This is a genomic window from Tateyamaria sp., assembly GCF_039945315.1.
GTDB lineage: Bacteria > Pseudomonadota > Alphaproteobacteria > Rhodobacterales > Rhodobacteraceae > Tateyamaria.
The window spans coordinates 1-57,223 of the sequence record NZ_JBDUXB010000033.1 but is presented as its reverse complement, the minus strand read 5'-3'; the positions used below and the strand labels follow the sequence as shown (position 1 = coordinate 57,223).

Here is a 57,223-nt window from a genome sequence, read left to right as displayed (position 1 = left end):
GTGCAGCGTGATGGGTTCGGGCGTGGTGTGGGCCAGAGGGGCGGTCCATGCCCCTTCCACCCCGGTTGTGCCAAGGTTGACGGCGGCAAGCTCCAACTCGATCCAGATTTGGCGCACGAACGTGGCAACCGAGGTTTTGCCGTTAGTCCCGGTGACAGCGACAATCGTGTCTGGCTGCCCGCCAAACCAAAGGGCCGCGGTGCGCGACAGGGTGGCGCGGGGATCGTCTGCCAACACAACTGCGATACCATCCAGATGGTCGGCAGCAATCTCGGCCCCTGCACGGTCGGTCAAAACGGCGACTGCGCCCATGCGTACGGCATATTGAATGAACTCCGCTCCGTGCACGTGGCTGCCCGGCATCGCAGCAAACAGAGTGCCCGCCTTTGTCTCACGGCTGTCTACGGCCAGTCCAGAGATATCCGGATTCGCCCCGCCAAGCGCGGTCAGGCCCAGCGATGAAAGTGGTCTTGCCTGCGCGCCCATGGTTCGGCCTTTGGCTCGGATGCCGGAGGCACCTCAGTTACTGCTTGTGAGCGTTATATCAGTCAGAGAGCCGGGTTCAACGCCCGGTCGCAGACCCAAAAGTGGTGCAATGCGCCCAATCATCTCGGCGGCGACGGGCACCGCCGTCCAACCGGCGGTGCGACGCGGTTTGTCACCACTTGTCTCGACCGGTTCGTCCAGCGTGACGATCAACACGTATTTAGGATCATGGGCAGGAAAAATGGTGGCAAAGGTCGCGATGACCTTGTCGTCATAGTACCCACCCTTTGGCTTTGGCTTGTCTGCCGTGCCTGTCTTGCCGCCCACAGCGTAGCCCGGCACCTCGCCCATGCTCGCGGTTCCAGAGGTCACCACCGCGCGTAACATGTCGCGTGCGGCCTTGGCAGAAGGCGCACTCATGACACGTCTGCCTAGGCGGGGGCCGTTCTGTTTCAGGATCGTCGGAGCAACGATGTAGCCTCCATTGGCGATGGACGCGTATCCAGCGGCCAAGTGCATCGGGGAAGTGGATAGCCCGTGACCATAACTCACTGTCACCGCACTCAGATCGGTCCAGCGTTTGGGCAACAGCGGCTTGCCTGTGCGCGCCTCGACAATCTCGAACGGGGTTGCCTCAAAGAATCCAAGCGATTTCAGGAACTCTTGCTGCCGTTTGACCCCGATGTCCAAAGCCATGCGCCCGGTGCCTCGGTTGGAAGATTTGACAATGATGTCGGACACGGTGAGCTTGCCGTAGTTCTTGTTACGAAATTCACCGATGGGGAAGCCGCCCACACGCATCGGCCCCTTCGTGTCGATGATGGTGTTTGAGGATACGAGGCCTAGATCGACGGCTTGGGCCGCGGTGAATATCTTGAAGGTTGAACCAAGCTCATAGACCCCCTGCACTGAGCGGTTGAACAATGGGCTGTCGGACTGGTCGCCAGTGGTCGCCGGACGGGGACGATTGTTGGGGTCAAAATCCGGCAAAGAGACAACTGAAATCACCTCACCTGTGTGCACATCCATCAAAATCGATGTCGCACCCTTGGCGTTCATGATCTTCATGCCGCCATAAAGAACGCGTTCGGCTGCGGCCTGCACGGTCAGGTCTAGGGACAGCTCCAGGGGGCGTTGGCCGTTGGCCGGATCGCGCAGGTAGTCGTCAAAGTACTTTTCGACGCCCGCCACACCGATCACCTCGGCCGCATGCACCCCTTCTTTGCCAAAGGATGCTCCGCCCATCACATGGGCCGCGAGCGAGCCATTGGGATAAAGGCGCATCTCGCGCGGGCCAAAAAGCAGGCCGGGATCACCGATCTCATGCACGGCCTGCATCTGCTCAGGGCTGATTTTCTTGCGTATCCACAGGAACTTGCGCTTGCCGGTGAAATCCTTGGCCAGTTTCTCTTCTTCCAGATCAGGGAAGATGGCAGCCAGTTCTTTTGCGGCGCGTATCGGGTCGATCATATGCGGTGGCTGGGCATAAAGCGCATGGGTTTCAAAATTTGTGGCCAGCAGCCTGCCCTTGCGGTCGACGATGTCGGCACGTGCGGCAGAGATGGCAGCCCCTTGGGCACTCGCGCGCGGTTCAACCGGTTCGGATGTCGCCATCATTCCCATGCGAAATCCGACAACCATAAAGGCGCAGAAAAAGAACACGCCCAGCACTAACAGACGCCCCTCAGCGCGTTGACGGGCAGTGTCGCGCATCTCTTCGTGTCGCGCGGCTCGGTTTTCGCGCTCGATCTCATCAGGGCTTTGCCCGGCGGCGCGGGCGGGCAGGATACGGGCAAGCGGGCGCAGAGGTGTGCGGGTCATTCTGAAACCTCCGCGACAGGCAGGATGCCGGACACCTCAATGCTATTTGTGATGTCCAGAAGTGGCGGTGCGGGATAGGCCACCTCGTCTACGCGTCCGAACTGGTCGGGGCGGAAAGGCAACAAACCAAGGCGATCAAAGTTGATGTCCGCCAGATCGCGCAAACGATCGGGGCGATTGAGATAGGCCCATTCTGCCTTGAGCACGGCCAAACGGGCATGGGCAGCACGAATGTCGCGGTGTAGCTGATCTGTCTGGGCCAGCGAATCCTGCGTGGCGTAGTTTTCGCGGTAGGCCCAAAAGGCCAGCCCGATAACCGCTAGCGTTGTCAGCACATAAAGGACACTTCGCATCATATCCCCCCTTTGATCTGCGGCATACTAATGGATTTGGCGTCGATGACCCCGGCAGGTGCGTCAGTGCGGATGCCCACGCGCAACTTGGCCGAGCGGCTGCGTGGGTTTGCAGCCAGTTCAGTTGCATCCGGGCCAATGGCCTTGCGGCTTTTAACGGTGAACTGGGCCGCCTCTTGCACTGTTTCAGGCGCATAGCGGTTGGCATTGGCACTGCGTCCGCCGCGCGCTGTGAGAAACCGTTTAACCATACGGTCCTCGACCGAATGGAAGGTAACTACAGCCAGTTTACCGCCGGGTTTCAAGGCGCGTTCGGCCGCCATAAGGCCCTGATAGAGCTCGTCATATTCATTGTTTACGGCAATGCGCAGCGCCTGAAAGCTGCGTGTGGCGGGGTGCGACTGTCCCGGCTTGGGACGCGGCAGGCACTTTTCGACGATACCAGCGAGCTCCAACGTCGTAGTGATGGGGCGGGCCGTGATTATTGCGCGCGCGATGCGGCGACTGGCGCGTTCTTCGCCGTAATGAAAAAGGATGTCGGCCAGCACGCCCTCGTCCGCTTGGTTCACGATATCGGCGGCTGTGGGTCCATCCTGGCTCATCCGCATGTCGAGTGGGCCGTCCTTCTGAAAGGAAAAACCCCGCGCAGCTTGATCAAGTTGCATGGAACTGACACCCAGATCCAGCACAACGCCATCAAGGCCGGAACCATACTCATCTAGTTTTGAAAACACACCGGGCTGCATACGAAGTCGCGATCCATAGCCCGCGGCCCAATCAGAGGCCATTTCGAAGGCCAACGGGTCGCGATCAACCGCGATGACCGTATCGGCACCGCCATCCAAAAGCGCCCGGGTATAGCCGCCCGCTCCGAACGTACCATCCAACCACGTCCCTTCGATCGGCGCGCAATGTGCCAAGATCGCATCGATCAGAACTGGTATATGTGGCCGCCCGGTCATCTCTTATGCGCTCACGAAGACCGACATGTTATGCGAGATCCCCGTCCAAATAGACCGACGGATCGACATCCGGGTCATATCCGTCGTCATCAAGGGCTGCGATGCTGGCATCGTAAGCCTCGGGCTTCCAAATCTCGAAGGTATCTCCGGAAGACACAAAACGGGCCATGCCATCCAGACCAATCTTGTCCCGCAGCTTGGCGGGCAAGACGATGCGGCCCGTCTCATCGACAACCGTTTCGATGGATTGTGCGCTATAGAGGCGCTCCATAGCCTTACGTTTGGCCGAACCACGCGGATGGAGAGAGATTTTGTCATCCACCTCATCCATGGCCTCGACAGTGAACCCTTCGAGGTAGGTGCGGGTGTCGCCCCCATAGACAATGATGATGCGTGGCGGCAGACCTTCGGTCCAGTCGGGATCAGCGGCTTCGATTACACGACGAAACGAGGCCGGGATAGACACCCGCCCCTTTGCGTCCACCTTGTGGTCGCTTTCGCCTCTGAATCTTCGTGCCACCTGTCGGCCCGTCCCTTTTTCTTTTGCGCCCCCGCGCTCAAATCGTTCCCCAGTGTCTTGAAATGGAAACGGCGGGTTGATCTGCTGCCACTGATCAACCCGCCGCCCTCGTCCCGTCTTGCGGGATGTCCAGCTGCGCGCGCCACCTGGGGGGATGTCTGCTCGCTCGCGCGCCGGATCTCTTGGTCTGATGAAAGCGAGGTGCCTGTATGAAACCTGCTAGAGTTTTTTGTTTGCTTGGGGTCGTTTGGTGCCCCGGGCTCGTTCTCATCTGATGCAATAGGGATGCCATGGGAATTGATGGGAAACAATAATTTTTTTGTGGCCAATGAACCCTATACCTTGTGAACAGAGGTATTGAAAAACAACATGTAGTGGGGAAATGTCACCGCAATGGCGCCCATCATGTGATCACCAGCATCATGCACACAACATATAGTGTCGCACTGGCTGGATCGCTTTTAGCCCATAAAATCCCAAAAAAATGACATTTCCAGACAGCCGAGCGCAATGTTCTATTTACGTTCTCGCCGCAAAAGAGGAAATTACTCGCAAATCTGGAAATATTGATTCGAATCGAGCAGCAATTGAGGCCAATTCCCACGCTTTCCCAATCGGGGGGCCATACAATCCCATGATCCGGTCCGTTCTGCGTTAATAAGCCAATACGTATATATAGGCAGGTACTGGTCCAGTCTCTGTATCTACCGAAATCTCAACACGCGCATATCCCGGCCCCTCGAACGCATCCAGACGCGCCCAGTGATCAGGCAGGTCCGTGGAATGGAACAGGTTCACTTCAACGGCACCGCCCTCCGGATCAAGGATCAAACCGGGATATCCCATTTGCGCGCCCCACCCCGCTTCTTTCAAGTGCCCGCGTACAATGCCAAGCGAACAGTGTCCCTTTAACTCCTCCAGCTGATGGGCGTTTGCTCGTCCCGGCGCCAAAGTGCCGTAGGTGGCCAGACAAGTCGCGGGACCGGCCACGCTCAGGCCATCCCGCCCTTGATCAAACCCTCGGCGATGCGCGCATAGGCCTGCGCCATTGGTCCGTCACCGGCCGCCACGGGTGTGCCGCCGTCACCGGCAAGGCGCGTTTCAAGGTCAATGGGCAAGGCCCCCAGCAAAGGCACTCCCATTTTGTCCGCTTCCGCCGCAACGCCGCCCTGCCCAAAGATCTGGTGCTCGGACCCGCAATCCGGGCAGACAAACATCGACATGTTTTCGATCAGTCCCAGCACAGGCGTCTTGAGCGTGGCAAACATATCCAGCGCCTTGCGAGCATCGATCAGCGCCACGTCCTGCGGCGTACTCACCACGATAGCCCCACTCAATTCCGATTTCGTACACAGCGTCAGTTGCACATCACCCGTCCCCGGCGGCAGATCGACGATTAGGACATCCAGTTCGCCCCACTCTACCTGCCCCAGCATCTGCTGGAGCGCGCCCATCAGCATCGGTCCGCGCCAGACAACGGCTTTGCCCTCTTCCATCATGAAACCGATGGACATGAGGGTCACACCATGGGCGTGCAGCGGGATGATCGTTTTTCCGTCCGGAGAAGCGGGGCGTTTGTTCACACCCATCATCCGGGGCTGGGAGGGGCCATATATATCAGCATCCAGCAGGCCGACCTTGCGCCCTGCCCGCACCAAGGCAACAGCCAGGTTGGACGATACAGTTGACTTACCAACGCCGCCCTTTCCGGATCCGATGGCCAGAATGCGCTGCACACCCGCAGGCTTGGTCGGGCTCTCTTGTGGTTTTGGATGGCCTCCGACCTTGAGGCTGGGCGGAGCGGACGGTTTGGGGGCCGGGCCGTGGGCGGTCAGGGCTACACGCACCTTCTCAACGCCCGGCAGGTTCTTCACGGTCGCCTCGGCAGCGGCGCGCACGGATTCCATGCGCGCAGCGAGTTCAGGACTGGGCGCTTCAATGATGAATTGCACCTCATCACTCTGCACCTGAACCGCTCGAATCAAATCGCGGCTCACCAGATCGCCGCCATCCGGCATTTCGATCCGGCGCAAGGCGGACAGGATGTCATCTTTGGTAATCGCCATGGTGCATTTCTCCGCTGGGTCGCCGCATTAACTGGCAGAATTCGGGGCAAGAGCAAAGGGGGCGCGTTCAAACGGTACAAAGCGCCAAATGGCTGTGCGCTTTGCAAGATTTTTAACCACTTACCCTATGCAATTGCTGCATAGCAGCATTGAGAAGGCGGCTATTGTGCAACTGCAGCATTGGCTTATGTTTGGGCTAACGAAACGAGCAAAGGGCAATAAAACATGGCCTATTACAACGAAGTATCACAACGCAGCGATCTGGTCGAACGGACCTATGCGACGCTGGCAGACTATTTTCACACCGCGGCAGCACGTCACGCGACGCGCCGCATCTACAGAACAACGTTCCACGAACTGAGCGTTCTGAGCAATCGCGATCTGGCGGATCTGGGCATACATCGCTCAGAAATCAAACGCCTCGCATGGGAAGCCGCTGAGAAGGCAAAAGCCAACTGAGCGCAACGGATCAGGTGTCCCTCTCCTCCTCCCTGGGACATCTGAGATTAGCGGCGGCTCCCATCCTCCTCCCGGGGGTCGCCGCGCCCTTTATTTAGCATCTCAAGGGGTGCATCGACGAAAAAAGCACATACATGTGCATCAAGATACACTGCGAATGGTCGTCCTCCTCCCTGACCTGAGTGGTGTTGTCAGAGCGGCGGCCCCTACCTCCTCCCAGGGGTCGCCGCACTAAAAATTCCGCGCCTGAAAAGGTGCAGCGCGACACATCATGGGTTCGGCCTTCCTCCTCCCTGACCGGACACGTGATGATGCAGAAACGGCGGCCCTTCCTCCCGAGGGCCGCCGTTTTTCATATCGGGATTGCGGATGTGGTCGACTGGTCTCGCCCTAAGGATCGACGGTGCAACTATCGGCTTTTCTTTGCAGAAAAACGATCCTTGCCACCCTTTGCGATCACATGTGTGATTGAAGCGCTCAAAATGGAATGTCGTCGCAGCCCGAGATAAACCGCGAGACAACCTTCTTCACGCCAGCCTTCTCAAAGTCGATCTCGAGTTTGTCCCCTTCAATCCCGACAACAGCCCCATAGCCGAACTTCTGGTGAAACACGCGCTCGCCCATGGTGAAACTCGAAACCGCGGACAGATCGATCACCGTGTTGCGACTCTCTTTGGGCTGCGAAATGGGACGCGAGTTCGCGCGGGCCTGCAGGCGCTTCCATCCGGGCGAGTTATATACATTTGCCTCTGCCGCCGCTTGATGCAGATTGGATTCCATCGTGGGTGCGGCCGCCCCGTACCCGCCGCCATAAAGCCCCGGCGGGGTCAGGACATCCACATGCTCCTCGGGCAACTCATCGATAAAACGAGAAGGCAGCGAGGACTGCCATTGCCCAAACACTCGGCGATTGGCGGCAAAGGAAATCGTACAAACCTCTTCGGCCCGCGTAATACCGACATAGGCCAGACGGCGTTCTTCTTCTAATCCCTTGATTCCGCTCTCATCCATACTGCGCTGAGAGGGGAACAGACCGTCTTCCCAACCGGGAAGAAACACCATGGGAAATTCCAGCCCCTTGGCCGCGTGCAGGGTCATGATCGACACTTTGGCGCCCGCGTCGTCCTGTTCGTTGTCCATGATCAGCGACACGTGCTCGAGAAACCCTTGCAGATTTTCAAAGCCTTCCAACGCTTTGACCAGTTCCTTGAGGTTCTCCAGTCGCCCAGGTGCTTCGGGTGTCTTGTCGTTCTGCCAATGGGCCGTGTAGCCGCTTTCATCCAGAATCACCTCGGCCAGTTCCACATGGCTGATCGGAGGCGGTCCGTATTCCGTGCGCAAAGGCGCAAGCCCCTCGTCGATTACAGAGTCATCCTCGACAACTTCGATCCGTGGCCCCCGCAATTTGCTGTTCCACCGCGCGATCCCATCAACAAGGCTGCGCAGTTCGTTGCCGCCCTTGCCCTTGATCAATCCCTGATCAACCGCCAACCGCGCACCCTCAACCAGTGACACGCCGTTTGCGCGCGCAGCCACCTGAATGGTCTGTTGTGCCTTGTCACCAAGCCCCCGCTTAGGCGTGTTCACAATCCGCTCAAAGGCCAGATCATCCTCAGGGCTGACCACAACGCGGAAATAGGCCATCGCGTCCCGGATTTCGAGGCGCTCATAGAACCGCGGCCCACCGATGACACGATAGGGCAATCCAATGGTCAAAAACCGATCTTCAAAAGCGCGCATCTGGTGGCTGGCACGCACAAGAATCGCCATGTTATCAGGGTTCACCGGGTCCATTCCGCGCGTGCCACGTTGGCTCGCCTCGATCTCATCGCCGATCCAGCGGGCCTCTTCTTCGCCATCCCAATGGCCGATCAGACGAACCTTTTCTCCGTCGTCCTTGTCGGTCCACAGCGTCTTGCCCAGCCGATCCTCATTGCCCGCAATCACACCCGACGCTGCCCCCAGAATATGCGGGGTCGAGCGGTAGTTCTGCTCAAGACGCACCACATGCGCACCGGGAAAGTCCTTTTCAAACCGCAGGATGTTGCCCACTTCGGCCCCGCGCCAGCCATAAATCGATTGGTCGTCATCCCCGACGCAACAGATGTTCTTGTGCCCTTGAGCGAGCAAGCGCAACCACAGGTATTGAGCGACGTTGGTATCCTGATACTCATCCACGAGGATGTAAGCGAACCAGCCTTGATACTGCGCCAGAACGTCAGGGTGATCCTGAAAGATGGTGACCATGTGCAACAGCAAGTCGCCGAAATCGCAGGCGTTCAGCTCTTTCAAGCGCGCCTGATACTGGGCATAAAGTTCGACGCCCTTGTGGTTATACGCCCCGCCGTCCGACGCAGGCACCTTATCCGGCGTCAGCGCCTTGTTCTTCCACCCATCAATGATGTTCGCCAGTTGCCGCGCTGGCCACCTCTTGTCGTCAATGTTGGCCGCTCGGATCAGCTGTTTCATCAGGCGGATCTGATCGTCCGTGTCTAGAATAGTGAAGTTCGACTTCAGCCCGGCCAACTCCGCATGACGACGCAGCAGCTTTACACAGATCGAATGGAATGTGCCCAGCCACGGCACACCCTCGATTTGGCCACCAAGCATAGAACCAACACGGTTTTTCATCTCGCGTGCGGCCTTGTTGGTGAAGGTCACGGCGAGAATTTCGTTGGGTCGCGCGCGCCCTGTGTTCAGCAAATGCACGATACGCGCGGTCAGCGCCCGCGTTTTGCCTGTTCCGGCCCCGGCCAGCATCAGCACAGGTCCGTCAACCTTTTCCACCGCCTCACGTTGAGCGGGGTTCAACCCATCAAGATAAGGTTGAGGGCGCGCAGCCATGGCGCGCGCGGACAGGGATGCGCCTTCGAAGGCGTCGAATTCGTCATAGCTGCTCATGGGCCACAATCTAGCTTGCTCCTGAAAAAAGGGAAAGCCGCATGTTCACTCGATGTTCCCCTACTCTGATTTCAAAAAATCCCGGGGGAGCCGCCTGAAAGGCGGCGGGGGCAGAGCCCCCTCAATTCAACGGCTTGCCGCCTCCATGCCAAGTCGACATAGTGCCGAAATGGACCTAAACACGCATTTCCCCGCACTCAGTGACCTGCGCAGCCGTGCCCAAAAACGCATCCCAAAATTCGTATGGGAGTATCTGGACAGCGGAACCGGGGTCGAGGCAACGCGCAGACGCAATCGCGCGGCTTTGGACAAAATCGGACTGATGCCATCGGTTCTGCACGGCGAATTCGAACCCGACCTTGGTGTATCACTTATGGGGGCGGACCTGCCCCTGCCCTTTGGCATCGCGCCAGTCGGCATGTCGGGTCTGATGTGGCCGGATGCAGAACGCCTGTTGGCACGCGCAGCGGCAAAGCTTGGTATTCCTTATACCCTTTCGACTGTGGCCACCCAGTCACCCGAGGATGTCGCGGATGATCTGGGCGCGCATGCCTGGTTTCAAATGTACCCCCCCCGCGACGAGGACATTCGGCGGGATATGCTCGACCGAGCGCACAAAGCGGGATTCAAGACACTTGTCCTTACCGTGGATGTGCCCGTCGCATCGCGCCGTGAACGCCAAACACGTTCAGGGCTGACCAACCCGCCACGCCTAACCCCACGCTTACTGGCTCAGGTCGCGATGCGCCCGGCATGGGCGCTTGGGATGGCCCAGCGCGGCATGCCGCATATGCGGATGCTTGATGCCTACACCACCCCGGCGGCCGAAAATCTGCCGGTTACAGCACATGTGGGATATCTGCTACGCACCTCGCCAGATTGGGACTATGTCAAATGGTTGCGTGACGCATGGGACGGACCTTTCATCGTCAAAGGCATCCTACGAGTCGAGGATGCTACCAAACTAGAGACCCTTGGCGTCGACGCGTTCTGGGTGTCCAATCACGCGGGCCGCCAGTTTGATGGTGCCCCTGCCTCGATCGAAGTGTTGCCTGATATCCGAAGCGCCACGTCACTGCCGATCATTTTTGACAGTGGGGTCGAAGGTGGGCTTGATATCCTGCGCGCCCTCTCTTCAGGAGCAGATTTTGTCATGCTGGGGCGCGGCTGGCACTACGCGCTTGGGGCTCTCGGGGCTGAAGGTCCCGCCCATCTTGCTCATATTCTGCGCGAGGATCTGAAATCCTGTATGGGACAACTGGGCACACGCATGTTGCGTGACCTGCCGGAGACTTTCACGCTGGACTAAGGTGCCCACTTCAGGAAATTCCGGATCATGCGCAAGCCGACATCCTGACTTTTCTCCGGGTGAAACTGCATGCCCAGCATCGTGCCCGTGCCGATCACAGCGGTGACTTCACCACCGTAGTCCACATGTGCCAGCCGCAGTGCCGGATCGGCTACTTCAAACTGATATGAGTGCACAAAATAGGTGTGATCGCCGTTGGCGATGCCGTCAAAAACCGGGTGGTCTTTCTCCAACACCAGATCATTCCAGCCCATGTGCGGCACTTTCATAGAAGGATCGGCAGGAACAATCGGCACTACCTGACCCGCAACCCAATCCAGACCGGGCGTGTCTTCGTATTCGCGCCCCCATGTGGCCATCAACTGCATGCCCACGCAGATGCCCAGAAACGGGCGGCCTTTGACCTCAACCACCTCAACAACGGCGTCATATAGGCCCCCGGTGCCGCGCAAAGCCGCAGCACAAGCCGGAAAGGCCCCGTCACCGGGTAGCACAACGCGGTCTGCACGCGCCACGACATCGGCATCCGAGGTGACAACGACAGTCCCCTCGCCAAGATCGCGGGCCATCCGCTGAAACGCCTTTTCAGCAGAGTGAAGATTACCGCTTTCGTAGTCGATCAGTGCCGTCAGGCTCATAGGCTACCCTTGGTCGAAGGAATGGCGTCTGCCACACGAGCATCAACCTCAAGGGCGATACGCAATGCTCGGGCCACGGCTTTGAATGCAGCCTCAGCAATATGGTGGCTGTTGAGGCCATGCAGCATATCCACATGTAGCGTAATGCCACCATGAGTGCCGAGCGCCTGAAAAAATTCGCGTACGAGTTCTGTGTCAAAGGTGCCGATTTTGGGCGTGGGCAGATCAACGTTCCAGACCAGAAACGGACGGCCCGACAAATCAAGGGCAGCCCGGACCAGCGCATCATCCATGGGCAACAGGCAGGACCCGTAGCGCTGGATACCCTTTTTGTCCCCCACGGCGCGGGAGAGCGCCTGACCAATCGCGATGCCCACATCTTCGACCGTGTGGTGATCATCAATGTGCAGATCGCCCTCGCAGCGAACGGTCATGTCAATCAATGCATGGCGCGCCAACTGATCCAACATGTGGTCAAAGAACCCGACTCCGGTCTGGTTGTCATAGACACCAGTACCGTCAAGGTTCAGCTTAACCGAGATATCTGTCTCTGCCGTGGTGCGGGTCAGGGTGGCGCGGCGCATAAGGGGCCTCTCAAAAAGTCACGTCGCGCTCTCTATAGGCGGGGCGTGCGTCTGCGCCAAGTCCTGCGCGCCCCCCTTGTGCTGGCCAGCCCCGACATGTCACTAAAACGGCACCACTTCATCGCGAAAGGGCCCCTGCCTCATGTCGACTTGCGTCTTTATCCAGATCCGTTGCCGCCCCGGCACCACTTACGACGTGGCTGAAGCCATTGCCTTGCGCGAAATCCATTCCGAACTGTTCTCGACATCAGGGGACTACGACCTGCTGATGAAGCTCTATATTCCGGCCGGCGCAGATGTCGGCAAGTACATCAACGAAAACCTGCTCGACATCGACGGCATCGAACGGTCACTGACCACGATGACATTCAAAGTGTTCTAGGATCAGGTTTCCGGGATCTGGCGGGGATTGCCCTGCTCGTCCAAGGCGACAAAGACAAAATCGGCATCCGTCACCTTGTGCCCTGCATGGGCAAACCGCGCCCGCGCCCACACATCCACATGGATGGGCATCGACGTGCTGCCCACCTTTTTCAACGTCGCATAAAGCGTGACCTCATCTCCGACCTTCACCGGACGCAAGAACTGCATTGCCTCCACAGCCACGGTTGCGCCTCGTCCTTGCGACACACGACCGGCCATGTTTCCAGCCGCAAGGTCCATCTGTGACATGAGCCAGCCACCAAAAATATCACCCGCCGGATTCGTGTCTGCAGGCATGGCGATAGTGCGGATAACCAGAACGCCTTCTTCCTGCTGGCGTCCATGCGAGCCGCGCTCCTTCGCGCGGGCCAAACTATCGCGTTGATCGTTGGTCATCTTCGCCACCTGCACGTTTCATAATATTTTAACAGTACCGCGTGCGCTCGGACATCCGCAAACTGTCGCGAAGTGTAAGGCGCTCTGGCGAAATTTGGCGGTCAGTTTTTAGTGCCTTCAACGATAGTCGAGCGTCGTATGTATCGATGAAACGCAGCACCTCAGTGCTTGCTCCTGCACCTTGCTGTGTCGTCTACTAATAAATTAGTTTGACTCTGTAAATCATCTGCGCGTAGCATCTCGTTGCTGGCAAATGTCAGCTCACATAATCTTTGGGAGGAGATAAGATGCGTAAGTATCTACTCTCCGCGACTGCGGCTGCTGCCGTGATCGCGGGGTCCGGGACTGCTTTTGCCGATGCTGCGGCAGCCCAAAAATGGATTGATCAGGAATTCCAACCCTCAACGCTGTCAAAAGCTGAACAATTGGCCGAGATGGAATGGTTCATTAATGCCGCTGAGCCATACAGCGGTATGGAAATCAACGTGCTGTCGGAAGGCATTCCGACCCACGGTTACGAAAGCGAAGTGCTTACAGAAGCGTTTGAGGAAATCACCGGAATTAAGGTGAACCATCAGATCCTTGGCGAAGGCGAAGTGGTTCAGGCTGTACAAACGCAAATGCAAACGCAGCGGAACCTTTATGATGGGTACGTAAACGACAGCGACCTGATCGGTACGCACTCGCGTTTGCAACTGGCCTACAACCTGACCGAACAAATGGCTGGTGACTGGGCTGCGACCACGTCACCGACGCTTGATCTGGAAGACTTCATGGGAATCCAGTTCACAACGGGTCCGGATGGCAACCTCTATCAGCTGCCAGACCAGCAGTTTGCGAACCTGTACTGGTTCCGCAAAGACTGGTTTGATGATGAAGCCAACAAAGCCGCTTTCAAGGCCAAATACGGTTATGAACTGGGCGTTCCGGTCAACTGGTCCGCCTACGAAGACATCGCTGACTTCTTTTCCAACGATGTGAAAGAAGTCGACGGCGTCGCGATCTACGGCCACATGGACTACGGCAAACGCGCACCTGATTTGGGCTGGCGGATGACGGACGCATGGCTGTCGATGGCCGGTGCTGGGTCTGTAGGAGAGCCAAACGGGATCCCAATCGATGAATGGGGCATCCGCATGGAAGCCGGTTCGTGTAACCCTGCCGGTGCGTCTGTCACCCGTGGTGGTGCTGCGAACGGTCCTGCAGCGGTCTACGCGATCCGTAAGTGGGATGAATGGCTGCGCGCCTATGCACCACCCGGTGCGGCGTCGTTTGACTTCTACCAGTCGCTGCCGGCACTAAGCCAAGGCAACGTGGCCCAGCAGATCTTCTGGTACACCGCCTTTACCGCTGACATGGTCAAGCCGAAGTCCGAAGGCAACAACACCGTGGATGACGATGGCAATCCATTGTGGCGGATGGCGCCCAGCCCACACGGCCCTTACTGGACCGAGGGGCAAAAGGTTGGCTATCAGGACGTTGGATCGTGGACTTTCCTGAAATCCACGCCCTCGGATCGTGCTCAGGCCGCATGGCTCTATGCTCAATTCGTGACGTCCAAGACGGTCGATGTTAAGAAGTCCCATGTGGGTCTGACCTTCATTCGCGACAGCTCGGTCAACCACGAGAGCTTTACCGAGCGGGCACCTAAACTGGGTGGTCTGGTCGAGTTCTACCGCTCGCCTGACCGCGTGGCATGGTCTCCAACCGGCATCAACGTGCCCGATTATCCAAAGCTGGCCCAAATCTGGTGGCAGCAGATCGGTGACGTGAACTCCGGTGCGTTCACACCCCAAGAGGCGATGGATCGTCTGGCAGAAGAAATGGACATCACCATGGCCCGGATGCAGCAAGCTGACGAAGCAGCTGGCGTCTATGGCGGGTGTGGTCCACGTCTGAACGAGGAGAAAGACGCCGAGTTCTGGTTCGCCAATGGCGGTGCCAAGCCCAAACTGGACAACGAAAAGCCGCAGGGCGAGACCGTCAACTACGACGATCTGGTCGCGCGCTGGAGCCAGTAAACACAATTTCGGCCCCTGCTTCTTGTTGGGGGCCGATGCTTTGGCCGAGGCTTTTTCCTGAGCTTCGGCCAAGTTCTACCGGGGTAAGGAAATCATGGTCTTAACGTTGAAAGATGCCACGAAGTCGGTCCGTGGGATCACCCATATCAAGCCGACGACGTTAAAACTGGAACCCGGGCACTTTAACGTGCTGTTGGGCCAAACAGGGTCCGGCAAGACCTCACTGATCAAACTGATGGCCGGTTTGGACCCCTTGGCTTCGGGTCAGATCTTTATGGATGATCAGGACGTCTCAAGGCTTTCTACGCAAAAGCGTAACATCAGCCTCGTCCACCAGTTTTTTGTCAATTATCCGCATATGACGGTCTTTGAAAACATCGCCTCTCCCTTGCGGGTTGCTGGCATGGCCAAATCCGAAATCGAGGGCCGTGTGCAGGAAGCAGCGGACATTCTGCAACTTGCTCCGATGCTCAAACGACGCCCGCAGGAACTAAGCGGCGGCCAGCAACAGCGCTGCGCCCTCGCCCGTGCCATCGCCAAAGAAAGCCGGGCCGTGTTTCTGGACGAACCACTCGCCAATCTTGACTACAAGCTGCGCGAAGAACTGCGCGAACAGTTGCCCGAGCTCTTTGCCGGGCGTGGAGCCGTGGTGGTCTATGCCACATCCGAACCCGAAGAGGCGTTGTTGCTAGGCGGCAAGACGGCATTGATGGATGATGGTATCGTCACACAATTCGGCACAACCGCCGAAATCTACCGCAAGCCGGACAATCTAACGGCGGCACGCGTTTTTTCTGACCCTCCGATCAACGCGGCAAGCATCATCAAGACAGGCCAGAGCGCCCATATGGAAACAGGCGTCAGCTGGACGCTTGAGGGACCGGCGGCTGCCTTGCCAGATGGGCCTTATACCGTTGCAGTGCGCCCCCACCACGTGACACCCGTCTCTGCCTCAGCGCGCGATGTGGTGATGGACGGCACGGTCCTTGTCACTGAGTTGTCAGGATCGGAATCCAGTGCTCATTTTCAGTTGGGTGAAGGCGGTTGGGTATCGCTGGCTCACGGTGTCCATCCTTACGAAATTGGCGAAAGTCACCGCTTTTATATGGATGCCAGTCAGGCGTTCTACTTCGCACCGGACGGGAGGCTCGTGGCCTGATGGCAAAGATCACCCTTTCGAATCTGAAACACTCCTATCTGCCCAACCCCAAGGGTGCCGAAGACTATGCACTCAAGGAAATTGACCTTGATTGGGAAGATGGCGGTGCCTATGCGCTGCTCGGGCCGTCAGGTTGCGGCAAATCCACGTTGCTGAACATCATCTCGGGGCTTTTGACCCCGTCAGAGGGCAAAATCCTGTTTGACGATCGTGACGTCACTGATCTGCCCCCGGACCAACGCAACATCGCTCAGGTGTTCCAGTTTCCGGTGATCTACGACACCATGACAGTGCGCGAAAATCTCGCCTTCCCCTTGCGCAACCGCAAGGTTCCAGAGGGAAGGATCGCCGAACGTGTGGCGGACATCGCCGCGATGCTCGAAGTCCAAGAGATGCTCGATATACGCGCCTTTCACCTGTCACCGGACAACAAACAAAAGATCTCGATGGGGCGCGGACTGGTACGCGACGATGTGAACGTTGTGATGTTTGACGAACCTCTCACCGTCATCGACCCCCATCTCAAGTGGAAGCTGCGTTCAAAGCTCAAGGAGTTGCACCAACGGGTCCGCGCGACAATGATCTATGTAACCCATGATCAGACAGAAGCGCTCACGTTCGCCGATCAGGTTGTCGTGATGCAGGACGGTGAAGTGGTCCAGATCGGCACGCCAGTCGAGTTGTTCGAGCGTCCACAACACACATTTGTCGGCCACTTTATTGGATCACCCGGCATGAACGTGTTGCCGGTCAGCGAAAATGGCGGGCGGGTAACATTCGAAGGCCACTCCGTTGCGCTGGAAGGCCCGGTTAGTGGCCAGGGTGGATCGACCGAACTGGGCATCCGCCCCGAATTTGTATCCATCGCTGATGCAGGACTCGAGGCGCGTGTGAGCAAGGTATCCGATGTCGGTCGACACTCTGTGGTCGAAGCCATGGTGGGCGACACGGCGGTCAAGGCAATCATCGAAGGTGCCGCTCCAGAACAAGGCGCTGCCGTGCATCTCAATTTTGCTCAGGCCCAGACCCGCCTTTATCGTGACGGCTGGATTGCAACGGAGGTTTCGTTATGAAAACCGAAAACCCAAAGGCGTGGTTCTTTGTCCTGCCGGTCCTGCTTCTGGTCGCATTCAATGCGCTTGTCCCGATCATGACGGTCGTCAACTATTCGGTACAGGAGACCTTTGGCAATAACGTGTTCTTCTGGCAAGGCCTTGACTGGTTTGAACAAATCCTCAGGTCCGAACGATTTCACGCAGCCCTTGGGCGACAATTCCTGTTCACGTTTCTTATCCTGATCATTGAAGTCCCCTTGGGGGTCATCATCGCTTTGTCCATGCCGCGCAAGGGGATGTGGGTGCCGGTTTGCCTCGTGCTCATGGCGCTGCCCATGCTGATCCCATGGAACGTGGTCGGGGCCATGTGGAACATCTTTACTCTGCCCAATATCGGTTTGTTGGGATACTTTCTGAACGACGTGCTGGGCATTGCCTATGACATGACACAAGACCCGTTCGCGGCTTGGGTCACGATCATCACAATGGACGTGTGGCACTGGACGTCGCTGGTTGTCCTGCTCAGCTATGCGGGCCTCGTGTCGATCCCGGATGCTTATTATCAGGCGGCCAAGATTGACGGGGCATCCCCTTGGAAAGTGTTCCGCTACATCCAACTGCCCAAGATGAAAACTGTGCTGACAATCGCAATCCTGTTGCGCTTTATGGACAGCTTCAACATCTATACGGAACCCTTTGTTCTGACCGGCGGTGGGCCGGGAAATTCGACCACGCTTTTGTCCATTGATCTCGTGAAAATCGCACTCGGGCAGTTTGATCTCGGACCAGCGGCAGCCATGAGCCTGATCTATTTTGCCATCACGCTGCTGGTCAGCTGGCTGTTCTACACCCTCATGACAAAGGATGACGGACAATGAAAAAACGTTCCCTCATTCCAATACTCTACATCGCGTTTTTGATGCTGCCGATCTATTGGCTCGTGGCGATGTCGTTCAAGACAACAAACGAGATCCTGTCGGGTTTCAGCCTGTTTCCGCAGACGTTCACGCTGGACAACTACAAGGTAATCTTCACTGACCCGAGCTGGTACTGGGGTTACATCAATTCGATTATCTATGTGTCTCTGAACACAGTGATTTCTGTGGCTGTGGCGTTGCCTGCAGCTTACGCATTTTCGCGCTATCGCTTTCTTGGGGACAAGCAACTGTTCTTCTGGTTGCTGACCAACCGCATGGCTCCGGCGGCCGTTTTCGCCCTGCCGTTCTTTCAGCTCTATTCTTCTGTCGGTCTGTTTGACACCCACCTCGCCGTGGCGTTGGCGCACTGTCTTTTCAACATCCCACTGGCTGTGTGGATTTTGGAAGGTTTCATGGGGGGCGTGCCAAAGGAGCTGGATGAAACTGCTTATGTTGACGGGTACTCCTTCCCTCGGTTCTTCGTCACCGTCTTTCTGCCGACCATCAAGGCAGGCGTGGGTGTGGCCGCGTTCTTCTGCTTTATGTTCTCATGGGTTGAACTACTGCTGGCCAAAACGCTGACAGCGGTGCAGGCCAAACCGATCGCTGCCGAGATGACAAAAACGGCGTCTTCGGCGGGTTATGAACTGGGCCTTCTAGCGGCAGCCGGAACGCTGACCATTATTCCCGGCGCCATCGTGATCTACTTTGTGCGCAACTACATCGCTAAGGGCTTTGCCCTGGGGAGGGTGTAATGAAAAAGCTTACCTACCTATGTGGCCTTGTGGCTGCAAACCCTGCCCTCGCACAGGGTTGGGGGAACGTCGCCAAGCAAGAAGAGGAAACCGGCTTTTCATGGACGGACCCGCTTTGGCCTGCGTTCTGGATGGCGTGGACGCCCGCGACCTTTGTTCTGTTTTGCGGGATCTTTGGAGCCATCGCGATCATCGGCATCCTTGAAGGGTTCAAATACCGCGACGGGCTGGAACGCAAAGGCATCCTTGGACTGACCACGACACTGGGTGATCGGTTGTTCATCACGCTGTTGGGGACGGCTTATATTTTTCTCGCGTGGCTGGGGTTTGTTGGCCAACCGCTCTGGTGGCCACTTGGACTCTCAGTAATCTGGGCGATCTTTTGCTTCAGGAAAGTCTGACACTTCGGTAGGACACCTGAAAATGATGACGGTTAATAATGCTTGCGTAATGAGTGTTCGCTCGCACAGGATAGAATGGCGATGAAAAAGAAAAAGAACGAGCTGCTGACCGAAGTTGAACTGGAGTTCATGACTGAGCTTTGGGCACTTGGAGAGGGAACTGTGCGTGACGTGCTGGACAAGCTTCCGCAAGACCGCAACCTCGCCTACACATCGGGGGCAACGATCCTTCGCATCCTTGAGCAAAAGGCATTCGTCACCAGTCGGAAGTCTGGCAAAAGCCATATCTACACGCCGACGCTCGCCAAGGATGCGTATCAGACGCGCTCGCTAAAGAACCTGTCAATGAAACTCTTTGACGACACGCCCGTCTCGCTTGTGGCGCGGCTCGTGAATGATGATGAATTGACTGAAGAAGCATTGGGGCAAATCCGGGCACTCGTGGATCGGAGGTTGAAAAATGATGGTCGGTGAAGCCCTTCTCGATGCCTACATAAATGCCAATATCCTGTTTTGTGTGGCATTTGCTCTATGGTTTCTCATCCGTGGAGCGATGTCCCGGATCGGATTGAAACACGCTTATACAACTCAACTCTGGCTTTTGAACGCGGGCTTTCTCGCCATCATCAGCGCGCCACTTCTCGTGGCCGGGTTTGGCTTTTTGCAAGGGAACGGAGTGGCCAAGGGCGTCAACGTAAACCTGTCTGATATGGTTGTGTCCTATTATCTCAACGGTGGTTTTGAGATGAAGGCATCCGACTTTGAAGGTCTGATCCTGATGCGCGACAAATTCATCATCAGCGTGATGAGCGCCGAGGGAGCCTTTGCCAAAGCCGTTATCGCAATGTTCGTTGTCGGGGTTGGCCTTGGGATGCTCCGTTTGGGCTATTCGATTTATTGCCTGTGGCGCCTTGTAGCGGAAAGCTATGATGTTCGGCGTATCGGACGCATTCGCATCCGAATGTCTGACCGTACGCTCGTGCCCTTCTCAACCCGCGGTTTTCGCAACTACTATGTGGTCATCCCCTCTCACATGCTTGGGCAGCACGACGAACTCAAAGTGTCTATCGCTCACGAGTTTCAACATATCCGTCAATGTGATCTGGAATGGGAGGTGATGCTGGAGGCACTTAAACCCCTGTTCTTCCTCAATCCCGCCTATCATGCGTGGAAAAGTCAGGTTGAGCATCTTCGCGAACTTAGCTGCGACAGTCAGGTAATTTCCAACGGGCGTATCGACGTGCGCGACTATTGCGGGACGCTCTTGGCCGTCTGCCAGCAAACCCTGCGGCGTGATCGCGCGTTCTACATCGCCGTTCCAAAGGTCACACTGGTGACCGCAGATCGAACCTCCATGAAACCGGGCAAGAGCCTTTTGGAACGCAGGATCCTGTCAGTGCTGTCTGGCCGGCGGATTCGCCACAAGCGACTGGTATTCATGACGGCCGCTGTTCCACTTATGGCGGCACTGGTTTTCACTTCCGTTGCAATCCAACGGCCCGGCGACTGGAGCCATGACCGTCTCATGTTATCGACAGTTGTGAACCTCGATCGGCTTGACGAAATCAATCGCCTTTCTGCTTTCGGACGCATCAGAAACTGACTGTTGTTCGCACTGACATACGTCAAGCAAACACTGGCCTTTGGCTTCTAAACTAGCCCGGAAAAGGAATGGTGATGGAACGCCGATTGGCCGTGATACTTGCCACCGACATGGTGGGGTACAGTCGATTGGTGGAGACCGATCAAATCGGCATCATCACGCGCCAAAAGGCGCATCGCAAGGAACTGATCGATCCAGAAATCGAGCGCAATCACGGCAGCATCATAAAGACCACCGGTGACGGGTTGCTTGTCGTATTTCAAAGCGCTGTCGATGCCGTCCGAGCTGCAATCGATACCCAAAAGGGTATGGCGCGGCGCGAGCGCGAGAGTTCAGAAGACGAGCGCATCACCTATCGCATTGGCATTAACGTCGGAGATGTTGTTTTCGACGAAGGGGATGTTTTTGGAGATGCTGTGAATGTCGCGTCACGACTTGAATCCATGTCGGAACCGGGCGGGATATGCATATCAGATGTCATCCATCAATTGGTTCAAGATGGATTGGACGAGCGGTTCAAGAACCTTGGCTCCCAGAAGGTCAAGAACATCACGCGACCTGTTTCGGTTTGGCAGTGGACCCTTGATACAGAGTTCGAGAAAGTCGAAGTTACCGAACCGCCCCGAAATCAAAGGGTGCAATTCTGTGTAGCGCCAGATGGGGTCCAGATCGCCTACGCCCGGGTTGGCGAGGGTCCTGTGCTGTTTAAGGCCCCTAACTGGCTCAATCACATCGAATATGAGTGGCGCAGTGCGGTCTGGGGCCCCTTTCTTGCCCGTTTGGCCAAAAATCATGAACTGGTGCGGTTTGATCAGCGCGGCGGTGGTCTGTCTGATTGGGACGTCAACGACATCTCTGAGGCCGCGATGGTCGCAGATATGACCACGGTGGTAGAAGCAGCAAAACTCGATGACTTCGCCTTGTTCGGGATCTCTCAGGGATGCTCCTTTTCTGTCCGCTATGCCGTCGAACACCCCGAACGCGTGCGTTGTCTCGTATTGCTCGGAGGGTTTTCCAGAGGGGCGCTAAAACGAAAGTCCGATGAACAGGCGAAACTGTTCGAAGCCTCTCAAACGATGATTTCCGAAGGCTGGGGGTCAACCAATCCCATTTATCGCCAGTTTTTTATAACCGGGTTCACCCCGGACGCCACGCCAGAACAGAAAACTGGCTTTGACGAGTTGCAGCGCGTGTCCGTTGGTCCGCAGAACCTTGCCCGGATCAATAGAATGAATGCCCTGGTGGACACTCAAGACCTTGCCCGGCAGTTGCGTGTTCCAACTCTAGTGTTGCACTCTGAGGGCGACAGACGGGTACCGCTGGAAGAAGGGCGCAGACTTGCGGCATTGATTCCCGATGCGCGCTTTGTGGCACTACAGGGGAACAATCACGCCCTGGTGGAAGGAACACCTGCGTTTGAACAGTTTTTCGATGAGGTCAGCGCCTTTTTGAACGAACACAACAGTTGAACAGGACGCTGCCACAGCGGCCACCGTTGCCGGCATTCCATGCGTGCTCCTGCCGCAACCAAGGTTTACCGGCCGCCTCGGCCTAGAGCGCGGTTCTTTTGAATTCATTCACCTAGTTTTGGGTCTTTGCCCGTGGCGCTGCATGCTCGGGTGCGACCTTCCATGCGTTGGCATCGGGATAAACCAGCTTTTGCATTGGCGTTGTCTCGGGATGACTGATCCGGTCCATGACTGCCCGGGCAAGATAGTCGCCAGCTTCGTCGGCGTTTTCTTCAAGAACCAGGATACCAGGTCTGAAACGCCTAAGGAAACTCAGAGCCTCTTTCGCAGCCATGTCGAAATCCCGTTCTAAAACCAGACCCATCTGTTCAAACGTCGAAACCATTGTCACGCATCCGCCAATGCTGGGAGCGATCAGCCCATCCGGACGGTCAGCCTTGCCATACACCGCCCGCATTGCAGCCTCTACGTCTGCCACACTGCTATGCGATGTCGCTCCTTCCAGAACCGACACTGTGACACCATGAGCTTCAGCAGCATCGCGCGCGCCCGCGACCATGTGGATCGCATACATTTGAGTTTGCGGAGGCGCCAGAATGGCGATGCGCGAGCGGCCGCGCGCGACCAAGGCATCCACGGCCAAAGATCCAAACGCTGTGTTGTCATAGTCGAAATAGGCATGCGGCTCCGTCAGTTCCGTCCGGCCGTGGGCCACGAAAGGAAACTTGTGCTCCATGAGGTAGCGTACACGCGGATCATCCGGTTCGGTCTGATTCAAAATCAAACCGTCGGCGGATCCGGTTTCTACGATGTAACGGATCGGCACCATCGGATCTTCGTGTGCGAAATAGGGCGTTATGATCACGTGGTAAGGTGTACCACGCAAAGCGGACGTAATAGCCGCAATCAACTGGCCGGTGTTGTTCATCGCATCATGCTCGGTCGACATCACAACACTGATCACGTTGGTACGCCCAGTCCGCAAACGCACCCCTGCCCTATTAGGCCGATACCCGATCTGCTTTGCGATTTCGCGAACCCGTTCCTTGGTATCCTTGCCGATATCCGGTGCATCAGACAGGGCACGCGATACAGTCGGCACGGCGAGGCCAGAGAGACGCGCAATCGTCTTGAGCGTCGGGCGTTCTCCCGGCTCTAGAACAGCCTGTTTGTCTGATTCCGAGGTCCCGAGCTTCGTCATCTTGGGCGCTTTCCCTTGCAAATACCGAGAACCGAGGCAGCCCTCTATGCGGTGAGTTTCAATAGAATCAAATCGTTACACGTGATCCGATAATTAATTCGAGCCTTGGCATAATTCTAGCTTGATCGCTAAATCTAAAACGTTGTAGCAATTACTATAACGATTTAGAAGTCAGGGAGGACTCAATATGAAAACTTTTGCAAACCTTTTGGGGTCAGCGGCCCTGCTTGGTGCGTCTATGGCGCATGCAGGCGAGCTGGAGGTCACCCATTGGTGGACGTCCGGCGGCGAAGCGGCAGCTGTTGCCGAATTCGCCAAGGCGTTTGACGCCACAGGCAATACTTGGGTAGACGGTGCCATCGCCGGATCAGGCGGTACAGCGCGCCCCATCATTATTTCACGGATTTTGGGCGGCGACCCGATGGGCGCAACCCAGCTGAACCACGGTCGTCAGGCCGAAGAACTGGTCGAAGCCGGTCTGATGCTTGACCTTACCGAACTCGCCGACGCCGAAGGATGGCGCGACATCGTGCAGCCAACTTCGCTGCTGGATAGCTGCACCCTCGACGGCAAAATCTATTGCGTGCCGGTTAACATCCACTCGTGGCAGTGGATCTGGCTGAGCCACAAGGCCTATGCGGATGCAGGCGTAGATGTACCTACTAATTGGGACGAATTCGTCGCCGCCGCCCCCGCGTTGGAAGCGGCAGGCAAGATCCCTCTCGCCATGGGTCAGCAGCCTTGGCAGTCGAATGGCGCGTTTGGCGTGATGGCGATTGCGATCGCCGGGATTGATGCGTGGTCCAAGGTCACCATCGATAAGGATGCTGAAGCCGCTGCAGGCCCTGAATACGCAAAAGTGTTCCAGGCTGCCGCTGACGCGCGCGCGTTTTCGGCTAACTCGAAGGTTCAGGATTGGAACCAGGCCACCAACATGGTCATCACCGGTCAGGCTGGCGGTCAGATTATGGGTGACTGGGCGCAAGGCGAATTCCAAATCGCTGAGCAAGTCGCAGGTGTCGATTACACCTGTCTCCCCGGTCTGGGCGTAAACGAGATCATCTCGACAGGTGGGGACGCATTCTATTTCCCCAAAAACGACGATCCTGCTGTCACCGAAGCCCAGCTGAAACTGGCCTCGGTCATGCTCAGCAAAGAAGTTCAGGTCGCATTTAACCTCAAAAAGGGTTCGCTGCCTGTGCGAGGTGACATCGACCTCGCTGCCGCGAATGACTGCATGCAAAAGGGTCTGGAGATCCTTGCATCCGGCGCAATCCTGCCAGACGGCAACCAGACACTGTCCCCTGACACCCAAGGGCAGATCGAAGACCTGATGGTCGAGTTCTGGAACGATCCGTCCTACTCGGCAGCTGATGCTCAGGCCGCTTATGCCGCGATCATCGCAGACGCTGACTAAAGCGTTCTAAAGCCACCAGCCCCGGTTTGACACCGGGGTTGGACCTTCGGGGGAAATCTCATGTCAGCTCCGTCTAAGACAGACAGCGCCAAGCGGCCTGTCCGCCTGCTGCGCAACCTCAACGCCAAGATTGCATCCATTCCCATGGTCGCTACGGCGCTGGTTGTGTTCATCGGCTGCACAACGTGGACGGTTGTTCATTCGTTCACCAGTTCCAAACTGCTACCAAAGCTAGATTTCGTCGGTTGGGAGCAGTACGACCGCCTTTGGGGTACTCGCCGTTGGCTGGTCTCCATCGAAAACCTTGCATGGTACGGCGTGTGTTCCATGGTTCTGACGCTGTTGATCGGCTTCACCCTCGCCGCATTGCTCGACCGCAAGGTGAGGTTTGAGAATACATTCCGCACCATCCTCCTTTACCCGTTTGCCCTGTCCTTCATCGTTACCGGTCTGGTCTGGCAATGGATCCTGAATCCCGACTTTGGCGTCCAGCAAGTGGTGCGCGATTGGGGATGGGAAAGCTTTACTTTTGACCCACTCTACAACCCCGACATCGTCATTTTCGGCATCCTGATCGCAGGCATCTGGCAAGGGTCTGGCCTGATCATGGTCATCATGCTGGCCGGTCTGCGCGGCATTGACGAAGATATCTGGAAAGCGGCCCGCGTTGACGGCATCCCCACGTGGAAGACCTATGTGGTCGTGATCATCCCAATGATGCGACCGGTGTTTGTCACCGCTCTCGTCCTGATCGCGTCCGGTATCGTCAAAGTTTATGACCTTGTGGTGGCCCAGACCTCAGGTGGCCCCGGCATCGCGTCCGAAGTGCCTGCCAAATACGTCTATGACAAAATGTTTGCATCTCAAAACCTCGCTCAGGGTTTTGCCGCCTCAACAATGATGCTGGTTAGTGTGATCATAATTCTGATCCCATGGGCCTACCTCGAATTCGGAGGCAAAAAACGTGGATAATGCAATAACCCCGCGCGGCCCCAAACCCCGCCGTCGCCTGTCCCGCGCCAACATCATGCTCTATGGCACGCTGATTGTGGTCGCCATGTATTACGCGCTGCCCCTCTATGTGATGATCGTGACTTCGCTCAAGGGGATGCCAGAAATCCGGCTGGGCAATGTGTTCTCGCCGCCCGCAGAAATCACCTTTCAGCCGTGGGTCAAGGCATGGTCAGAGGCCTGCACCGGCATCAACTGCGATGGGCTAAGCCGGGGCTTCTGGAACTCGGTTCAGATCCTGATCCCGTCCGTCTTCCTGTCCATCGTCATCGCTTCGATCAACGGCTACGCGCTCGCCAACTGGCGGTTCAAAGGGGCGGATGTATTTTTCACCATCCTGATCCTTGGCGCGTTCATTCCTTATCAGGTCATGCTGTATCCGATTGTGATTATCCTGCGTGAAATGGGCCTTTATGGCTCGCTTTGGGGCCTTGTCCTTGTGCATACCGTGTTCGGAATGCCGATCCTGACGCTGCTGTTCCGGAACTACTTTACCGCGATACCTGAGGAGCTTTTCAAGGCGGCCCGCGTCGATGGTGCGGGGTTCTGGGGCATCTATTTCCGCATCATGTTGCCGATGTCCCTGCCGATTTTTGTGGTGGCGATGATCCTGCAAGTCACTGGTATCTGGAATGATTTCCTGTTTGGCGTGATCTACACCCGGCCCGAAATCTATCCGATGACGGTGCAACTCAACAACATCGTAAATTCGGTGCAAGGCGTTAAGGAATACAACGTCAACATGGCCGCGACGCTTCTGACCGGACTTGTTCCTCTCATCATCTACTTCGCTTCCGGAAAACTGTTTGTCCGGGGCATCGCTGCTGGCGCTGTGAAAGGCTGATCCATGACATCCGTACTTGTCAAAGACCTGACCCTGAAATTCGGCGCGGTAACCGTGCTCGACAATCTGAACATCGACATTCCGGAGGGCGAGTTTCTAGTCTTGCTCGGTGCCTCAGGGTGTGGAAAATCCACGCTGCTCAACTGCATCGCCGGGCTGCTTGACCCCACTGATGGTGAAATCCACATCAACGATCGAAACGTGACATGGGAAGAACCGTCGGGCCGAGGCATCGGCATGGTGTTCCAGTCTTACGCGCTCTACCCGCAGATGACCGTCGAGGGGAACCTTTCTTTTGGCCTCAAGAACGCACGTATGCCCAAGGCGGAGATCAAAGAACGCGTGGACCGCGCCGCCGAAATTCTGCAAATCGAACCACTGTTACACCGCAAGCCTGCCGCCCTCTCCGGCGGGCAGCGCCAGCGCGTCGCCATCGGGCGCGCGCTGGTGCGCGATGTGGATGTGTTCCTGTTCGACGAACCACTGTCGAACCTCGACGCCAAGTTGCGCGCCGACCTGCGGGTCGAAATCAAACGCCTACACCACAACCTGCAGAACACGATGATCTATGTGACCCACGATCAGGTTGAGGCAATGACCCTCGCCGACCGCATCGCGATAATGAAAGGCGGCATCATCCAGCAGCTTGATTCACCAACAGAAATCTACAACCGGCCCCGCAACAAGTACGTCGCTGGCTTTATTGGCAGTCCCGAAATCAACTTTTTCGAGGGCCGGATCGAAAATGGGGTCTTTGTTACCACAGGGGAACGCTTTTCTCTGACAGGGTATGAATTTCAGACCAAAAGTTACGACGGACCTGCATGGCTGGGCATTCGGCCCGAGCATATCGTGTCAGGCGAAGCGGCAGAGGATTTGCCCGTCTCTGCCAGTGTGACAGTCGACATTGTGGAGCCCATGGGATCGGACACCCTGGCCTGGGCCACCCTGGCAGGCGTCCCACTACGCATCCGTATGGATGGACAGGCGGCCGTATCCTCCGGCGACCAAATCCAGATCGGATTTGATCCATCGCGCGCCTCGCTCTTTGACAAGACGAGCGAGGAGAGGGTCTGAAGTCAGATGTTGGACCTGTCCGGACTTTGGGATTTGTCGGATGATACCGGGCAATACACAGCCCCGATGTCACTGCCCGGCGATGGCATCAGCGCGTTGCGCGATGCCGGCGTTATCCCCGATCCCTACTGGCGGCAAAACGAATATGATCTGCGCTGGATCGCCGAACGTGACTGGGTTCTGACGCGGACATTTCACGTGTCCAGAACAGACATGGTTCTTGTCCTGTCCATGCTGGATACCGTCGTCGATGTGACCCTGAACGGTCAAACCATTTTGCAGGCCGACAACATGTTTCGCACCCATCGCGTGGATGTGTCAGATGCATTGCAGGTTGGTAACAACCTGATCACGCTGCATTTTCGCTCGGCTCCTGATGCGGCCAAATCCCTGGCCGACGCACAGCCTTACTTTGTGCCATTTCAGGCAGACAACTGTCCGATCCCAAACGGAAATATGCTGCGCAAACCGGAATGCGATTTTGGCTGGGACTGGAACATGGCGCTGGCGCCATTTGGGCTTTATGGCGATGTCCGTCTTGAACCGCTCGGCCCCCGAATTGCAGACGTGATTGTCGCTCAGAACCACGACCCACAGGGCGTCACGGTTACGATCGATGTGCACACCGAAGGTCACCCGGACGGAGAATCTCTGCTCGCCTCACTGTGCGGGGTCGAAGTGCAAGGAAAGATCGAATTCGAAACCGCACGTCTGCACTTGCGTATCGACGCGCCCGATCTGTGGTGGCCAACCGGGCTCGGCAAACAAGCACTACAAGACCTTTCCATCACCGTGGGCGAAAGCCAAACAACCCGCCGCATCGGGCTGCGTGACATTCGGCTTGTGAACGAACCAGACGATGCTGGAACTGGATTTGCCATTCATGTCAACGGACATCCGGTCTTTATGAAGGGGGCCAATTGGATCCCCGCCGATGCCCTCGCCGGGGCGATCACACCCGACATGTGCCGCGACCTGCTGCAATCGGCGGTCGATGCCAACATGAACATGATCCGCGTCTGGGGCGGCGGACGGTACGAACCGGACTGGTTCTATGACCTGTGCGACGAATTGGGCTTGTTGGTCTGGCACGACTTCATGTTCGCCTGCCACCTTTACCCTGCAACAGAAGCATTCCTGACCGAAGTCGACGGCGAAGTGCGCGAGCAAGTTGCCCGGCTTAATCACCACGCCTGCATTGCCCTGTGGTGCGGCGACAATGAACTGGTCGGCGCACTGAATTGGTATGAGGAAAGCCGCAAAGACCGCGACCGGTACCTCGTTGCCTATGACCGCTTGAACCGCACAATAGAAACAGCGCTGAAAGACACCGCACCGATGGCGATTTGGTGGCCCTCCAGCCCGTCAGCAGGACCGCTGAACTTTGGTGACGCATGGCATGACGACGGATCCGGAGACATGCATTTCTGGTCCGTCTGGCACGAAGGGCGCGACTTTGACCATTACCGCGACGTCTCACCCCGCTTTTGCTCTGAATTCGGGTTTCAATCCTACCCGTCGATGGATGTAATCCGCCGCTTTACCGAACCATCGGACCGCAACATCGCCTCACCGGTGATGGAAAGCCATCAGAAAAATGCCGGTGGCAATGCACGGATCACGGAAACGATGTTCCGCTATTTCCGCTTTCCCGAGGGGTTCGAGAACTTCGTCTATCTCAGTCAGGTCCAACAGGCGCTCGCTATCAAAACGGCTGTCACACACTGGCGCAGCCTAAAACCGCACTGCATGGGAACGCTGTATTGGCAGTTGAACGACACTTGGCCGGTCTGTTCTTGGTCCAGCCTTGATCATGGCGGGGGGTGGAAGCTGTTGCATCATGCGGCCCGCCGTTTTTATGCGCCCGTGATCGTGACCGCAGTGCCCTCATCAGACGGCATCACGTTGCGAGTGGTGAATGACCAAATTGATGCCGCAGCGGTCAAGATCGACGCATTTGCGATCCCACCCGAAGGCGCTGCGCGCGCATTGGGTACAGCGACCATTGAAGCGCCCGCCGATCAGGCGGTCGATGGTCTTGTCATCCCAACAGGCGCTGTACAGTCAGACGAAATCATAACATTCGATTGGAACGTCGGTGGGAACCGGCACAGCGATCACTTTGCGCCACGCCCCTACAAGTCCTACCCCTTGGCCGACGCCGGCATCGTTATCGACACGAAAGAAAACGCGGATCACGTCATGCTGACGCTCACCTCGGAGCGTCTGGCGCTTTTTGTTGCGCTGGAGCCAAATCGCGCCGGCCGCCTGAGCGACAATGGATTTCACCTCGTTCCAGGGCGCTCAGTCTCTGTCCGGTTTGACCCCGAGACGCCCGGTTCCACCCCAGATTTCACACTCAGAGACCTTTATTCCGCCACTCACGCACCTGAAAGGGCCCACATATGACCGACCTGTCCTACCAGCTCTACAGCTCCCGCTTAAATCCACCGCTCGGAGACACGCTCAAAATGCTGTCCGAAATTGGATACACGCATGTGGAAGGCTACGGCGCGCTCGTCGCTGACAGCGATGCCATGGACGCTCTGGAACAGGGTCTACGGGCCACTGGCCTGACTATGCCCACCTGCCATGTGGGGCTGGACATGTGCGAAGGCGACGCGGATGCAGTCATCGCCATCGCACAGCGTTTCGGGATCGAGACAATTGTGATCCCTTTCATCATGCCGGCAGACCGCCCCACGGACGCAGACGGGTGGCGCAGTTTTGGCAGGCGGTTGGCCTCCGTCGCCGAGACATTGAGAAAGGCGGGGCTGAAACTGGCCTACCACAACCATGACTTCGAGTTCGCCGCGTTGCCGGACGGGACGCTGCCCATCGACCTGATCCTTGCTGAGGCCTCTTCCGTCCTATTCGAATACGATGTGGCATGGGCCGTGCGCGCCGAAGCCGATCCTTTTGCACCCATTGAACGTTACGGGTCACGCATTGAGATCGCACATCTCAAGGACATCGCTCCCGCCGGAGAAGCCCTGGACGAAGACGGTTGGGCAGACATGGGCCACGGCACCATGGATTGGGCGGGCTTGATGGCCGCGCTCAAAGCGGCAGGAACCCGCTATTTCGTCGCCGAACACGACAAACCCAACGACCACCACCGATTTGCGCAACGCGCTTTTAAATCGGCTCAAACACTGTAAAGGAGGCGCCCATGCTCGGTATTGGGATTATCGGTTGCGGCAATATTTCGACTGCATATCTTCGGCTTGCGCCGCTGTTCAAGGGGCTCGAAGTGCGTGCGGTCGCCGATCTTAACCTCGACACTGCGCGGGCACAGGCATCAGCGTTTGATGTGCGCGCTCACAGCGTTGAAGAACTGTTGGCAGCAGACGACATCGACATCGTTGTGAACCTCACGATACCTGACGCACATTTCGAGGTTACACGCGCCATTCTGCAAGCGGGTAAGCACGCTTATTCAGAAAAACCAATCGTGCTCACTCAGGAACAGGGCGAAGCACTGCGCGCGCTGGCGGCCGAGAAAGGGCTGCGCGTCGGATCAGCCCCCGACACCTTCCTTGGGGGCGCGCATCAGGCCGCCCGCGCAGCAATCGATGCCGGGCAGATCGGTGATGTTGTGGCCGGTACGGCCCATGTCATGAACCACGGGATGGAGCATTGGCACCCAAACCCCGACTTCTTCTTTCTGCCGGGTGCCGGGCCAATGCTCGACATTGGACCATACTACGTCACCAACCTGATACAGTTGCTCGGGCCCGTTGCCCGGGTTGCGGCGCTGACATCTACACCTACTACAACCCGCGAGATCTTGTCCCAACCCCGGCGCGGAGAGGTTATACCCGTCAAGACGCCAACCAACATTCACGCGTTGCTCGACTTCGAAAGTGGTGCGACGATCACCCTGTCGACGTCCTGGGATGTCTGGGCGCATCGGCACGGGCATATGGAGCTTTACGGTTCCAAAGGAACGATGTTCCTGCCCGACCCAAACTGGTTCTCCGGTGAAGTCGAAGTCGTTGATGCGACCGGCAACAGCACCATGCTCGACACGGACACACACCCGTTCGGCATCCCCAATCAGGACAACCACGGCACGGCAAAAGCCAATTACCGAACTGCAGGACTGGCCGATATGGCCGCAGCCATGCAAGACGACAGGCCACATCGCTGCGCTCTTGAGTTGGCGTTGCATGCGGTTGACGTGATGACGGCGGTGCTCGATGCGGGTGAGAAAGGGGAAGTGATAAAACTGTCCAGCACATGTCAACGCCCTGAACCGTTGACCGTGGACGCGGCACGAGCATTGCTCAAGTGAAAGGCGACCCGGCGTTCCTGAATGTGAAAGTGATCTGCGCCAAACGGTTCAAGATATCCCACACTTCCAAACAGGTGCGTTCCGGGTGCCCATCTCGGGCGCGTAACTAGTCTGGCAAACCTGCTTGACGCAGATCGCTCAATACGCGCTCGATATCCGTTTTGTTCGAATATTTGCCCTCATAGTTATGAAGAACATCGTCGAGCGAGTATTCCGGATCAAACGCCAAGAGCTGTTCGACGGCGGCGTTGGCTTCTTTCTCCGCGCCTCGGCAAACTTGAATGATCGCCAACACACGATAGGCCATCGGAGGAATGTCAGACATCGCATTCATCGTGTTCAGGGCGTCGTCGCAGTTACGGGTATGCCATTGGACCCAAGCCAAATTCCATTTGATCCAATCCTGATGAAGCGGATCAAGCCTTATGACCCTTAGCATGAGATCTTCGGCTTCTTCAGGCTGGCCGCCATAGGTCAACGCCTCGGCGAGCGAGGCCATGGCGTTGGTATCATTGGGATTGAGTTCAAGCGCCTGCTGATACCGCGCAACGGCCTTGTCCATCTGCCCTTCTTGGATGTGAAGGTAGGCCATCGCCGAATGGCTGTCGTAGTAGTCAGGTGCCAGTTCGACGGCTTTACGCGCATAGTCTCTTGCCGCATTCAGTTCCGCAACGGGCTCCCTGTCGGTCCAGCCCCAACGGTACTTGTTGATGTGAACAAAGGTCAGGCCGACATAGCCAAAAGGCTGTGTGGGGTCGGCTTCTACCGCCGCAAGATTGGCCTGCCGCGCTTTTTCATTTCCCTCCGGCGTGAAATCAAACAGATGCTGACGCGCCTTCAGGTTCAGCAGCAAAGCGGTGAGTTTGGTCTCATCTGATTGGATTGCTTCCTGGCCTTCAGAGTTGATGACTTTTTGCGCGACGGTTGAGACGACCTTGCGCACAATGTCGTCCTGAACTGCAAAAACATCCCCGAGATCGCTATTGTAGACTTGCGACCACAAATTGTCGCCCTCAACCGCGTCGACAAGCTGGATTCTCACGCGCAGCCGGTCACCACTTTTTTGCTGGCTTCCTTCGAGCAAATAGCGGACGCCAAGGCTCTCCGAGATTTCGCTAACTTTGGTCGGCGACCCACGAAAGCTAAAGCTGGAGTTTCTCGCGATGACAAAAAGTTCCGGAAACCGGGATAGATCGGCAATTATCCCTTCCGCAATCGCGTCACTGAGGTACCCCGCCTCCTCACCTACACTTTGATCTTCAAAGGCCATAACGGCAATGGATGGTTGGGGCGGCAGGTTTAGGCGTTCAGCAAGAACGATGCCATCCTCACCCCGATTTGCCGTAGCCCAAAACACGCCAATTCCTATGAAAGCCAAGACCACTAAAGCGATCACCAAAGATCCCATTTTTGTGCGTTCTTGGGCGACCTCGGCCTTAGGCGCGTCAGCGGTCACACTTGAGCGCGCTGATCCATTCAGGCGGTATCCTTTTTTGGGTCGGGTTTGGACGATCTTGTGATCCGTATCATTCAGGGCGCGCCTGATATCCGCGATGCACTGCGTCAGGCTGTCATCGGTGACAAACTTCTTGTCCCAGACGTTTTCGAAAATCGCGTCCTTCGAAATTGTCTCGCCCAACCGCCCCGCAAGGTACGCAAGAACCTCCGAACTTTGGCTGCGCAAATGAACAACATTACCCGCCGCATCGGTCAGCTCCCTTGTATCTAGAGAAAAGTTGAAGTCGCCCAACAGAACGGTCTGGGGCGATTTCATATCTTTTTCAGGTGTTGATCCGGACATTTCAGATGCCTCCGAGGCTTACTGACTGTGCGAAGGATCGCTCCGGCTGGCAAGAACAATTCGCAGCCCCTTTGACGTACCTGTGTGCCTCTTAGTTGGCAGTCACCGGAGCGCGTTATTCGCAAAAAAGGCACGTCGTGCACATGCGACATCAACCCCAAAGGACTGAACATGAACTTCATTGCAAAAACCGCAGCCACAGCTCTCATCACACTTTGCGCCACCGCCGCGCTGTCTGAAGACTATCAAATCAGCCGCACAATTGAGCTTTCTGCACCGGCTGAAGACGTATGGAGCCTAATCGGAGATTTCTGCGACATCGACGACTGGCACCCAAGCGTGTCAGCCTGCTCGCTCAAAGTCAGTGACGGCGCGCTTGTCCGTGTCGTTACCTCAAAAGACGGCGACGAAGCCGTGCACAAGCGTATCGCGAAAGAAGCCGGGATATCATACACGTATAAAACCGCGCGCTCGTCCCTGCCGATTGAGAACTTCACTGCCACCCTGTCAATTGAGCCCTTCGAAAAGCCCTTGATCATGTGGTCGGCCCAATTCTCGTCCGAGGACCCGGCGACCGAGCAGATCATTGCCGAAGAAATCGAAACGGGATTGTCTGCGATCAAAGTGTATTTCAGCAAACTTTGATATCCATAATTGTTGCAAGGCAAGGGCCACGCGAGCCAAATATGGTTTCGTTCGCGTGGCAGGTCCGACGACAGGTTTTCGAATGCATCCGCCTTTTTTGTCGCCTCTGTTCAACCGCGAAACGCTCGTATCCGTACTAAATGAAGAGCGTCAGCCCGACCATAGAGACGATCAGGAACAAGACAGTCATGATCCCACCAGAGCGGAGGAAATCCACAACCCGGTAGCCTGCAGGTCCCATGATCAGCGCATTAACCTGATGCGTTGGGATCAGGAACGAGTTTGAGGTGGAAATCGCGACCGTCAACGCAAAGACCGCCGGGTCCCCGCCCGCTGAAATCGCTATGGAGATCGCCAATGGCACCAACAGAACGGTCGCTCCGACATTCGACATCACGAGCGTAAAGATCGTCGCCAAAACGGCCAGACCCGCTTGCAGCGACCAAAGTGGCCAACCGGCCAACAAAGACAAAATTTGCTCTGCGATCCATGCCGCGGTGCCTGTGTTCTGTACCGCCATTCCCACTGGGATCAGCGAAGCCAAAAGAAAAACCGTGCTCCAACTGACGGCCTCGTAAGCTTCATCTATCGACAGGACGCGCGACAAGATCATCCCGACAGCACCGGCCAGCAAAGCCAGTGACAAGAGCAGGTCGGTAAACAATATCAGACACAGCGTCATTAAAAAGAAGCCAAGCGCCCAGTTCACTTTGTGCGGGCGCAATTCCTCCTGCGGAAAATCCGACGTCACAACGACAAAATCCTGATCAGATTTGAGCCGGGTAAGCCGCTCCCATTGGACGTGGACAACGAGGGTATCGCCCGCCTGCAGCGGCACGACGCCAATATGAGTGGCAACGTGATCTTCGGTTTCCACGTGGCTCATCGTCTCTTCGCCGCGATGAATACAGAGAATTGACAGCCCATGCGTTTGGCGCAGGCGCAGTTCCATCGGTGACTGGCCTATCACAGACGAACCAGGTGGGATCACAACCTCGGCCACGCCAGACTCCGTCGCCGCAAAGTCATCGGCGAAAACGTCCAACTCAGGTAGAATTTCCAAACCATAGGGCTCAGAAAATTCGTCATGCAACACCCGCCGCAGGCCCAAAACGGCCAGACGCGCTGGCGCCTCAATTTCAGTATCAGCCATGGGCGCAATGACTTTGTGGCCTCTGTAAGAGGTGCCCAGAATGTAGAGATGGTGCGCAACCATTATGTCAGCCAGTTTCTGACCAATCAAAAGTGAGCCTTCAGGTACACGCACCTCGAACATGTCTGCGCGGAGACCATAGGTGTTTTCAACATAGTTCTGCATTGACCGTGCAGCACCAGCATCCGCGCCCCGCCCCCGTTGGCCGGGCAGAATCCAACGGCCCAGAAGCACAAAGTAAAGAACGCCAGTCAGGACAAGCATCAGCCCGATTGGGGTGACCGAAAACAGGCCAAACGGCTGCATCTGCTGGTCGGCTGGCAATGTTCGGTTCGCAGACGTCAGAAGATCATTCAGCAAGATCAAAGGCGAAGAGCCAACCATCGTGATCGTCCCGCCGAGGATCGCACAAAACCCCATAGGCATCGCCAAACGGCTCATTGGAATTTCCGTTCGCGCTGATATTCGGCTGATGACAGGCAGGAAAAGCGCGGCGGCTCCGACGTTCTGCATGAAAGAGCTGATAACTCCCACGGTGCCCGAAACGATTGGGATAATTCGCGCTTCGTTCGTGCCGCCTCGTTTCAATATCAACGTTGCAACTTTGGACATCAGGCCCGTCTTATCCAGCCCTGCCCCGATGATCATCACAGCGATAATTGAAATGACTGCGTTTGAAGAGAACCCGGAAAAAAGCTCGGCACGGTTAGAAAGGCTTTCTAGTCCCGGTAGCGTGCTGAGCCCCCCCAAGATCACCATCACAAGGATCGCCGCCAAATCGATGCGGATGATCTCGGAAACAAATAGGAATACCGTAAATGCCAGCAGTCCCAAGACCACCATCATCTCGAACGTCAGAACTGTCGCTTCCATCTCGTCTCCCTAAATAGAAGCTTAGCGGCGGTTTCCCTCGGCGCATAGGTCCAGTCCCAAGGAGTTTTTTGGCCAGCGGCCCACTTTTCCAGCGGCCCCACACCAGTTAGAAGCGAGCTCAGTCGTCGACGCCGCAAAGTTTGTTCCAGTCACCTATGGTTTTGGATGCCGCAAGCCGCTCGGGCGCTCGGTCCGTGTCTAGTGCCCACAACAAGTGTGTAGCGGGCTTCTGACATTCGCGAAGCCGGAACAAGCAGCGCGAAGACCAAAACTTGGCCCTAACTTTCGGGTGGTCAGAACGTCAAAGACATATTGAACCACAATGTATCGCTTTCGAACCGGCGTTTGGCCCCGAATTCGGTGAAGTACTTTAGTTGAAAGCTCGCGTCTTTGCCAAAAATGGAGGCTCCAGAGTAGCTGACCATGGGGCCCGCACCGAACACTCTGGCTTGCAGGCTGGACGCTCCAAGCGCTGCACGTGTGACCGCAGCACCGCTACCGGAATCATCGTCGAGTTGTTGGTAGGCGTAACCTGTCACCCCAAAAGCCCAACCGGACGGCAAATGCTGCATTACCGTTCCTTCAAGATTCAGCGCAGGCGCGTTCTGGTAGTCGGTATCCTTGTTTCGAGTACTGAATATCAGGCTTGCCGCTCCGGAGAACTCAAGCCCGGTTTGGGGGTTCATGTGTGTGACCGCAAAAACGGGCTGAAATGACCAGATGTTCTTGCCCGTGTTGAGTGCGTTGATCGTTCTGGCGGGTACGTCGATGGACGATGTGCTGTACGAGCCGGTCGGAGCAAAAACCGAAAGCCCTGCACTGTAGTGCAACATACCGGAGTGCCAGCCGACCATCGGTGTGATGGTTATGTCGCCAAGGCCAGAGGCGCTGTCACTGATGGGTACCCCAGCGATGGGTGGTGTCTCGCCTATGAAGGTCAGATCGGCATCGAGCACAATCGGTATGTTCAGATTGAGCGCGGGTGTTCCGCCCCATAGCGTCGAGTCAAACACGTAAGTGTAACTGAGCTTGGCGAAGGTCAGGTCGAGATCGGTTTCGGCACGGATCGGAAGACCACCCAGCGAAAGGCCCTCAACAGAACCGCGCGTCGTCACGATGTCGATGCCAAAATAAGACCCGGGTCCCGGGACGATCCCTGCAAAGGTTGTCCGGGAACCAAGAAGATAGGCACCCAAGCCGCCTTCGACAGCCCAAGCGGTCGTGGCATTTGCGCCCAAGGCGACTGCGAAGGCGATGCAATAGCTTTTTTTCATCGCCGCAATCCTAGTTGCTGTACCAGATGGGCGAACCCCAAGCGCGTTCCTGGATCGTGGCCGGCACGTTTTCCAGCAAAGGCAACCCATTGCGCACCGCGTCAAAGGTCGTCCAACGCGGAGTTGGGATTTCCAGAACCCGGGCATAATAGAAGGCTTTCGACTGTGGATTGAAATCCGTGTCGGTCCAACTGCCCATCAACATCGGTGCCCCGATGTCATTGGTGTACAGCGCAGTCGACAGATCAACCGTGTTGCCCACCGCGGGCAATTTACCGGTGTCCGGATCAATGTCACGGTCGCCCGCCCAGACGACATCAATGATCTTCTCGTTGGCATCGCCATATTCATCGACCCAACCCTTGATGATCTGTATTCGGTCCAGGTTGGCCCCGAGGGCGTCTTTCTCTGCGTAGACTGTGAAGGTCGGCGGCGCGCCGGCCGGCTTCAGGTTGCCCCCCATATGAGTACCGAGCAAATAGCCCTCCTGTGCCATCTGCACTGGGTCTGTCGGTGTCGACAGGTCCACTCCGCCAAACATACGCACTTTTATGCGGGGGCCTGAGCTGGCGAAGGTCTCGCGCCGCTTCATAGCATCCCAGATCGCAGCGCGGGTATTGTCGATGGCCCACACACCTGCCAGCGATCCAATAGAAAGGTCTTGCCCATCGATCCACCCCGCAACGCTGCCGGTGCGGCGGCGCTCGACGCTGCCATCCTCGGGGCCGTGCGCTCCGATGAACTCATCCTCAGCTACTTCAGACATCAATCCGTTGTGATTGTCTGTTCCTCCAATAAAGCCGTATTTGAACGGGTTCACGCCGAGTGCAAACTCATAGCCAATACCGTCGACCAAACCACCCCGGACGAAATCGCGCTGACGGAAAATTCGACCTGAGTTTTTTTGGATGGAGTCTGCATTTTCAAAACCGGCAAATTCGTCTGCGGCCCAGAACTTACGATGCACTTCGGAATTGCCTTTGACCTGCATCATTTCGATCAGCGGTTCATAAGCCTGCCGCGTGCGCGCGTATTCAAGGTCCATCGCATCCCCAAAGCTGTCAATATCCGGGAACATCCGGCCCTTGGAGGCGTTGGAATTGTGCGGAATGGCGAAGAGGTGGCGGCCTTCGGCCTCCTGCCCTTTCATCCAAGCCCATAGGTTTTCCTCTTCGTTGATGTCGATATAGCTCGGCACACTCGAGGGCACGTTACTGTCGCGAAACAGCACATTGCGATGCAGGTTAGCGCCATTTGGCGCGGCCGACCACTCGAAGCCGATCAAAGCGGTGAACACACCGGGCTCGTTGGCCTCTTCAGCTGCCTCGACAATGACCTGCCATGCCGATCTTGCCGTAGCCGGACCCGCAAAAAAAGGCGGGTGCTGAGGCGTGGCTGAGCGATTTGATGAGACAACGTACTTGATGAACCAGTCCTGCCGATCTTCAAGGCTCTCCAACCCGCGTAGCGCAACAAGATCCTTGTCGTCGTGCCCAGGTGCATCTTCGAACATGGTCGAATACATCTCGCCAATATATTCTGAATGATCCGTCACAGCAGCGAAATCGAGTGGCCGTTTGTGCTGTACCACAGTCCCGTCAGGCAAGGTCACCCGCTCTCCCTTCGCGTAGGACAAGCTGTCCGCAGGCATCAACCGTGTGCCGCCGATATATGCGTCAAGCGAGAAGGCTGTGTGCATGTGGGTCTCGCCAAAATAGGCGTTGCGGAGCGGGTTCGGCTCGGCCACCGCTACGCCTGCAGCGACAACAAGTGCCGACACCGGCAAAAAACATTTATTTAACATCAGTCTATTCCTGGTTCGGGAGTGTACCAGATTGGCGAGGTGTAGGCGCGCTCCTGGGTAATCAATTTGACTTCGGCAGACATATCTACACCGTAGCGCACGGCATCATAGGCGGTCCAACGCGGTGTTGGGATTTCGATTACACGTGCATAGTAAAACGAGTTCTCAGACGGATCGAAGTCCGGGTCAGTCCAAACCGTACCAAGCTCGGCCCGGCCGATGTCATTGGTCCACGAAGGGATCGACAGGTCGACGGTATTGCCCACAGGCGGCAACTTTCCGTCTTGGTCGGGCTGTCGCCCTCCAGCCCATACAACGTCATAGACCTTCTCTTGCGAGGTCCCATCTGCTTCGACCCATCCCTTGACGATCTGCACTCGATCAAGGTTTGCTCCGATGGGATCGCGCAAGGCATAGACGAGGAAGCTTGGCGCCGCGTCCGTCTGCGGCAAGTCGCCCCCCATCGGTACCCCCTTCTCATAGCCGATACGCGCAAGGTCGCGGTGCTTGATGTCATCAGCTGCGAAGTCGCCACCAAACAGGCGCACTGTTATTCGTGGCCCGGTGGTGGAATAGACCTCGCGCCGTTCCAGTGCATCAAAGACACCCGCGCGGGTGTTCTCAGTCGCCCAAACAGCGGTCGGACCGGGCGTTGCGTATTGCCAGCCCTTGTATGAAATCCCGAGATCGTCATTGCCTTTGGCATCCGCAAGGGCGCGAGTTTCCGAGGGTTCCATCCAAGTGAAGGCGCCGAAGAAGTTGTTGTCGTCCTGCGTAGTAAGGCCGGTGTGAATATCTGAACCACCAACAAAGCCTAGCTTGAACGGGTTGATGCCTTCCGATTTCTGAAACTCCAGCCCTTTCTTGAGAATGGACCGGGCATACTCGAACGGGATCATCTCCGGCGTCTTTGCCTCGGATATATCAAGGTTCGCCCAATCCCATGACTCGTAGTCGGCAAACTCGTCGGTTGGCGATAAAAGCGGGTGGGTTTCGCTATCACCCTTGGTTTGCTGGATTTCCAAAAGACGCTCCCAAGTCTGGCGGGTTTGCAAGTATTCCTTGTCGAAGGTTGCGCCGTTCTGGAAGGTGTCGTTCGGAGCGAACATGATACCGTTGGAAAGGTTCGGGTTGTGGGGAATGGCGATAACGTCGCCGCCTGTCTCGTCTTCATAGGCCTGCATCCACTTCCACAAATCACGAGGATCCGGACTGCCAGCAGGCGGCGCCATCAGGAATGGGACAACCTGCAGAGCCCTCGAAGGTCCGTCTCGGAAGATTACGTTACGATGCAGGTTGTTGCCGGCCACGAGGGAAGTCCACTCATAAGCGATCAACGCCGTAAACTGATGTGGTTCGTTGAATTCTTCGGCCGCTTGCACAAGGTCACGCCAAGTGTTGTCATATCCGGCACTGCCGGGCTGGTAGAGCAGCGCCTCCGACAAAGTGCCCTGTGAAAACTGAGCGATCAGGTCTATCGATGCCTGCTTGGCTGCGTCGCCGCCCTTTGCAAATTCTTCATGGAATTTCTTGCCCTGCTCGTCCGCCATAATGTTCGGTGCGCCGCGCATGATGTCGGTGATCACACCCATGCCGTCGGTATGCTCTGTGAGCATGTAGAAATCGAAGGGGCGCGGTAGTTTCACCGGTTGACCGGTGTTCGATAACACCTGATGCCCGCTCGCAAAACGGTACATATCGCGTGGCATCAACGTGGTTCCGCCACCGCCAGCATCGGCCGACAGCGCTGAATGCACGTGTGTATCGCCAAACAGGACACGCTCGGGAAAGCCACGATCCGCATTAGGGGAATAAGGCCTGCGCGCCTCGCCTTCCGGGTTGGTGACGCTCTGAGCAAGCGCTGCCACTGGAACGAGAACAATTGCTGCAATCCAATGTTTAAAATTCATCCAAGCTTTCCAAATCTTTATCTGTGTCCATGGGTTCTCGTCCCTTGTTGGCCCTCAGTCTGAGGCGCTTTTTGGCGACTCTAACAAATGATAATCGACGGGCCGCCCACAAACGTGGACAGACCATAAGGTGATTAGGTTGTCGGACGCTACGATTTTGTTGTCAGGAAAATACTCTTTCTCTTATCGAGAAATGTGAACAAAGGTTTTCTGCACCGCAGAGCTTTACCCTTCAAACACATCCACCCAATTCTCACGGTCACAACTGTCGTGGTGTCCCGATGAGAAAGTCTCGCCAGTGCATTGGTGTTTGAATCTGTCGCTGATACAAAAAGCCCGCTGTCCCACCCGATACTCGGCGGTCCAGAAACCTCCGCCAGAACAACCCCCAACAATTTCGCCACAACTAAGATACATCCGCCTCCGAAGTTTTATCTTTCACCGTTTCCTTGTGGCGCGGAGGCGGGTTTGGACTGTCTTTGGACTCTTAGTCGTACCGATGCGTGCGGAGTTGCTCATTTGTCTGGTCAGCATGAATTCGGGGTTCGGCCTGAAAATCATTGCTTTCTGCACGAAAGCTAAGGATCAGACGATCATCGCTCGCCTTCCACGTGGTTGAGTATGGCGCACTGTTTGGATGACTTGAGATCGCGGTGCGAGTTCAGGGCGCCGAACAAGGCGTTACCCTTCAGGCCACTTCCATGCGATCGCGCCAAGGTAGTTGCCACTGTCCACCGCGTTTACGGTCAGGCGCTTCGGGCCATAGCCATCGGCTTGGCGGAATTTGCGATAATTCCGGCGGTTTCTGGCAAGCCTAATGAGACCGGAAAGCGTAAGAACTAGGAACTCACCCTCGCCCTTCAATGGTACCGTATCCATACTATACCAGCCTGAAGCCAGAGCTTCTTCGGCCATCTCGTGCGGATTTCTACGTTTTGGAAGGGAGTGCTTCACGGAACCTCAATTTCCAGTGCCATCAACATAGTTGCAGTAGTGGCCTCACACAATGTGCGGCTAGCTAACAGTGGCAGCGGGTGGTTTCCAGTCTAAAGCGGACCGCGTAGGAAACGCATGGCTTAGGCAGAAGAAGTTTTCGCATGCGGTTGGTTGAACAGCTGTTGCGCCAACCAACCCAAGGTTGGAGTTATAACGCAAAGCGCTCTTTTTTGCGGACTTTTATGACTATAAAAACCGGCCAAAATTGCCGTAAGCGGTTTGCCGACGTTCTCTGCGGGTTCGAGGGCAAATCGTCTTGTTCCAGAGACGCGCACCCCCCCCAAGAGCCGTGGAGCCACAAGTCGGAAAACCAGAGCTCTTGGGCTACGATCGGAAAAACCTGCTTCGAAGTGCCTTCGTAGGTTAGGTTTCGGTCAAGGTTTCGCGGCGAACCTGGGCAGTGCCGGATCCATGACGTCCCAAGGCTGTGCGTTTTTTACAAAGATGTTGCGACTGGAAGTATACAGGCTTGGTTCGGCCATACTGCTTGCAAAGAACACGATCTCTCCATCACTCGCGCCATTTATCAGGAACAATGGCGACCCGCATGTCGCACACAAGCCCTGGCGCTTAGCGTGTCCGCGATCGGCAGGGCATTCAAAGCGAAGTGGCTCACTGTCGTCGATCTTGAAGTCGTTTTGCTTGACCAGAACCGCCGGGAAACAGGCACTTTCGGTTGCCTGCTGACGGTGGCGGCAACGGCCATTGCCCATATATCGTGCAGGACCTGAACAGGTGTAGCGGATTGCACAGCAAGCACAGCCGCGTGAAACCCCGATCTGTCATCATTCCTCCAAGCTGCAATTGCCCCTTTCTGGTCACATCACAACGACGCGGCCAGTGTCACTGTCAGCAGTGATCCTATCGACGAATAAAGAATGGCCCGTGCGATGGCGTCGACCCGTACTCCATAGTTCAGCGCCAGCATGAAACCCATGACCCCGCAGGGTGCGGCCGCCACCATCATCGCCGGGTTGCGCACCTCGGGCGTAAGCTGCAGAACGCCCACAAAAATTGCCCAGGCCAGCAATGGGTGAACCACCAGCTTCACACCGGTGATGGCCACGGGCAACATGGGTCGGGAACCGCTGGCCTTCTGGCTCAGAATGACGCCAAGCGCAAACAGCAGCACCGGGGAAGCCGTCCCCCCCAGAAAATCAACAAAGACATCAAAGCCTGTCGGCACTGAGACGCCCAGCAACCCCACCAAAAGCCCAAGTGCCATCGCGACCAATGGTGGGTTTCGAAAAATCTTGCCAAGTGTGTGGCCAAGCGAGGCATCCTTTGTTGCCAGAACGTCCATTAAGATCAAAGACCCGCTAAAGAGCAGAATGCCATCCATGGAAATGATAGCGACAATCGGCACAGCAGCAGACTCTCCAAACAGAGTGACCGCGATCGGCAGAACGAACAGGACGTGGTTGGCCAGCGCGGCGGCCAACCCCAGCAGAGCGGCCTCCATAACGTCGGTCTTGAAAAGCAGTCGGGCAATCAGAAATGCAGCGCCATACATCAGCACTTCGGTGATGAAATACCCGGCCAGCATAAGCAGGTTGAACGTCTCCAATGGGGCATTGGCCAGCAATTGGAAACTCAGCGCAGGCATTGCGATGAACATAACGAATTTGTTCAGCGCCATTGCCATGTTGAAATCGAAAGTCCCACGCAAGCCAAGGACATAGCCCACGGCACCAACGCCAAAAACAGGCAGCACACCGTTCAGCAGGTGGTCGAGCATCGCGTTGCTTTCTGTTAGGTTGAGGGATCAGCGACCTGTCTGGATCGATGCGGGCCGTGAGGTGTCACCATTTTTCGGCGTAAGGGCGGATGTCCAGTTCGTGTGTCCAGCCATCGCGCCGTTGGTGGTGCAGGTTCCAATAGGTTTCAGCGATGCTATCTGGATTCATCAGAGTGTCGGGCGGCAAGCTACCGGGGTCCCTGCCCGCCTGCCGCAACCGGTCGCGCACGAATTCGGTGTTGACGCCTGCATCAATGACAAGATGCGCCACATGGATGTTTTTCGGCCCCAACTCGCGAGCCATGGACTGCGCCAGGCCCCGCAGCGCAAATTTTCCGGAAGCAAAGGCGGCATATCCCGAACTGCCGCGCACCGAGGCTGTTGCACCAGTGAAGAAGATCGACCCTTTCTCCCGCTCCACCATGTATTTGGCAGCTTCGCGCCCGGACAGAAACGCCGCGTATGCGCACATCTCCCAGACCTTGCGAAAGATGCGTTCGGTCGTCTCCAGAATGGGAAACTGAACATTGCCGCCGACGTTAAAGACGCAGATGTCGATCGGTCCGATTTCACCTTCGACATGCGCGAACATCTCTGTTGCGGTTTCTTCCTTACGGGCGTCCCAGGTGAACCCCTGAGCGCTACCGCCCTCTGCTTCGATCTCCGCGATCAAGGGTGCAAGCTTTTCTCCGCGGCGGCGGCCCATCACGACGTGAAACCCACCTTTGGCAAAACGCTTGGCGATGGCTGCGCCGATGTAGTCTCCGGCGCCGATGATCAGACAGATGGGTTTTTCAGTCATTGTGTTGCTTATGCCGCTTCCGCCGCCTGAAAGGCCGGCCTGCCCTCAAGCCGATCAGCATAGGAGGACAGGTTCGGTAAGTTTGCGAACTCGGCACCAAGGCGTCGAGACATGATAACGGCGTGCCCGGTGATCGTGTCCGCAATCGTGAAATCCCCGGCAAGGAAATCCCGCCCGTCGATATGCTGCTCAACGGCCACGAGCGTGCGGTTCAGAAGCTTGAGCGCGCGCATTGCGATTTCTTCGTTGCGGCGCTCGGGCGGCAGCAGGATAGTTTCGACCACATAGTTGTTGATCGGCGGCATGATCATGCCCTCCGCATAGTGCAGCCATTGCAGGTATTCGGCAAAGTTCTGAGCGTTGGGACCAGGCGCCAGGTCGGGGGCATATTTAGCCGACAGATACTGCGCAATCGCCGTACTTTCGCTGATGGTGCTATCTCCGTCGACCACAGTGGGCACCCGGCCATTGGGGTTTATCGCGATGTAGTCAGGGCCGCGCATTTCTTTTTGTCCCAGCGTGAATTTCACCAGTTCATAGGGTTTCCCGATTTCTTCCAGCAACCAAACCGTGCGCACGGCACGCGACTGGGGAGCAAAATAGACTTTCATTACGGACCTCTCGGAAACCTGTCAGGCAACCGCCAAGATTTTGGCACGGCTCGGCGCGTGGCCGATAGGGCTGACCCCGTGGATTTGTTTGACAAGCAGGAGACTTCAACTTTAAAAGTTAGTCAATTCAAAAATTGAAGTGACCTCACATGAGCCGCTCTGGCCTTCCATCACAGACCTGCACAATCGCGCGCGCTGTAGCGCAGGTTGGTGATGAATGGACGCTTCTGATTGTGCGGGAAATGTTCCTGCGCACCCGACGCTTTGACGATTTCTTGCGCCTCACAGGCATGTCGTCCCATCTTCTTTCTCAGCGCTTAAAAAAGTTGGAAGCTCAGGGGGTGATCCGACGCAAGGCCTATTCAGAACGTCCGCCCCGTTATGAATACCATCTGACGGAAAAGGGGCGTGACCTTTGGGCGGTGATCATCGCATTGAAGCAATGGGGTGATCGCTGGCTGAGTACGGAAGACACCCCCGTAGAGATCATGCACAAGACGTGTGGACAGGTTGTTGCGCCGCGCATGACATGTCCGGACTGTGGCGAACCGATCGGGGCCCACGACGTCGAGGCATTGCTTTCCCAACCCTTCGAACTGGAACGACAAGCCGCAAGGCATGTGCTATAAAACCTGACAGAGGTCATACCCATGGACTATGAAACACTTCGCTTCGAGGTATCAGGCGGGATCGCGACAATCACCCTGAACCGCAAGGACAACCCCGCCAACGCGTTGAATGCACGTATGGCCGAAGAGTTGTTTGACATTGGGGTGCGCTGCGGGGCACCGGACGTGCGCGCCGTCATTGTCACCTCCACGGGCAAGATGTTCTGTGGCGGCGGTGACCTTGCCGAAATGGACGCCGCCCCAGACAAACCCGCCCATCTGACCCGAATGGCCACCTTGTTGCATGCAGGATTAATCCGGCTTGCTCGCATCGACGCACCGGTCATCATGGCCGTGAACGGAACCGCGGGCGGCGGCGGGTTTTCTATGGTTTTATCTGGCGACTATGTCGTCGCATCCGAAAGGGCCAAGTTTGTCTCGGCCTATACATCATCAGGCCTAACCCCGGACGGATCGTCGACGTACTATCTGGCGAAGCATGTCGGCTTGCTAAGGGCCAAAGAGTTGATGCTGACAAACCGAGTCCTGACTGCCGCCGAAGCTCAGGCCTGGGGCTTGGTCAACAAGGTGGTGCCGCCAGAGACTGTGATGGACGAAGCCCGTGCGATTGCACGGCAAATCGCTTCCGGGCCGACACAGGCGTTTGGTGGCGTGAAGAGGCTGCTGGACACGGCATTTTCGGACGGCTTGGAAACCCAGCTGGATCGAGAAACGCGATCTATCGCCGATATGATGTGCACAAAAGATGGACCAGCCGGAATCGCAGCTTTTTTGGCCAAGGAAACGCCACGCTTCGAGGGAACTTAACCAGTCCGACCAAACCTCAAATACAGCAGATCAGGCAAATTGGCCTCCGAATGCTGCTCGACTTGGGATGAATGTCATTGGCCCTAACCCATCCAGCGCAGAAACGAGCGGAGTTGATGAGCCGGCTTGTTCAGCCTTCAGATCACTGAATTTTACTGGGTCGGTCCCTTTTCAGAGTGTGATTTCGAACCCGGGGTTCGAAGTACGGATTGCGCTCGAACAATAGAATTGTCTGCTCTGAAAGATTTCCTTGTCGCTCTGTTTAAAGGATTCAACTACGGTCACTTAGAACACAGCCTGAAATTGACACACTATGTTCGGTGATGTCGAAAATCACGGCTTTCACTAGCCACCAGAGACACCGAATTGACTTCCAACGAGTCCAGATCAAGCGCAGATATTAGCGCGCCAGACAATGTGCGGGGCCTGTTGGTGATGGGTCTCGGTTTTTTCGTGTTTTCCGTGGCAGATACCCAAGCCAAATTGCTCACCGAGTTTTTCCACCCGGTCCAAATCGTCTGGGTTCGTCAATTTGGCCTTCTGGCGGGCGTCATTGTCGCTCTGGCAATGCTCGGTCCGTCAATTTTTGGAACCCGTCATCCTGCGCTGCAGTTTGGACGAGGACTATTGGCGGTTACTTCGGCCGTTTGCTTTATCTTTGCGATAAAATTTGTTCCGCTGGCGGACGCAGTTGCGATCAGTTTTGTGGCCCCATTTTTGGTCACCGCAATGGGAGCGGTGTTTCTTGGCGAGAAAGTTGGCCTAAGGCGATGGAGCGCCGTTGTCGTGGGGTTTTGCGGGGCTCTTATTGTCATCCGGCCAGGCTTAGGTGTCATGCATCCAGCCGGCTTTCTGGTCGTTCTGGCTGCTACCGCCTTTGCGGCAAGGCAAGTTTTGTCGCGCCATTTGGCAAAAGACGACCGCACGGTCACAACGGTTGCGTACACTGCTCTTGTCAGCACTCTGGCATTGTCGATACCGCTTCCATTTTTCTGGACGATGCCTGAGGCAGGTATGCAATGGGCGCTATTATTCGGAATGGCCTTTTTTGCTGCTCTTGGTGAATTGATGATCATCAAGTCGCTGGAAATAGCCCATGCATCTGTCCTGGCACCAGTTCATTACAGCTTGCTGATCTGGGGCACGTTTTGGGGTTGGCTGGTCTTTGACCAGCTGCCGGACTCTTGGACGTGGGTTGGTGCGCTGGTAATCGTCGCCACTGGAATTTACATCATCCGCCGCGAGCGGAAGGTGAAAAACGGTGCGTGATTGCAAGAACAGGCCGCATAGAGCCAATAAGTTAAATATTGGAACCCTCGACACCATGCCGGAGCCTATCTCCGAGCACCTTGCCAAATCCTGATGACGATTCTCCAAAACTGGAGTTCACATCTTTCGCGTGAACGCTCACACGCAACTGCATAAAACGAATTGCCCGGTGCCCCGAAGGGCTTACTCTAAGTGCATGTAAGGCTTTGGTAATTTGGAGCGGGCGAGGCGATTCGAACGCCCGACCCTAACCTTGGCAAGGTTATGCTCTACCCCTGAGCTACGCCCGCTTCCTTGGGTGAGGCGTGAGATACTTATCCCGGCCCTGCGCTGCAAGTGGAAAATCACATCGCGCAGCAAAAATCTTTGGGCAATATTACGGGGCCGGCAAAGAAACAGGGAAACCGATGGGCAAATCGATCATGAGGCATGCGATATGGCCGCCCAGTTGGGTGATGATTGCCATTGTGATGCTTTTCGCCCCTGCCCCACTTGACGCACATGACGGGCCTCACGGTCCCGAAGTGCTCACCCGCGTCCTATCGACCGAACGAAAAAATAACCAACTGGCGGTAACCATTGAGATGACAGGCCTCGGCGGTCCGATTGTGCTCACCCGCATATCGGCCCCTGGTGCCACAAGCCCCGCTATTGCACCAGTTTATGTCAACTTCGCAGAAGACGCGTTGGTCAGCACCCAATTGACCTTTGCCACCGCCATACCCACGACCTTCACTCTGACCCTCACATTCGGACCATTGGGCGAGACAACTCTCGAGGTTTTCCCCTAGCGACGCTCGATCAGATCCCAGCGGTTGCCAAAGATATCGCGAAATACGGCGACTGTGCCATAGGGCTCCACGCGTGGCTATTCCTCGAACGTGACACCCGCTCGCAGCAAATGCGCATGATCCCGGGCAAAATCGTCCGTCTGCAAGAACAGCCACACCCGCCCTGCACCCTGCGCCCCAATGGCTGCCTGTTGGGTGGGTCCGTCGGCCCGGGCCAGCACAAAGGACGCTCCACCTTCGCCGGGGCGCACCTCGACCCAGCGCTTGCGCCCCTGATCGATATCAGCGATCAGATCGAAGCCCATCTGCCCACAATAAAAGGCAATCGCTTCGTTATAGTCGGGCACGATGAGAGATACGGAAGCCAGCTTCATCCCACTTCCCTGCCCCAGCCCGTGCGTGCCTGCAAGGGGGCCGCCTTACTTTGCGCGCACCGCACCTGCAAGAACGATGATCAAAGCCGCCAGAACCGCCAGAAGGGCAAAGCCTGTGCGCAACGTGCTCGCATAGGCCACAAACCCGATCAGCGGCGGACCAAGAAGCAACCCGCCATAGCCAAGGGTCGACACAGAAGCGATGGCTGTACCGGGTGGCAAATACGGATCGCGCGCGGCCCGTGAAAAGGCCAGCGGCATGATCACTGCATATCCGACCCCCATCAACGCAAAGGCAGTCAGGGTCACGCCGTAGCTCGTCGAGGACACCGCACTGATAGCCCCCACTGTCGCGATCACCCCGGCAATCCGCGCCGTGGGTGTAGGACCAAAGACACGCGTAGCCTGATCCCCCATCAATCGGGTGATCACCATGGCCACCGAGAAAACTGTGTAACCCAAGGCCGCCTGCGCGGGTGTGACTGCAGTTGTTTCGATCAGCAAGAGAGCACTCCAATCGACCATCGCTCCTTCGCCCATGGAAGTGCAGAACGCGATCAGGCCGACGGCAACCAGCGGGCCTTTGGGCAACGGAAACAACGGCGTGCCTGACACCCGGTCCTGAGTGGGCGAGACCCAACCGATACGAGCCACGGCCAGAGTCAGTGCGGCGACAACCGCACCCGTGGCTATGAAATGTACCAGAATGCCAACTCCCCATTGCTCTGCGAAAAACCCACTTGCCGCACCCAAACCGGCTCCAAGGCTGAACATCGCATGAAACGACGACATTACCGGGCGCGCGATATGGCGCTCGGCCTCTCCCGCCCATGTGTTCATTGCGACATCCATCGCACCATGCGTCGCCCCAAACACGGCAAGCGCAACTGCGAGGGTGGCGATGTTCGGAGCAAGCGCTGTGAGCGCGAGGGCCACCGTGTACGCCACCGCGATCCACAACGTGATGAAAGCAGCACCCAGCTTGTCGGCAAAGCGCCCGGCGAGTGGAAAAGCGGCGATCGCCCCACCCGCCAACAACAACAGGAGCAGACCCAATTCCCCCGCATCAAGGTCGTGACGCGCCGCCATCGCCGGAATACGCGCGGCCCAAATGCCGTAAAGTGCGCCGTTCAGAACGAACATCGCAGAAACGGCAAGCCAAGTGGCGCGATTTGACTGTGTATTCATTGACCTTGTCCCAAATGATGAGGACTCAGGGCAGATACGCGCCCTAGACCAACCTGTGCTCAAGTGACACGGAGACACAAGCGCTATTCAAACCGCTTTGGCCTCATATTTCAGACTGAAAACAATTGTGCACGCCCGCAGGAGTATCGAGTTGCGTTGCCAGCCATCGGCGACGGATCTCGCCGCTCACAAGAGCGAGGCATCGTGTTGGATCGGCTCAACTCGTCAGCGATGTTTCCGCAAAGCCTCCACTCATCCGCGATGACGCCCCTGTCCGCTATGCGGGCAATCCAGACCCTTGCAAGCGCAGCAAATGTTAACAATGCAACTATTCACCTGAGCAGCCTAGCCGCCGCTGTCTAACAATTTGATCGGAATAGCGGACATTGGTGTCGGTCACTCAAGCCAAACCGACCATACGCGCCAATATTGCCATCTTGGCTTCTTAGTCGGAAACCTCACTAAGAGTTTCAAGAAACGCGACCACGTCTGAGATTTCGGCTTCAGACAAGTTCAATGGCTGGAGAATTGCTTCACCATCGGCATGCATCCTCTCAAGATCGATCTCGTTGTAGTGCCGAACAACAGCAGTGAGATCTGGCAGCGATCCGTTGTGCATGTAGGGCGCGGTTTCAACGACTCCACGCAAGCTTGGTGTCTTGAAAGTGCCGAAATCTGCATGCGTTTGGCGGACATTCCGCACGGCCCAGGCACCTTGTTTGTCCTCATCATCGCTCCATTCACCAGCCAGTGTGTATGGGTTGGACAGTAGAAATTTCAGCCCGCCGAACCGTCCTTGGTCCACCGTTGTTTCATCGATAAAATACGAAACACCTGCATCATGGAATTCGTTATTGGAAAACCGTGGGCCGCTGTGGCACATGATGCAATTCCCCCTCCCAAGAAAGATCCGCAAACCACGTTGAGCGGCCTCGGGATAGCTGAGCGCTGTGGCATGGTCTTGCTCTTCAAGTGCATCTCGAAACACATCGAAGGCGGTTGATCGCGTCACCAAAACCTCTTGGTACGCCGCCAGAGCTTTAGCGGTATTGACCAGAACCGCCTCGGGCGGTTGCGTGTCGATCGGACCGAAGATGGCCTCATAAGCAGGCTTGAACCGGCTTGCTGAAAGCGCCGCCTGCAAACTTTGTGGGCTGTGCGCCATTTCCTGATCCGCGACAATCGGGTGTAAACTGGCCGCCCACAGATTGTCGCTTTTGCCCCCCCAGCCAAACCAGCGCAAGCCACCAAGGTTCACCACACTCGGGCTATTGCGATCCAGAACTTCGCGACCAACAGCGCGGGGCAATGGAACCGTAAACCCCTGCGCCGGATCGTGACAGCTTGAACAGGCAAGGCTGGCATCCTTGGACAGGATTGGATCTGCGAACAAATCCTCGCCCAAGGCAATCGAAGCCCGATCCCCCGACACCCTGTTGCTTTTGTCGGGCTCTGGTTCGGGCGGCCATGGCCCTAACGACAGGGTTTGGGAAATCTCGACAGGCGACAGGATCACGTCTGCCATGACCGGATCGCCCAAAAGAAGCATGGCGCAAATGAACCCGCGTTTCATTGCAATTCGGTCGTTTGGGTATAGCGGGTGATGCCAGTCTGGTCATACAGGTCCATTTGTATTTCCCAGACACCCGGCATGTGAAACAGCATGCCATCCACACGAAACGCGCCTTCCCCCAAATCAACAACAGTTGGGATGTAATTCATCCCGTGCTGGTGTGCGGGCATCTCAGCGTCAACGACGAGTTTGTGGATGTCCTTATCGCCGCATACAATCACTTTGACCGAAAAAGGCTGGGCCAATTGCATGTCATCCAGAAACATTTCGACGTGAGGCGCGTCTTGGTCCGAAGATATCAGAGGCACCCCATCGGTGCCGCACGCCGAAGCGCCCCCCGACCAGAGCACCCCCAAGGCAAGAGCCCGCAGTTTCATTTTGTCTGCAGCATGCGTTCAGCGTTGGCAAAGGCGATATTGTCAGCAAGGCCATCTGGCAGGGTGTCCATCCATTCCCGGGAAAACTCAGCATGTGGGCCAACATAGTACCAGCGTTCGGGCGCGAAAGTGTCGGTACCAACCATGAACCGGTCAGGATGGGCCTCAAATGCGGCTTTCCAATCAGGATCTACCCTGCCGCGCGACGCCATGTCTGATCGATACGCCAAATCTGCCCAAAGCCGCGAATATGTGTCCAATGCATCCACAACACTGCCCGGATCGACAAACCCTGAATGGGCCCACAGAACCCGTGCGTCGGGCCAGGACTCAAAAATCAGATCCAGTGCGGCGCGATCACCATGATGGTGCAAGAGCAAATTGCGTTCGCGCGCCAAGACGATCAGGCGCTGTAGCACCGGAGTCTTGATGTCGTCGCCGAAAGCATGGAATTCTCCGATGGCCTCGTAGTGGTTCTTTGCCAGATTTTTCTCCAAATAGTCGATCACGGAAGGATCATGCATCCACGTTCCAATCGCACCCCTGCGGGCATAAGGCCGCAAAGCTGGAACGACGATATCGGGGGCCGCCGCCTTTAACAGTTGCGTACCGTTGTCATCGGAACTGGAAATCAACGCCTTTCGCACGCCGGCCTCCCGCAAAATTTTCACAGCTTGCTCTGGAGGGACGGACAATACGGCGTCGTGGCTGTAGTGGATATGCGCATCGAAAATCGGGCGCTCTTGAGCGAATGCGACACCGGACAACGATATTGCGCCGAAAAGGAAAAGGACCGATCGGTGGATCATGCGCTGTTCTAACCTTTTGTTTGAGCCTTCCTCACAGTATTTTGCGCGGAGGGGAATTCAACCAGAAACACGAGAGCAGTATCTTTGCGGTGCAGTAACGAGACGTCAGAATCTCCTGATTTGGGCTCGAAACTGCCGTTCGCTTCATCATGCAACAACGACTTCTGTGCGGGGCAAGGCCCCCGTTCGCTCCAAACTTACGCCAATGACCGAGTGGCAGAACAAACAGTAATGACCACTGGTCCGGCTATTGCAGTCGTTGTGATAGTTGCCCAGACTGAACTTACTTACCCTGGGGGAACCTCGCATCAGGCGACTTACAACGATAGTTGCTGCGGACTTAGCGGCCTATTCACGCTTAATGGCGGTGGATGAAGAGGGCGTTATTTCCCGTTTAAGCGCGATCTGGTCCAGGGTTGTGGAGCCTCTTGTTCAGAAAGCCAGTGGACGTGTTGTTAAGACCATGGGTGACGGATTCCTTGCAGAGTTTCAATCCCCAATAGAAGCGGTGCGTGCGGCTCTCGCCATACAAGATGCGATGTCAAAACGGGATTTGGATAAGCCAGAAGAAGAGCGGCTGCGTTTCAGAATTGGTGTGCATGTTGGCGATGTCGTTGCCATGGGCGACGACATTCTTGGTGATGCTGTAAACGTTGCCGCGCGCCTTGAGGCAATATCACCCGTCGGTGGCCTGTGCCTTTCGCGCACGGCGCGAGATCAGGTGAAGAGCAATGTCGATCAAAGCTTGAGACCGATCGGAGAGATTAAGGTCAAGAACATGCCTGAACCCATTGAGGCGTGGGTTTTGGGTCAAGGTGCCGAAGCACATTTTCCTGAAACATCGAGCCTCCCGACTGTGGTGGTTATGCCTTTTGAGGAGCTTGGAGGTGAAAATGAGTTCTTCTCGGATGGTGTCGTGGACGAGATAACGTCAGCCTTATCAAGCGTTGGTGAGATTTCAGTGATCGCTCGGCAATCTGCGTTCAGCTTCAAGGGGCGAGTTGTAGATATTCGTACAGTCGGACGAGATCTTGGCGCCAGATATGTGGTGACAGGCGCCATTCGGCGATCTGGAAACCGAGTGAGAATATCGGCGCAGCTTGCTTCTGCAATCACTGGAGCAAATCTTTGGTCACAGCGCTACGACGATGATTTGGAAGACCTCTTTGAACTTCAGGATCGGATAGCTTCTCAAGTCGCCGGAGCAGTGTCCCCATCCATACGTGCCTCGGAAATCGCAGCCGCTCGGGCTGTGGCTCCAATGGAACGAAAGGCTTACCAGTTTTACTTGAGTGCTTTCCCTCATTTCTGGGCACACCGCCGCGAAGAGAACGAGCGTGCGATAGAATTGTTGAGCGCGGCACTGGAGCAAGATCGCGGGAATTTTCGCCCACAAGCTTTGCGGGCCTGGGCGTTCGCTCAACAAGCCACCTACATGTGGAGCGATACACCACTCATCTCACGGCAAAACGCGCAACAGGACGCAGAAACAGCAGCCCTGACCGCTGGAGAACATGCACCTTCATTGGTGGCCATTGCTGCAGCATTGGGAATGACAGGTCTTGATCATGATCGCGCAGGCCAAATTCTAGAGCATGCTCTTTCGCTAGACCCAAATTCTGCTTGGGGTTGGATGCGACTGGGATGGAACAATGTTTATCGTCAGAATGTCGAAGCAGGACTTGCCGCATTCGACCGCGCTGAAGCACTCAGTCCGAGAGACCCTTTCCTATTCAACCTGCATTTCGGTCGAGCTTATGCCAATGGGCTCACAGGGGAGTTCGACAAAGCGATCCGACTTGCCAAGCTCGGGCTAACTGCCGGACCCGGAGTAACTTGGGCCTACCGTGATCTGGCAAGCTTTTGCGCCAATGCTGGACGGCAACAGGAAGCAGATGAAGCGGTTGCCTCGTTGATGAGCAGTTATCCTGGCCTGACGATCAAACGTGTCGTCGACAGCATGCCCCCTGCAACGCATTCCCGGCATCATGGTTTTCTTGAAGGATTGCGGCGCGCGGGCGTACCAGAAAGCTGACAATTCAAACATCCGCTTTGGTCGCTGAGCGAACTTCACCACTAACGGCTCAAACTTCTGCTGACTGCTGTCGACGACAGCCTAAGCAACGCAACCTTCATTCTTTACGTCACTAGGCAAACTTTCCCTTGTTCGCCTCAGTCACCTAGGCTTCTTTGATCAGAAGGAGGACTTCTAATGGAGACTGGAACCATTGGGCGCGTACAGTCGCCGCGCGTCATTCGTGTGGGCGGCGGTGTGGCAGGGGAGACAGCGGAGGTTCTGTCTCAATTGGGATTGTCACGCCCTTTGATCGTGACCGACCCGACAGTCGCTCGATTATACTTGACCCGGCTGACTGATGTCTTGGAAAAGTGCGATCTGACTTGGGGCGTTTTCGATCAAGTCGTGGAGGACCCCACCGATGTCTGTGTCGACGCAGCTCTCTCGGTTTTTCGATCCGGTGACTATGACTGCGTGATCGGATTTGGTGGCGGCAGCCCGATGGACACAGCAAAGGCTGTTTCTTTCATGGCCGTAAATTCCGGACATGTACGGGACTACAAAGCCCCAGCCCAAATCGATCGTTGCGGTGTTCCCATAGTCTTGATCCCAACAACAGGTGGCACAGGCTCAGAGCTGACACGTTGGTGCGTCATCACAGACACAGAAAGACCGGAGAAATACAATTTATCGGGCCTTGCCTGTGTGGCAACCGCCGCTCTGATCGATTGGACTTTCACAGTCACAAAGCCAGCGCGCATCACCGCCGATACGGCGGTCGACAGCCTTACCCATGCCATTGAGGCCTATGTCAGTCGCAAATCGTTTCCCTATACAGACGCGTTCGCACTCTCTGCCATGCCGCTTATCGCGACTTACGTAAGACGGGCATACAAAGATCCCTCTGATGCAGAGGCTCGCGAAGCCTTGATGCTGGCGGCTTCACAAGCCGGAATGGCCTTCTCCAACGCTTCGGTCGCATTGGTCCATGGGATGAGCCGGCCTATTGGGGCCCATTTCCACGTCGCTCACGGGCTTTCTAATGCGATGCTATTGCCTGCGGTCACAGAGTTCTCGGTGGACGCTGCACCGCATCGGTATGCTGATTGTGCGCGAGCCATGGAGATGGCAGGAGACAACGATAGCGATGCAACAGCTTGTACCAAACTTGTGGATGGCTTGCGTAGGCTAAATCAGGACTTGGCCGTGCCATGCCCGTCCGATCTGGGTCATCAGGCTGACGGCGCCATGCTCTTACTTATGGCAGAGCAAGCTATTGCGTCTGGGTCCCCCGGAAACAATCCTCGCATTCCAACTGTAGAAAATATCATCGGCTTGTACCGGGCAATGTGGTAGTTCATGCGGGCCATGACCGGACGGGCCAACCATACCTCTTGTGCTGCTTGGCGGTTGCATTGGTCGTCTTTGCAATTCTTCTGTTTCGCGAAGGCTAGCAGTGGATTTCCGTTGTCGCGCACTAGCAGTCCCCACATCGATGTGAGGTGCCCCTAGATTTGTAGACGCTTTGCTTGGTAATTTTGGAACCAAGGAGAGACGGATATGAACAAGGGCATACGGTTTACGGATGAGTTTAAGCAGGACGCCGTGGCGCAGGTTGTTGAGCGTGGATATGCGGT

The 57,223-nt window shown here is 56.4% G+C and carries 52 protein-coding genes, 1 tRNA gene and 2 pseudogenes (1 of these 55 cut by a window edge); 26 read left to right on the top strand and 29 right to left on the bottom strand.

Annotation, left to right across the window (positions count from 1 at the left end):
• The 7 genes from ABJD00_RS09900 to ABJD00_RS09870 form a co-directional block, all read right to left on the bottom strand.
• Positions 1-486, bottom strand: partial view of a UDP-N-acetylmuramoyl-L-alanyl-D-glutamate--2,6-diaminopimelate ligase gene (locus ABJD00_RS09900; RefSeq protein ID WP_348410185.1) — the beginning only. 990 nt of this gene lie to the left of the window's left edge; 486 of the gene's 1,476 nt are visible here — the first part of the coding sequence; its start codon is at positions 484-486; its stop codon lies off the left edge, out of view.
• A gap of 33 nt (positions 487-519) precedes the next feature.
• Complete coding sequence (locus tag ABJD00_RS09895) at positions 520-2,307, bottom strand: penicillin-binding protein 2 (protein ID WP_348410187.1); 1,788 nt, start codon at positions 2,305-2,307, stop codon at positions 520-522.
• Positions 2,304-2,660: a cell division protein FtsL gene (locus ABJD00_RS09890; RefSeq protein ID WP_348410192.1), complete on the bottom strand. Its 357-nt coding sequence runs from the start codon at positions 2,658-2,660 to the stop codon at positions 2,304-2,306. Before ABJD00_RS09890 ends, ABJD00_RS09895 begins: the two co-directional genes overlap by 4 nt.
• A complete protein-coding gene (rsmH, locus tag ABJD00_RS09885) occupies positions 2,660-3,622 on the bottom strand; it encodes a 16S rRNA (cytosine(1402)-N(4))-methyltransferase RsmH (RefSeq protein ID WP_348410188.1) in 963 nt (320 codons plus the stop codon). The genes ABJD00_RS09890 and rsmH overlap by 1 nt, the downstream gene beginning before the upstream one ends.
• 28 nt (positions 3,623-3,650) lie before the next feature.
• Positions 3,651-4,142, bottom strand: a complete 492-nt coding sequence (gene mraZ / locus ABJD00_RS09880; RefSeq protein ID WP_108837471.1) for a division/cell wall cluster transcriptional repressor MraZ — start codon at positions 4,140-4,142, stop codon at positions 3,651-3,653.
• A gap of 654 nt (positions 4,143-4,796) precedes the next feature.
• On the bottom strand, positions 4,797-5,132 hold the full coding sequence (locus tag ABJD00_RS09875) for a gamma-glutamylcyclotransferase (RefSeq protein WP_348410163.1): 336 nt from the start codon (positions 5,130-5,132) through the stop codon (positions 4,797-4,799).
• A gap of 2 nt (positions 5,133-5,134) precedes the next feature.
• Complete coding sequence (locus ABJD00_RS09870; RefSeq protein ID WP_348410161.1) at positions 5,135-6,208, bottom strand: Mrp/NBP35 family ATP-binding protein; 1,074 nt, start codon at positions 6,206-6,208, stop codon at positions 5,135-5,137.
• A gap of 225 nt (positions 6,209-6,433) precedes the next feature.
• Here ABJD00_RS09870 and ABJD00_RS09865 point away from each other — a divergent pair, with 225 nt between their 5' ends.
• Complete coding sequence (locus ABJD00_RS09865) at positions 6,434-6,667, top strand: DUF1127 domain-containing protein (RefSeq protein ID WP_348410160.1); 234 nt, start codon at positions 6,434-6,436, stop codon at positions 6,665-6,667.
• Positions 6,668-7,144: 477 nt separating this feature from the next.
• On the opposite strand, the gene ABJD00_RS09860 is transcribed toward ABJD00_RS09865, so the two are convergent.
• Positions 7,145-9,568 (bottom strand): ATP-dependent helicase, encoded by a 2,424-nt coding sequence (locus tag ABJD00_RS09860; RefSeq protein WP_348410159.1) that lies wholly within the window; start codon positions 9,566-9,568, stop codon positions 7,145-7,147.
• A gap of 169 nt (positions 9,569-9,737) precedes the next feature.
• Between ABJD00_RS09860 and ABJD00_RS09855 the strand changes: the two genes are divergently transcribed.
• Positions 9,738-10,877: an alpha-hydroxy acid oxidase gene (locus ABJD00_RS09855; RefSeq protein ID WP_348410166.1), complete on the top strand. Its 1,140-nt coding sequence runs from the start codon at positions 9,738-9,740 to the stop codon at positions 10,875-10,877.
• On the opposite strand, the gene hisH is transcribed toward ABJD00_RS09855, so the two are convergent.
• Both hisH and hisB read right to left on the bottom strand, forming a co-directional pair.
• Positions 10,874-11,515, bottom strand: coding sequence for an imidazole glycerol phosphate synthase subunit HisH (gene hisH / locus ABJD00_RS09850; RefSeq protein ID WP_348410158.1), 642 nt, complete (start codon positions 11,513-11,515; stop codon positions 10,874-10,876). The genes ABJD00_RS09855 and hisH overlap by 4 nt on opposite strands.
• Positions 11,512-12,099 (bottom strand): imidazoleglycerol-phosphate dehydratase HisB, encoded by a 588-nt coding sequence (gene hisB / locus ABJD00_RS09845; protein WP_348410156.1) that lies wholly within the window; start codon positions 12,097-12,099, stop codon positions 11,512-11,514. Before hisB ends, hisH begins: the two co-directional genes overlap by 4 nt.
• 142 nt (positions 12,100-12,241) lie before the next feature.
• Here hisB and ABJD00_RS09840 point away from each other — a divergent pair, with 142 nt between their 5' ends.
• Positions 12,242-12,481, top strand: a complete 240-nt coding sequence (locus tag ABJD00_RS09840; protein WP_348410154.1) for an Lrp/AsnC ligand binding domain-containing protein — start codon at positions 12,242-12,244, stop codon at positions 12,479-12,481.
• 2 nt (positions 12,482-12,483) lie between these two features.
• Here ABJD00_RS09840 and ABJD00_RS09835 read toward each other — a convergent pair whose 3' ends face one another.
• Entirely contained in the window at positions 12,484-12,819 is a 336-nt protein-coding gene (locus ABJD00_RS09835; RefSeq protein ID WP_348410165.1) for an acyl-CoA thioesterase, read from the bottom strand.
• 386 nt (positions 12,820-13,205) lie between these two features.
• Between ABJD00_RS09835 and ABJD00_RS09830 the strand changes: the two genes are divergently transcribed.
• The 9 genes from ABJD00_RS09830 (at position 13,206) to ABJD00_RS09790 (ending at position 22,298) form a co-directional block, all read left to right on the top strand.
• The gene (locus ABJD00_RS09830; protein WP_348410152.1) at positions 13,206-14,939 is read left to right on the top strand and encodes an ABC transporter substrate-binding protein; all 1,734 of its coding nucleotides are present in this window, start codon (positions 13,206-13,208) and stop codon (positions 14,937-14,939) included.
• A 94-nt stretch (positions 14,940-15,033) separates the two neighbouring features.
• On the top strand, positions 15,034-16,098 hold the full coding sequence (locus ABJD00_RS09825; protein ID WP_348410150.1) for an ABC transporter ATP-binding protein: 1,065 nt from the start codon (positions 15,034-15,036) through the stop codon (positions 16,096-16,098).
• The gene (locus tag ABJD00_RS09820; protein WP_348410148.1) at positions 16,098-17,171 is read left to right on the top strand and encodes an ABC transporter ATP-binding protein; all 1,074 of its coding nucleotides are present in this window, start codon (positions 16,098-16,100) and stop codon (positions 17,169-17,171) included. The genes ABJD00_RS09825 and ABJD00_RS09820 overlap by 1 nt, the downstream gene beginning before the upstream one ends.
• Positions 17,168-18,031 carry a sugar ABC transporter permease gene (locus ABJD00_RS09815; protein ID WP_348410146.1) on the top strand — a complete coding sequence of 288 codons (864 nt, stop codon included), beginning with the start codon at positions 17,168-17,170 and terminating at the stop codon, positions 18,029-18,031. The genes ABJD00_RS09820 and ABJD00_RS09815 overlap by 4 nt, the downstream gene beginning before the upstream one ends.
• Positions 18,028-18,825: a carbohydrate ABC transporter permease gene (locus tag ABJD00_RS09810; RefSeq protein ID WP_348410144.1), complete on the top strand. Its 798-nt coding sequence runs from the start codon at positions 18,028-18,030 to the stop codon at positions 18,823-18,825. Before ABJD00_RS09815 ends, ABJD00_RS09810 begins: the two co-directional genes overlap by 4 nt.
• The gene (locus ABJD00_RS09805; RefSeq protein WP_348410142.1) at positions 18,825-19,226 is read left to right on the top strand and encodes a DUF2160 domain-containing protein; all 402 of its coding nucleotides are present in this window, start codon (positions 18,825-18,827) and stop codon (positions 19,224-19,226) included. The genes ABJD00_RS09810 and ABJD00_RS09805 overlap by 1 nt, the downstream gene beginning before the upstream one ends.
• Before the next feature lie 81 nt (positions 19,227-19,307).
• Positions 19,308-19,700 carry a BlaI/MecI/CopY family transcriptional regulator gene (locus ABJD00_RS09800; protein ID WP_108837551.1) on the top strand — a complete coding sequence of 131 codons (393 nt, stop codon included), beginning with the start codon at positions 19,308-19,310 and terminating at the stop codon, positions 19,698-19,700.
• Positions 19,687-20,829, top strand: coding sequence for a M56 family metallopeptidase (locus ABJD00_RS09795; protein WP_348410140.1), 1,143 nt, complete (start codon positions 19,687-19,689; stop codon positions 20,827-20,829). The genes ABJD00_RS09800 and ABJD00_RS09795 overlap by 14 nt, the downstream gene beginning before the upstream one ends.
• 74 nt (positions 20,830-20,903) lie before the next feature.
• Positions 20,904-22,298, top strand: coding sequence for an alpha/beta fold hydrolase (locus ABJD00_RS09790; RefSeq protein WP_348410138.1), 1,395 nt, complete (start codon positions 20,904-20,906; stop codon positions 22,296-22,298).
• A 112-nt stretch (positions 22,299-22,410) separates the two neighbouring features.
• On the opposite strand, the gene ABJD00_RS09785 is transcribed toward ABJD00_RS09790, so the two are convergent.
• The gene (locus tag ABJD00_RS09785) at positions 22,411-23,499 is read right to left on the bottom strand and encodes a LacI family transcriptional regulator (protein WP_348410136.1); all 1,089 of its coding nucleotides are present in this window, start codon (positions 23,497-23,499) and stop codon (positions 22,411-22,413) included.
• Positions 23,500-23,686: 187 nt separating this feature from the next.
• Here ABJD00_RS09785 and ABJD00_RS09780 point away from each other — a divergent pair, with 187 nt between their 5' ends.
• From ABJD00_RS09780 to ABJD00_RS09750, 7 genes are read left to right on the top strand one after another with little or no spacing between them, the layout of a single operon-like run.
• On the top strand, positions 23,687-24,916 hold the full coding sequence (locus ABJD00_RS09780) for an ABC transporter substrate-binding protein (RefSeq protein ID WP_348410135.1): 1,230 nt from the start codon (positions 23,687-23,689) through the stop codon (positions 24,914-24,916).
• A 60-nt stretch (positions 24,917-24,976) separates the two neighbouring features.
• Complete coding sequence (locus ABJD00_RS09775; RefSeq protein ID WP_348410134.1) at positions 24,977-25,888, top strand: sugar ABC transporter permease; 912 nt, start codon at positions 24,977-24,979, stop codon at positions 25,886-25,888.
• Positions 25,881-26,771 (top strand): carbohydrate ABC transporter permease, encoded by an 891-nt coding sequence (locus tag ABJD00_RS09770; RefSeq protein ID WP_348410133.1) that lies wholly within the window; start codon positions 25,881-25,883, stop codon positions 26,769-26,771. The genes ABJD00_RS09775 and ABJD00_RS09770 overlap by 8 nt, the downstream gene beginning before the upstream one ends.
• A 3-nt stretch (positions 26,772-26,774) precedes the next feature.
• The gene (locus ABJD00_RS09765; RefSeq protein ID WP_348410132.1) at positions 26,775-27,848 is read left to right on the top strand and encodes an ABC transporter ATP-binding protein; all 1,074 of its coding nucleotides are present in this window, start codon (positions 26,775-26,777) and stop codon (positions 27,846-27,848) included.
• Positions 27,849-27,854: 6 nt separating this feature from the next.
• Positions 27,855-30,257 (top strand): glycosyl hydrolase 2 galactose-binding domain-containing protein, encoded by a 2,403-nt coding sequence (locus ABJD00_RS09760; protein ID WP_348410131.1) that lies wholly within the window; start codon positions 27,855-27,857, stop codon positions 30,255-30,257.
• On the top strand, positions 30,254-31,009 hold the full coding sequence (locus tag ABJD00_RS09755) for a sugar phosphate isomerase/epimerase (RefSeq protein WP_348410130.1): 756 nt from the start codon (positions 30,254-30,256) through the stop codon (positions 31,007-31,009). The genes ABJD00_RS09760 and ABJD00_RS09755 overlap by 4 nt, the downstream gene beginning before the upstream one ends.
• Before the next feature lie 11 nt (positions 31,010-31,020).
• A complete protein-coding gene (locus ABJD00_RS09750; RefSeq protein WP_348410129.1) occupies positions 31,021-32,145 on the top strand; it encodes a Gfo/Idh/MocA family oxidoreductase in 1,125 nt (374 codons plus the stop codon).
• Positions 32,146-32,251: 106 nt separating this feature from the next.
• Here ABJD00_RS09750 and ABJD00_RS09745 read toward each other — a convergent pair whose 3' ends face one another.
• Together ABJD00_RS09745 and ABJD00_RS09740 are read right to left on the bottom strand one after the other, a co-directional pair.
• On the bottom strand, positions 32,252-33,415 hold the full coding sequence (locus ABJD00_RS09745) for a tetratricopeptide repeat protein (protein WP_413830481.1): 1,164 nt from the start codon (positions 33,413-33,415) through the stop codon (positions 32,252-32,254).
• A 219-nt stretch (positions 33,416-33,634) separates the two neighbouring features.
• A pseudogene (locus tag ABJD00_RS09740) lies at positions 33,635-33,919 on the bottom strand (winged helix-turn-helix domain-containing protein); the annotation flags it as partial.
• A gap of 198 nt (positions 33,920-34,117) precedes the next feature.
• Between ABJD00_RS09740 and ABJD00_RS09735 the strand changes: the two are divergent.
• Positions 34,118-34,591 carry an SRPBCC family protein gene (locus ABJD00_RS09735; protein WP_348410127.1) on the top strand — a complete coding sequence of 158 codons (474 nt, stop codon included), beginning with the start codon at positions 34,118-34,120 and terminating at the stop codon, positions 34,589-34,591.
• A gap of 136 nt (positions 34,592-34,727) precedes the next feature.
• Here ABJD00_RS09735 and ABJD00_RS09730 read toward each other — a convergent pair whose 3' ends face one another.
• The 9 genes from ABJD00_RS09730 to ABJD00_RS09690 form a co-directional block, all read right to left on the bottom strand.
• Positions 34,728-36,617, bottom strand: coding sequence for an SLC13 family permease (locus ABJD00_RS09730; RefSeq protein ID WP_348410125.1), 1,890 nt, complete (start codon positions 36,615-36,617; stop codon positions 34,728-34,730).
• Between the two features lie 293 nt (positions 36,618-36,910).
• The gene (locus ABJD00_RS09725; RefSeq protein ID WP_348410124.1) at positions 36,911-37,891 is read right to left on the bottom strand and encodes a transporter; all 981 of its coding nucleotides are present in this window, start codon (positions 37,889-37,891) and stop codon (positions 36,911-36,913) included.
• A gap of 10 nt (positions 37,892-37,901) precedes the next feature.
• Positions 37,902-39,695: a DUF3604 domain-containing protein gene (locus tag ABJD00_RS09720; protein ID WP_348410123.1), complete on the bottom strand. Its 1,794-nt coding sequence runs from the start codon at positions 39,693-39,695 to the stop codon at positions 37,902-37,904.
• Positions 39,695-41,605: a DUF3604 domain-containing protein gene (locus ABJD00_RS09715; protein WP_348410122.1), complete on the bottom strand. Its 1,911-nt coding sequence runs from the start codon at positions 41,603-41,605 to the stop codon at positions 39,695-39,697. Before ABJD00_RS09715 ends, ABJD00_RS09720 begins: the two co-directional genes overlap by 1 nt.
• 681 nt (positions 41,606-42,286) lie before the next feature.
• Positions 42,287-42,484, bottom strand: coding sequence for a hypothetical protein (locus ABJD00_RS09710; protein WP_348410121.1), 198 nt, complete (start codon positions 42,482-42,484; stop codon positions 42,287-42,289).
• Positions 42,485-42,975: 491 nt separating this feature from the next.
• On the bottom strand, positions 42,976-43,314 hold the full coding sequence (locus tag ABJD00_RS09705) for a GFA family protein (RefSeq protein ID WP_413830464.1): 339 nt from the start codon (positions 43,312-43,314) through the stop codon (positions 42,976-42,978).
• Positions 43,315-43,424: 110 nt separating this feature from the next.
• Positions 43,425-44,339 (bottom strand): AEC family transporter, encoded by a 915-nt coding sequence (locus ABJD00_RS09700; protein WP_348410120.1) that lies wholly within the window; start codon positions 44,337-44,339, stop codon positions 43,425-43,427.
• A gap of 64 nt (positions 44,340-44,403) precedes the next feature.
• The gene (locus ABJD00_RS09695) at positions 44,404-45,141 is read right to left on the bottom strand and encodes an SDR family oxidoreductase (protein WP_348410119.1); all 738 of its coding nucleotides are present in this window, start codon (positions 45,139-45,141) and stop codon (positions 44,404-44,406) included.
• A gap of 8 nt (positions 45,142-45,149) precedes the next feature.
• Positions 45,150-45,752 carry a glutathione S-transferase family protein gene (locus tag ABJD00_RS09690; RefSeq protein ID WP_348410118.1) on the bottom strand — a complete coding sequence of 201 codons (603 nt, stop codon included), beginning with the start codon at positions 45,750-45,752 and terminating at the stop codon, positions 45,150-45,152.
• A 149-nt stretch (positions 45,753-45,901) separates the two neighbouring features.
• Between ABJD00_RS09690 and ABJD00_RS09685 the strand changes: the two genes are divergently transcribed.
• The 3 genes from ABJD00_RS09685 (at position 45,902) to ABJD00_RS09675 (ending at position 48,457) form a co-directional block, all read left to right on the top strand.
• The gene (locus tag ABJD00_RS09685) at positions 45,902-46,381 is read left to right on the top strand and encodes a helix-turn-helix domain-containing protein (protein WP_348410117.1); all 480 of its coding nucleotides are present in this window, start codon (positions 45,902-45,904) and stop codon (positions 46,379-46,381) included.
• Between the two features lie 21 nt (positions 46,382-46,402).
• Complete coding sequence (locus tag ABJD00_RS09680; RefSeq protein ID WP_348410116.1) at positions 46,403-47,188, top strand: enoyl-CoA hydratase/isomerase family protein; 786 nt, start codon at positions 46,403-46,405, stop codon at positions 47,186-47,188.
• 435 nt (positions 47,189-47,623) lie between these two features.
• Positions 47,624-48,457, top strand: a complete 834-nt coding sequence (locus ABJD00_RS09675; RefSeq protein ID WP_348410114.1) for a DMT family transporter — start codon at positions 47,624-47,626, stop codon at positions 48,455-48,457.
• A 215-nt stretch (positions 48,458-48,672) separates the two neighbouring features.
• Here ABJD00_RS09675 and ABJD00_RS09670 read toward each other — a convergent pair.
• Positions 48,673-48,747, bottom strand: a tRNA-Gly gene (locus ABJD00_RS09670).
• 117 nt (positions 48,748-48,864) lie between these two features.
• On the opposite strand from ABJD00_RS09670, the gene ABJD00_RS09665 reads away from it, so the two are divergent.
• On the top strand, positions 48,865-49,248 hold the full coding sequence (locus ABJD00_RS09665) for a hypothetical protein (protein WP_348410112.1): 384 nt from the start codon (positions 48,865-48,867) through the stop codon (positions 49,246-49,248).
• On the opposite strand, the pseudogene ABJD00_RS09660 reads toward ABJD00_RS09665, so the two are convergent.
• The 5 genes and pseudogenes from ABJD00_RS09660 to ABJD00_RS09640 form a co-directional block, all read right to left on the bottom strand.
• A pseudogene (locus ABJD00_RS09660) lies at positions 49,245-49,622 on the bottom strand (VOC family protein). The gene ABJD00_RS09665 and the pseudogene ABJD00_RS09660 sit on opposite strands and share 4 nt — an antisense overlap.
• Before the next feature lie 45 nt (positions 49,623-49,667).
• Positions 49,668-50,810 carry an MFS transporter gene (locus tag ABJD00_RS09655; RefSeq protein ID WP_348410110.1) on the bottom strand — a complete coding sequence of 381 codons (1,143 nt, stop codon included), beginning with the start codon at positions 50,808-50,810 and terminating at the stop codon, positions 49,668-49,670.
• 445 nt (positions 50,811-51,255) lie between these two features.
• Positions 51,256-52,383, bottom strand: a complete 1,128-nt coding sequence (locus ABJD00_RS09650) for a cytochrome-c peroxidase (RefSeq protein WP_348410108.1) — start codon at positions 52,381-52,383, stop codon at positions 51,256-51,258.
• Positions 52,380-52,760 (bottom strand): hypothetical protein, encoded by a 381-nt coding sequence (locus ABJD00_RS09645; RefSeq protein WP_348410107.1) that lies wholly within the window; start codon positions 52,758-52,760, stop codon positions 52,380-52,382. The genes ABJD00_RS09650 and ABJD00_RS09645 overlap by 4 nt, the downstream gene beginning before the upstream one ends.
• A complete protein-coding gene (locus ABJD00_RS09640; protein WP_348410105.1) occupies positions 52,757-53,569 on the bottom strand; it encodes an amidohydrolase in 813 nt (270 codons plus the stop codon). The genes ABJD00_RS09645 and ABJD00_RS09640 overlap by 4 nt, the downstream gene beginning before the upstream one ends.
• A 268-nt stretch (positions 53,570-53,837) precedes the next feature.
• Between ABJD00_RS09640 and ABJD00_RS09635 the strand changes: the two genes are divergently transcribed.
• Together ABJD00_RS09635 and ABJD00_RS09630 are read left to right on the top strand one after the other, a co-directional pair.
• Positions 53,838-55,604, top strand: a complete 1,767-nt coding sequence (locus tag ABJD00_RS09635; protein ID WP_348410103.1) for an adenylate/guanylate cyclase domain-containing protein — start codon at positions 53,838-53,840, stop codon at positions 55,602-55,604.
• 177 nt (positions 55,605-55,781) lie between these two features.
• On the top strand, positions 55,782-56,942 hold the full coding sequence (locus ABJD00_RS09630) for an iron-containing alcohol dehydrogenase (RefSeq protein WP_348410101.1): 1,161 nt from the start codon (positions 55,782-55,784) through the stop codon (positions 56,940-56,942).
• The last annotated feature ends 281 nt before the right edge of the window (positions 56,943-57,223 follow it).

Bases quoted from the DNA above. Each gene is read 5' to 3' on its own strand.
- ABJD00_RS09735 (WP_348410127.1), top strand. From the start codon at position 34,118: ATGAACTTCATTGCAAAAACCGCAGCCACAGCTCTCATCACACTTTGC.
- ABJD00_RS09640 (WP_348410105.1), bottom strand. From the start codon at position 53,569: ATGATCCACCGATCGGTCCTTTTCCTTTTCGGCGCAATATCGTTGTCC.
- ABJD00_RS09775 (WP_348410134.1), top strand. From the start codon at position 24,977: ATGTCAGCTCCGTCTAAGACAGACAGCGCCAAGCGGCCTGTCCGCCTG.
- ABJD00_RS09650 (WP_348410108.1), bottom strand. From the start codon at position 52,383: ATGAAACGCGGGTTCATTTGCGCCATGCTTCTTTTGGGCGATCCGGTC.
- ABJD00_RS09855 (WP_348410166.1), top strand. From the start codon at position 9,738: ATGGACCTAAACACGCATTTCCCCGCACTCAGTGACCTGCGCAGCCGT.
- ABJD00_RS09815 (WP_348410146.1), top strand. From the start codon at position 17,168: ATGAAAACCGAAAACCCAAAGGCGTGGTTCTTTGTCCTGCCGGTCCTG.
- ABJD00_RS09785 (WP_348410136.1), bottom strand. From the start codon at position 23,499: ATGACGAAGCTCGGGACCTCGGAATCAGACAAACAGGCTGTTCTAGAG.
- ABJD00_RS09820 (WP_348410148.1), top strand. From the start codon at position 16,098: ATGGCAAAGATCACCCTTTCGAATCTGAAACACTCCTATCTGCCCAAC.
- rsmH (WP_348410188.1), bottom strand. From the start codon at position 3,622: ATGACCGGGCGGCCACATATACCAGTTCTGATCGATGCGATCTTGGCA.
- ABJD00_RS09675 (WP_348410114.1), top strand. From the start codon at position 47,624: ATGGGTCTCGGTTTTTTCGTGTTTTCCGTGGCAGATACCCAAGCCAAA.
- ABJD00_RS09780 (WP_348410135.1), top strand. From the start codon at position 23,687: ATGAAAACTTTTGCAAACCTTTTGGGGTCAGCGGCCCTGCTTGGTGCG.
- ABJD00_RS09680 (WP_348410116.1), top strand. From the start codon at position 46,403: ATGGACTATGAAACACTTCGCTTCGAGGTATCAGGCGGGATCGCGACA.
- ABJD00_RS09895 (WP_348410187.1), bottom strand. From the start codon at position 2,307: ATGACCCGCACACCTCTGCGCCCGCTTGCCCGTATCCTGCCCGCCCGC.
- ABJD00_RS09720 (WP_348410123.1), bottom strand. From the start codon at position 39,695: ATGTTAAATAAATGTTTTTTGCCGGTGTCGGCACTTGTTGTCGCTGCA.
- ABJD00_RS09630 (WP_348410101.1), top strand. From the start codon at position 55,782: ATGGAGACTGGAACCATTGGGCGCGTACAGTCGCCGCGCGTCATTCGT.
- ABJD00_RS09695 (WP_348410119.1), bottom strand. From the start codon at position 45,141: ATGACTGAAAAACCCATCTGTCTGATCATCGGCGCCGGAGACTACATC.
- ABJD00_RS09825 (WP_348410150.1), top strand. From the start codon at position 15,034: ATGGTCTTAACGTTGAAAGATGCCACGAAGTCGGTCCGTGGGATCACC.
- ABJD00_RS09810 (WP_348410144.1), top strand. From the start codon at position 18,028: ATGAAAAAACGTTCCCTCATTCCAATACTCTACATCGCGTTTTTGATG.
- ABJD00_RS09665 (WP_348410112.1), top strand. From the start codon at position 48,865: ATGGGCAAATCGATCATGAGGCATGCGATATGGCCGCCCAGTTGGGTG.
- ABJD00_RS09645 (WP_348410107.1), bottom strand. From the start codon at position 52,760: ATGAAACTGCGGGCTCTTGCCTTGGGGGTGCTCTGGTCGGGGGGCGCT.
- ABJD00_RS09705 (WP_413830464.1), bottom strand. From the start codon at position 43,314: ATGGGCAATGGCCGTTGCCGCCACCGTCAGCAGGCAACCGAAAGTGCC.
- ABJD00_RS09795 (WP_348410140.1), top strand. From the start codon at position 19,687: ATGATGGTCGGTGAAGCCCTTCTCGATGCCTACATAAATGCCAATATC.
- ABJD00_RS09655 (WP_348410110.1), bottom strand. From the start codon at position 50,810: ATGAATACACAGTCAAATCGCGCCACTTGGCTTGCCGTTTCTGCGATG.
- ABJD00_RS09805 (WP_348410142.1), top strand. From the start codon at position 18,825: ATGAAAAAGCTTACCTACCTATGTGGCCTTGTGGCTGCAAACCCTGCC.
- ABJD00_RS09745 (WP_413830481.1), bottom strand. From the start codon at position 33,415: ATGGCCTTTGAAGATCAAAGTGTAGGTGAGGAGGCGGGGTACCTCAGT.
- ABJD00_RS09840 (WP_348410154.1), top strand. From the start codon at position 12,242: ATGTCGACTTGCGTCTTTATCCAGATCCGTTGCCGCCCCGGCACCACT.
- ABJD00_RS09835 (WP_348410165.1), bottom strand. From the start codon at position 12,819: ATGCCTGCAGACACGAATCCGGCGGGTGATATTTTTGGTGGCTGGCTC.
- ABJD00_RS09700 (WP_348410120.1), bottom strand. From the start codon at position 44,339: ATGCTCGACCACCTGCTGAACGGTGTGCTGCCTGTTTTTGGCGTTGGT.
- ABJD00_RS09830 (WP_348410152.1), top strand. From the start codon at position 13,206: ATGCGTAAGTATCTACTCTCCGCGACTGCGGCTGCTGCCGTGATCGCG.
- ABJD00_RS09755 (WP_348410130.1), top strand. From the start codon at position 30,254: ATGACCGACCTGTCCTACCAGCTCTACAGCTCCCGCTTAAATCCACCG.
- ABJD00_RS09865 (WP_348410160.1), top strand. From the start codon at position 6,434: ATGGCCTATTACAACGAAGTATCACAACGCAGCGATCTGGTCGAACGG.
- ABJD00_RS09870 (WP_348410161.1), bottom strand. From the start codon at position 6,208: ATGGCGATTACCAAAGATGACATCCTGTCCGCCTTGCGCCGGATCGAA.
- ABJD00_RS09750 (WP_348410129.1), top strand. From the start codon at position 31,021: ATGCTCGGTATTGGGATTATCGGTTGCGGCAATATTTCGACTGCATAT.
- ABJD00_RS09890 (WP_348410192.1), bottom strand. From the start codon at position 2,660: ATGCGAAGTGTCCTTTATGTGCTGACAACGCTAGCGGTTATCGGGCTG.
- ABJD00_RS09790 (WP_348410138.1), top strand. From the start codon at position 20,904: ATGGAACGCCGATTGGCCGTGATACTTGCCACCGACATGGTGGGGTAC.
- ABJD00_RS09685 (WP_348410117.1), top strand. From the start codon at position 45,902: ATGAGCCGCTCTGGCCTTCCATCACAGACCTGCACAATCGCGCGCGCT.
- ABJD00_RS09690 (WP_348410118.1), bottom strand. From the start codon at position 45,752: ATGAAAGTCTATTTTGCTCCCCAGTCGCGTGCCGTGCGCACGGTTTGG.
- ABJD00_RS09725 (WP_348410124.1), bottom strand. From the start codon at position 37,891: ATGAAAAAAAGCTATTGCATCGCCTTCGCAGTCGCCTTGGGCGCAAAT.
- ABJD00_RS09715 (WP_348410122.1), bottom strand. From the start codon at position 41,605: ATGAATTTTAAACATTGGATTGCAGCAATTGTTCTCGTTCCAGTGGCA.
- ABJD00_RS09710 (WP_348410121.1), bottom strand. From the start codon at position 42,484: ATGGATACGGTACCATTGAAGGGCGAGGGTGAGTTCCTAGTTCTTACG.
- ABJD00_RS09800 (WP_108837551.1), top strand. From the start codon at position 19,308: ATGAAAAAGAAAAAGAACGAGCTGCTGACCGAAGTTGAACTGGAGTTC.
- ABJD00_RS09760 (WP_348410131.1), top strand. From the start codon at position 27,855: ATGTTGGACCTGTCCGGACTTTGGGATTTGTCGGATGATACCGGGCAA.
- hisH (WP_348410158.1), bottom strand. From the start codon at position 11,515: ATGAGCCTGACGGCACTGATCGACTACGAAAGCGGTAATCTTCACTCT.
- ABJD00_RS09765 (WP_348410132.1), top strand. From the start codon at position 26,775: ATGACATCCGTACTTGTCAAAGACCTGACCCTGAAATTCGGCGCGGTA.
- ABJD00_RS09730 (WP_348410125.1), bottom strand. From the start codon at position 36,617: ATGGAAGCGACAGTTCTGACGTTCGAGATGATGGTGGTCTTGGGACTG.
- ABJD00_RS09860 (WP_348410159.1), bottom strand. From the start codon at position 9,568: ATGAGCAGCTATGACGAATTCGACGCCTTCGAAGGCGCATCCCTGTCC.
- hisB (WP_348410156.1), bottom strand. From the start codon at position 12,099: ATGCGCCGCGCCACCCTGACCCGCACCACGGCAGAGACAGATATCTCG.